Below are 57,671 nucleotides of genomic sequence, written 5' to 3'. Positions count from 1 at the left end.
GCCTCGATGGCCGGCCCGGAGACGCCGACAAAGAGGAGTTTCGGCAGGCGCTCGGGACCGCCGTATTTCGATTCCGACAACAGCTTTTTGGCAGCGGCTGGATCGAATGGATAAGGTTCGAAACCGGAATTGTCCGCCCCCGGCACTGAATTGATCACCTGGTCCGTCTTCTTGTGAGGACCGTCGGGATAGGAAGCCTTAAAGAGGCCATCGCGGTCGACAGCCATAATCAGCGCCTGGCGCACCTTCGGGTCGTCCATCGGCGCGCGGGACGTATTGAACCAGAAATGCTGGCTTGTCGGGATCAATGGACCGGCGGAAAATTCAGCCCCCAGATCCTGTACGATCGTTGAGGTAATGAGCTCGGTATGGGCGTTGAACTCCCCCGACTTGATCAGGGAGGTTGCGGTGATGTTGTCTTCGATGGAGGAGATCTCGATGCGCGCAAGCTTCGGCTTCGGTCCGAAGAAATGCTCATTGGGCTCAAAAGCAAGTTTGCCGGCGTCGAGATCGATTTCGACGAGTTTGAACGGTCCGGAATAGACGGCATCCTGGTCGGGCATGTACCAATCCTGGATCTCCTCGCCGTCACTGCCGCGCGATTGCGACGCCTTGGTAATGGGCGCGATATGGTTTGCAACGCGCATGAAGAATATGGGGTCGGCTTCCGAAAGCGTCACGACGACTGTCCCGGCGTCGGGAGTGGCCACGCCGGAAAGCTCGGTGGCTTTGCCATTGCTGACTTCACCATAACCTGCGACCTTGCTCAACACCTGATCGGCCCGCTGGTTTTTGGTGTTCGGCATGGCCGAGACGTTCCAGGACCCTTTGACATCCTCAGATGTGATCTTGCTGCCGTCGGAGAAGGAGGCCTTCGGATCGATCTTGAAAGTCCAGACCTTACCGCCCTGAGACGGGGTCCAGCTTGTGAAGACATAGGGATGAATCCCGCCCTTCTCATCGAAATACATCGGCGATGCCCACCAGATGGAATTCCAGCGATAGGGAACGCCGCCGCCGCGCAGCGGAGACCAATCCTGGTTGAAAGCCGGATTTGCGACCTTGAGGATCTGCCCTTCCTGTGCGATCACAATACGGGCGCTGCCGCCGAACACCGATGCCGCGATGGTCGCCCCCAAACCAAGCTTCAATGCATCCCGCCGGGACACTTGCGCCGAATGTGCCGGACCCGCTGCTGCTTTCGTCATCCCTACCTCCCAATAGAATGCCCGGCCGTTCCTCCAGGCCGTTGATGACGTACACTCCCGCGATATTGTAAATATGTCAATAATTTTCTGATGGGTTTGCCGTCGAATTTGGAAATGCCAGAAAAACTTCTTTTAATTCAAGGTTGTGTTGGAAAACAAGCGAGCTCAAGGTGGTTTGTTTGTTGACAACTGCCAGGGTTTCGAGGGAGAAAACGGGAAAGACGCGGCGTTGTCCCTGCTGGATACGCGGTTGCCGCGATGGGAGGAGAACATGTTAAACAAGCAGGTCGTAAGAGGCGTGTTCTGTGCGGCCGCGACGCCCCTGAATGGCGATGGTTCACCGGACCTCGCGTTGTTCTCGAGCCATTGCAGGCAGCTGCTCTCCGAGGGCTGCCACGGCATAGCTCTGCTTGGTACGACGGGGGAGGCGAACTCCTTCTCCATTGCCGAACGTCGAGCGATCCTTGAAGCCGCCATTGCCGCTGGCATCGAACCGGGCAGATTGATGCCCGGCACCGGACTGGTTTGTCTGGCGGACACGGTCGAATTGACCCTGCATGCCTTATCCTGCGGCGTCAGTACGGTCGTCATGCTGCCTCCGTTTTATTATAAGGGCGTAAGCGACGATGGCTTGTTTGCGGCCTATGCGCAGATCATCGAAAAGATCGGCGACCCCAGGCTTCGCGTCATTCTTTACAATATCCCCCAGGTCTCGGGGGTGCCGCTCTCCCTGGCACTCTTGAAGCGCCTCGTTGAGGCTTTTCCGCAGGTGGTCGTAGGGATCAAGGATTCCTCTGGCGATCTGACCAACATGCAGGCAATTTCCGCAGCCCTCCCGGATTTTTCCGTCTTGGCTGGTGCCGATCCGCTCATGTTGCCATTGCTGAAATCCGGGGGGGCGGGTTGTATTACCGCCACTTCCAATCTGGTGGCCGGCTCGCTACGGGTCGTTTACGACCAGTTCGCGGATATAGCCAAGACCGAGGAGGTTGAGGCTGCCCAGGCTCGCATCAATGCCTATCGGTCGCTTTCCAATTCCTATGTCCAGATTCCAACCATCAAGGCGATGGTCGGTTTGAAGCGAAACGAAAGCGCCTGGCGTCGCACCCGCGCCCCGTTGATGCCGTTGACCGATGCCGAGCTTTCCGAGCTTTCCGCCCATTATTCAAGACTTCCGTGAACCTTGGACGCGCCATGACCACGACAGCTCTCGACCCCGCAGAAGTCCCAGCCCTGATGACCGGAAGATTGGTCGTAAGCGATAGCCTCGCCGATCGTGCTGACGCATATCTGCCTTCCCCATGCGTTCAGAACCATGCCGCCAATTTGGCCTTTCTTGACGATGGGACGCTTACCTGTGTCTGGTTTGGCGGCACGATGGAAGGGATGGGCGATATCTCCGTTTACATGTCGAGGCTTTTGCCCGGAGCAGCCGCATGGTCGAAACCCGAAAAACTGAGCGACGATCCCTTGCGGTCGGAGCAGAATCCCTTGCTGTTTCAATCCCCCGACGGGACGATATGGCTGCTTTATACGTCGCAGACATCCGGGAATCAGGATGGAGCAGTTGTCAAGAAACGCGTCTCCACGGATGGCGGACGCACGTTCTCCGCGCCCGAGGTTCTCTGTGAGATCCCGGGCACATTCATACGCCAGCCACTCGTCGTCAACGGTGACGGCGCGTGGCTGTTGCCGGTCTTCCGTTGCCTGAGCGAGGCGGGGCGCCGGTGGACCGGCGATATCGACAGGGCCGCGGTGCTGGTTTCCAAGGATCGCGGTAGCAGCTGGGATATGGCGGAAGTGCCCGGAAGCCTCGGCGCAGTCCATATGAACATCGTCCCGTTGAGCGGCGGCGACATGGTGGCCTTTTATCGCAACCGCTTCGCCACGCAGCTATTGCGGAGCCATTCAGACGACGGTGGGCTCACCTGGAGCGCTCCGGAACCGACAGAGCTTCCCAACAACAATTCGTCCATCCAGGCCGCAAGACTGAAAGATGGAAGAATTGCAATGGTTTACAATCACAGCAATGCGCAAACATCGGATGCGCGCCGCCATTCGCTTTATGACGAGATCGAAGGTTCTGAAGATGCGGGGGCGATCCCGGCAACCGCTGTTGCAGATCGCAAGGGCGCAGTCTGGGGCGTGCCACGTGCGCCCCTGAGCCTGGCGATATCGAGCGACGGCGGCAGGACGTTTGCGGTGCGCTTCGACCTCGACACGGGGGACGGCCACTGTCTGAGCAACAATTCGACGGACATGCTGAACCGCGAGTTCTCCTATCCTTCCATCGTTGAGGGCCCCGATGGTGCTCTTCATATCGCCTACACCTATTTCCGCCGCGCAATCAAATACGTCCGCCTGGAGCCATCGTTCTTCAAGGAATGACAAGTTCGGAGGCGGACCACCGGCAGTCGACGTGTGCTGAGGGTCGCGTGTTGGTGCCGTTTTGAGCAGACCTTTCGTCGAAAATCTCATTGCAGCTTGTCAAGTTTACGCGACACGGATAACAACTTTACATATATTGGCGGAAGTCATTCACTGCACCGCTGGAGGAGGGTAAGCCGATGAGCATGTTGAGCACGCCGATCTCGATGATCCGACCGCCCGTGATCGAATTCGGAATCGGGACGGCGGAGCGTCTTGGCGCTTGGGCCGGTGCGCGGGGGTGCAGGCGTATCCTCGTCGTTTCGGACGCTTTCAACGCGCCGCGTATCGCCTTGCTTGGTCTCCCGGGTAAGCTGAGTGTATTCGGCGAGGTTCGTGCCGAGCCAGATACCGGCGATCTTGAGCGCGTGCTGGCTGCGGCAGATGCGGCGGACGCTGATCTTATCATCGGTTTCGGCGGTGGGAGCGCCATGGATCTGGCCAAACTCGCCGCCGCGCTTGCCGGTTCGGGGCAAAAGCTGTCAGATGTAGTTGGTGCCGGCAAGATCGCGGCGCCAGGAAGGGCGGCTTTGGCGCAGGTGCCGACGACCGCCGGCACCGGAAGCGAGGCGGGCATTCGTGCCCTCGTTACCGACCCAACTACGAAGAGCAAGCTGGCGGTCGAGAGCATCCATATGCTGGCGGATATCGCCGTCATCGACCCGGCGCTGACATTCACGGTGCCGCCGGCGATAACCGCCGCGACAGGTGTCGATGCCATGGCGCATTGCGTCGAGGCTTTTACGAACCGAAAGTCGCATCCTGCGGTCGATCTTTATGCGATCGAGGGCGTGCGTCTGGTCGGCCGTTATCTTGCCCGCGCGGTCGCCGACGGCCAGGATGCCGAAGCGCGCGCCGGGCTGGCGCTTGCCTCGCTTTACGGAGGATACTGCCTCGGGCCGGTCAATACTGCCGCGGGCCATGCACTTGCCTATCCGCTCGGAACGCGCTGGCATATGGCCCATGGCGCAGCCAACGCGTTGATTTTCCCGCATGTTCTCGCCTTCAATACGCCGGCCGTCCCGGAAAAGACTGCAGCCGTGCTCGAGGCTCTCGGACTTTCCCAATCCGGCACGGTGGGCTCCGTCTACGAGGCGGCACATGCTTTCTGCGCTTCGCTCGACATCGAGATGAAGCTGTCGAAGGTCGGCGTGTCGCAGGCGGATCTGGGCGCCATGGCTGACGATGCCTTTGCCATTCGTCGCCTGCTCGACAACAATCCCCGTGAAATGTCGCGCGCCGATATATTGGCGATCTACGAGGCGGCTTATTGAACGGCACGAAAGGGAAAGGCATCCGGAAATGAGCAAGGACACGCGTATCGCGATCACGCTGGGCGACCCGGCAGGCGTCGGGCCGGAGGTGATCGTCAAGGCTCTCAATGCCTTGCCGGAGGCGGAGCGGAAAAGTTTCACCATCGTCGGCTCCGAAGAAGCCTTGCGGCGGGCAAACAGTGCTTGCGGCACTTCGCAGTTGTTTTCGCCAACGCCGAAGGACGGCGCGATTCTTGTGGACGAAGTGCCGATAGAGGGCAGGCTGCCGCAGATCGGCAAGGTGGATGCTGCTGCCGGCGACGCTTCAGTCCGCTACATCCGCCGGGCAGTCGAATTGGCGCTGTCAGGCGCCGTTGACTGCATCGTGACGGCTCCGATCAACAAGGAGGCGATGAACCTAGCCGGCCATCACTACGATGGCCATACCGGGCTGCTGGCGCACCTTACCGGATCGAAGAGTTCGTTCATGCTGCTCGCCTCCGAACGCCTCAACACCATTCATGTCTCCACCCACGTTTCCTTGCGTGGCGCGATCGAACGCGCCAAGACCGAACGCGTTCTAGCGACGATCATGGCCGGCCATCAGCATTTCCTGCGCATCGGCAAGGCGCCCCGTATCGCAGTTGCAGGCCTCAACCCGCATTGCGGCGAAAATGGACTTTTCGGTACCGAAGACACCGAGTTCCTGGCCCCAGCCGTCGAGCAGGCCCGTGCAAAGGGCATTGACGTGGTGGGACCCATCTCGGCCGATACGGTCTTTGCGCGTGCCTATAACGGTGCCTTTGATCTTGTTGTCGCTCAGTATCACGACCAGGGCCACATACCGATCAAGCTGGTCGCTTTCGACAGCGCGGTGAACGTTTCGCTCGGCCTTCCGATCGATCGCGTCTCCGTCGACCACGGCACCGCCTTCGATATCGCCGGAACCGGAAAGGCGAACTATGTCAACATGCTGTCGGCGATTTCCTATGCTCGGCTGATCGCCGGAGCCCATGCCTGACGGCACTCTGCGGCCTCGCTGGCTGGCAATCTGAAATGTGAGCCTTGCGATCGAAGGGATTTCGGCCCAATATGAAAATATTGGGGGTTCGTATGCATCTAACCGAACGTCAGTCGAAAATCGTAGCGCTGGCCAAGTCCGCCGGGCGGGTGCTTGTCGAGGAACTGGCGGGCGAATTCCAGGTGACGCCGCAAACGATCCGCAAGGATCTCAACGATCTTTGCGCGGCGCAGCTTCTGACGCGTATCCACGGCGGGGCCACCTTCCCGCGCGGAACGGAGAACGTGCGCTATGATGCGCGCCGCCAGATCGCCGCGGCCGAAAAGCAGGCGATCGGTATCGCCGCGGCCGGGCTCATTCCCGACAATGCCTCCCTCTTCATCAATATAGGTACGACGACGGAGGCGGTCGGGGAAGCTCTGGATCACCATCAGGAATTAATGGTGATCACCAATAACATTAATGTTGCCAATCGGTTACGCCTCCTTGACGACATTGAAGTTGTGATCACCGGCGGCGTCGTGCGCCAATCCGATGGCGGTATCGTCGGAGAGGCGGCAGTCGATTTCATTCGTCAGTTCAAGGTGGATTTTGCGGTGATCGGAGCTTCGGCGATCGATTCGGATGGCGCCCTTCTGGACTACGATTTCCGGGAGGTGAAGGTAGCGCAGGCCATCATCGCCAACGCGCGTCATGTCATCCTGGTCGCGGACTCGACGAAATTCGAGCGCACAGCTCCTGTGCGCATCGCACAAATTTCCCAGGTTCATACCTTTATCACCGATCAATGCGATTCTCCTTCGATCCGCGATATCTGCCAGCAGAGTGGTGTTACCATCATCGAGACGGCGAAAGAAAACCAATAATCTTTTGGTGCATTTGACATTCGTTTGACATTCGGAAAATTTCGTTCTTAATGGAATGGCTTTCGAAAAAGTCGAGGCGCTCTTTGATGGCGACTCGAAGTGGGGGAGAATGAGCGAGATTATCCACGATATCTTCGTGATCGGCGGCGGCATTAACGGGTGCGGCATAGCCCGCGACGCCGTTGGGCGCGGCTATTCGGTCGCGCTTGCGGAAATGGATGACTTTGCCTCCGGGACGTCTTCGGGAGCCACCAAACTCATCCACGGCGGTTTGAGATATCTCGAGCATTACGAATTTCGGCTGGTGCGCGAATCGCTGATGGAGCGCGAGGTGCTTTGGGCGATGGCGCCGCATATCATCTGGCCGATGCGTTTCGTCCTTCCCTATCACAAGGGCGGGATAAGGCCGGCCTGGCTCATTCGCATGGGCCTCTTTCTTTACGATCACCTGGGCGGGCGCAAGCGGTTGCCTCCGACGGCTGTCCTCGACATGCGGACCGATCCGGCAGGCAAGCCCCTCAAGGCGCTCTTCACCAAGGCTTTCGAATATTCCGACGGCTGGGTGGACGATGCCCGCATGGTCGTTCTCAACGCGCGTGATGCGGCTGACCGTGGCGCGCTTATCCTGCCGCGCACGAAGGCCGTGGCTGCCAGGCGCGAGAACTCGATCTGGACCGTCGACACCGTCGATGTCGTCTCGGGCCGGACGCAATCGCATCAGACGCGCATGCTCATCAATGCCGCAGGCCCTTGGGTCGATCACGTGATACGCTCCGCCTTCGGTCAGAATGCGGCCCACAACGTCCGCCTCGTCCAGGGCAGCCATATTGTGGTGCGGAAGAAATTCGAAGATCCGAGAGCCTATTTCTTTCAGAATCCCGACAACCGCATCATCTTCGCCATACCCTATGAGGATGATTTCACGCTGATCGGCACGACCGACCGTGATTACCATGGCGACCCCAAGGACGTGCACATTTCCGAGGAGGAGACGGAATATCTGTGCAAGGCGGCCAGTGAATATTTTCGCGAGCCCGTCACGTCGGGTGATATCGTGTGGACCTATTCGGCCGTGCGCCCGCTTTTCGACGACGGTGCCTCGAAGGCCCAGGAAGCCACCCGTGATTATGTGCTGAAGCTCGACCTGGAGAACGGCGCGCCCTTGCTCAATGTGTTCGGCGGCAAGCTGACCACCTATAGGCGCCTGTCGGAACATGCATTGGAGAAGATCGGTGAGGCTATTGGAACCAAGGGACAGTCCTGGACCGCCGATAGCCGTCTTCCAGGTGGTGATTTTGCCGTCGACGGCTATGAGGCCGAGGTCAAACGGCTGATGCAGCGCCACGCGTTCCTGAGCGAAGGGCATGCCCGCCGCCTGGTGCGCCGTTACGGAACGAAGGCGCAGGTCATCCTTGATGGCGTGAATGGTGCCGAGGGGCTTGGCCGTCATTTCGGCAGCAATCTTTATGAAGTGGAAGTGCGCTATCTCGTCGATCAAGAATGGGCGATGACGGCGCAGGATGTACTCTGGCGCAGGACCAAGGAAGGACTGCGTCTTACCGAACAAGAAGCGAAATCTTTGGAGGAGTACATGGCTGCCATACCGGCAAGAATGGTCGGTTAGGTAGGCATGTGGTCCCCGTTGCGAGGAGGCACGGGAGCCTGAATGCTGGAATTGCGAAACGTGGCCAAGATGGTGGCGGGAGATTATCACATCTACCCGACCGATCTTGCCTTTGAACGAGGCACGCTCAATGTCCTGCTCGGGCCGACGCTGGCGGGCAAGACATCGCTGATGCGATTGATGGCCGGCCTCGACCGGCCGACGAGCGGCTCGGTCTTCTTCGACGGCGCCGATGTCACGGGCGTGCGCGTGCAAGAGCGCAACGTGGCAATGGTCTATCAGCAGTTCATCAACTATCCGGCTCTGACCGTCTACGAAAACATAGCCTCGCCACTGCGCATCGCGGGCAAGGATTCCGCATCGATCGACAAGGCCGTGCGCCAGGCGGCGGAACTCCTGAAGCTCACGCCATATCTTGATCGCACGCCTCTCAATCTTTCCGGTGGGCAGCAGCAGCGAACTGCACTGGCCCGTGCGCTCGTCAAAAATGCCAGCCTCGTCCTGATGGACGAGCCGCTTGCCAACCTCGATTACAAGCTTCGCGAGGAATTGCGCGAGGAGTTGCCGAAGATCTTTGCCCAGTCGGGAGCCGTTTTCGTTTACGCTACGACTGAGCCCTCGGAGGCGCTCCTGCTCGGCGGCAATACGGCGACACTTTCCGAGGGACGGGTGACGCAATTCGGAAAGACGATAGACGTCTATCGCAGGCCCGCGGATCTCGTGACCGCCAAGACATTTGCCGATCCGCCGCTCAATTTCATCGACGTGATCAAGTCCGGCGCCGTCTTTCGCCACCAGGATGTCGACCGCTTGCCCGTCCCTTCACATCTGTCCGAAATCCCGGACGGAGCGATGACGGTGGCCTTTCATCCTCATCATCTGGGACTTACCCGGCAAACGGAGGATGCCGCACCATTGAAGGCGGTCACGCAGATCTCCGAAATCACCGGTTCGGAGAGTTTCGTGCATCTGGATTATAATGGCGCGCGCTGGATCATGCTGGCGGCGGGCATTCACGAGATCGATCCGGATACGCAAGTCGACCTTTTCCTCGACACGCGTCACCTGATGGCCTTTGGCAGCGACGGCCGGGCCATTGCCGTCAATGCCGTGGCCTAGGCGGGAGGAAAACTATGGCTCGCATCACACTCGATCATATTCGCCACGCTTACGGTCCCGCTCCGAAGTCTCCAAAGGACTATGCGCTGCGCGAAGTTCACCACGAATGGAATGACGGCGGCGCCTATGCGCTGCTTGGGCCATCCGGCTGTGGCAAGACAACCCTGTTGAACATCATTTCCGGACTGCTTCAACCGTCCGAGGGGCGCATTCTGTTCGACGGCAAGGATGTGACATATCTGTCAACCCAGGCCCGCAATATAGCGCAGGTTTTCCAGTTCCCGGTCATCTATGACACGATGACGGTCTACGACAACCTGGCCTTCCCTTTGCGCAACCGTGCAGTGCCCGAGGCGGAAGTCGATCGGCGCGTTCGCGAGATGCTGGAGATCATCGATCTTTCGGGATGGGCAAAGCGCAAGGCCCAGGGATTGACCGCCGACCAGAAGCAGAAGATTTCGCTCGGCCGGGGTCTCGTCCGAAATGACGTCAATGCTATCCTGTTCGATGAACCGCTCACTGTCATCGACCCGCATATGAAATGGGTGCTGCGCTCGCAGTTGAAACGGCTGCACAAGCAATTCGGTTTCACCATGGTCTACGTGACACACGACCAGACGGAGGCGCTGACCTTCGCCGACAAGGTGGTGGTCATGTATGACGGCCAGATTGTCCAGATCGGAACGCCTGCCGAGCTTTTCGAGCGTCCGACCCACACGTTCGTCGGCTATTTCATTGGCTCTCCGGGCATGAACGTCATGCCGGCACGCATCGAAGGCTCGACCGTCGTCGTCGGGGGCGAGACGATCGCTCTTGATTATTCCCCGCAGATCAATGCCGGCGACCGCGCCGAGCTTGGCATTCGCCCGGAATTCATTCGCATTGGCCGGGAGGGCATGCCGGTTGCGGTGAACCGTATCGAAGACATCGGGCGTCGAAGGATCGTCCGGGCGGATTTCCAGGGCCAGCGGATCGCCATCGTCGCATCCGAGGATGCCGAGATTCCGGCAGAGCCGCGCATCACCTTCGATCCCGCAGCCATCAATATCTACGCCAATTCCTGGCGCGTCGGCAGGGAGGCCTGAACTCATGCAAAAGACATGGAACAATAAAGCGTGGTTTCTGGTCCTGCCGGTTCTCGTGCTTGTCGCCTTTTCAGCGGTCATCCCGCTGATGACGGTGGTGAACTACTCGGTACAGGACACGTTCGGCAATAACGAGTTCTTCTGGGCCGGCACCGACTGGTTCCTGGAGATTTTGCATTCCGATCGCTTTTGGGAGGCACTGCAGCGCAACCTGTTCTTCTCCTTCGTCATTCTCGCCCTGCAGATACCGCTGGGGATTTTCATCGCGCTCAACATGCCCAAAAGCGGCATTGGCGTGCCGGTCTGCCTTGTGCTGATGGCGCTGCCGCTGCTCATTCCCTGGAACGTCGTCGGTACCATCTGGCAGGTCTTTGGCCGTGTCGACATCGGCTTGCTGGGCTATACGTTGCGGGCCCTGGGTGTTGATTACAACTACGTCCGCGATCCTCTCGACGCGTGGATCACGATCATCGTCATGGATGTCTGGCACTGGACCAGCCTCGTCGTGCTGCTCTGCTATGCCGGTCTCGTTTCCATTCCCGATGCTTATTACCAGGCGGCCAAGATCGACGGTGCGTCGCGCTGGTCGGTATTTCGTTACATCCAGCTTCCGAAGATGAAACGCGTACTGCTCATCGCTGTACTGCTGCGCTTCATGGACAGTTTCATGATCTACACCGAACCGTTTGTCGTGACCGGTGGTGGTCCTGGCAATTCGACCACCTTCCTTTCGATTGACCTGGTCAAGATGGCTGTCGGGCAATTCGACCTCGGACCGGCGGCCGCCATGTCGATCATCTACTTCCTCATTATCCTGCTGCTCTCATGGATCTTCTATACCGTGATGACCAGCAGCGACGCGAACGGTTGAGGGGAGAGCGCCAATGGCCGAGACAACTAAATTTAAGCCTGCCGGAAACCTCTCCTGGCTCGTATCGACCCTTTACATCCTCTTCCTGCTTTTGCCGATCTACTGGCTCATCAATATGAGCTTCAAGGAAAACGCGGAAATCACCGGTGCGTTTTCGCTTTGGCCGCAAAATCCGACGCTTAGAAACTACAGCGTGATCTTTACCGATCCGTCCTGGTACAACGGATATATCAATTCCATCATCTATGTCGTGCTGAACACGATAATCTCGGTATTGGCCGCGCTGCCGGCTGCCTATGCGTTTTCCCGCTACCGTTTTCTGGGCGACAAGCACCTTTTCTTCTGGCTGCTGACGAACCGCATGGCTCCGCCGGCAGTCTTCGCCTTGCCGTTCTTCCAGCTCTATTCGGCTTTCGGTTTGATCGATACACACATTGCGGTCGCTCTCGCCCATTGCCTGTTCAACGTGCCGCTGGCGGTGTGGATCCTGGAAGGGTTCATGTCGGGCGTGCCGAAGGAGATCGACGAGACGGCCTATATCGACGGCTATTCCTTCCCGCGGTTCTTCGTGAAGATATTCATGCCGTTGATCGCGTCGGGGATCGGCGTTGCCGCCTTCTTCTGCTTCATGTTCTCCTGGGTCGAGCTCCTGCTCGCTCGCACGCTGACGACAACTGCCGCAAAGCCGATCTCCGCCATCATGACCCGCACGGTTTCGGCCGCCGGCATGGACTGGGGGGTGCTGGCCGCGGCAGGCGTTCTGACCATCGTTCCGGGAGCGCTGGTGATCTATTTTGTCCGCAACTACATCGCCAAGGGCTTTGCGCTCGGCCGCGTTTGAGGAGGAGAATTACCTATGACCTTTTCCTGGATGGCCTGGACGCTGCCGACGGCGCTGTTTTTCCTGTCGATCCTCGCGCTTTTGATCGGCATGAGCGTTTGGGAATATTTCGCTCCAGGCGGTTCGCCGCGCGTAGGGATTCTCCGCTTCGAGACGACTCGTGGAGACCGGCTGTTCATTTCGCTGCTCGGGGCGGCATTCATTCATCTCGCATGGTTGGGGCTGATTGGTCCCAACCTGTGGTGGGCTCTTGCCATAGCCGTGGTTTACGCAATCGGCGTTTTCCGCTTTGTCTGAGGCAAGCTGATACGGTGTCCGGATGTACCGGCCATCTTCTAACTGAACGTGCACTCGCAAACTCTGGGAGGATATCATGCGACGGCATCTTATGACGACAACAGCGGCAATGCTGCTGGCAATGACGGGTTCGGCTTTCGCGGGCATGAACGAAGCCAAACAGTTTCTGGGCAAGGAAATCGGCGACATGTCGACGCTTTCCAGCGCCGAGCAAGAAAAGGAAATGCAGTGGTTTATCGATGCGGCGAAGCCTTTCGCCGGCATGGACATCAAGGTGGTTTCGGAAACGATCACCACACATGAATACGAATCCAAGGTGCTGGCGCCTGCCTTCACGGCAATCACCGGCATCAAGATCACCCACGACCTGATCGGCGAAGGCGACGTGGTTGAAAAGCTGCAGACGCAGATGCAGTCGGGCGAAAACATCTACGACGCCTACATCAACGACTCCGACCTGATTGGCACCCATTGGCGCTATCAGCAGGCGCGCAGCCTGACCGACTTCATGGCGAAGGAAGGCAAGGACGTCACCAACCCCAACCTCGACATCGACGATTTCATCGGCAAGTCCTTCACCACTGCACCGGACGGCAAGCTCTATCAGCTTCCGGACCAGCAGTTCGCCAACCTCTACTTCTTCCGCTACGACTGGTTCAACGACGAGAAGAACAAGGCGGACTTCAAGGCCAAGTACGGCTATGATCTCGGTGTGCCGGTCAACTGGTCGGCCTACGAAGATATTGCCGAGTTCTTCACCGGCCGCGAGATCGACGGCAAGAAAGTCTATGGCCATATGGACTACGGCAAGAAGGACCCATCGCTCGGCTGGCGATTCACCGACGCCTGGCTCTCTATGGCCGGCAACGGCGACAAGGGCATCCCGAACGGCAAGCCGGTCGACGAGTGGGGTATCAAGGTCGATGAGAAGTCGCGTCCGGTCGGCTCTTGCGTCGCACGCGGCGGCGACACCAATGGTCCTGCGGCCGTCTACTCGATCCAGAAGTACCTCGATTGGATGAAGGCCTATGCGCCGGCGGCTGCCCAGGGCATGACCTTCTCTGAATCCGGTCCGGTGCCGTCGCAGGGCGAAATCGCCCAGCAGATGTTCACCTATACGGCCTTTACCGCGGACTTCGTGAAGGAAGGCCTGCCGGTCGTGAACAAGGACGGCACGCCGAAGTGGCGGTTCGCTCCGTCACCGCATGGCGTTTACTGGAAGGACGGCATGAAACTCGGCTATCAGGATGCCGGTTCCTGGACGCTGATGAAATCCACGCCCGACGACCGCGCCAAGGCCGCCTGGCTCTATGCGCAGTTCGTTACATCGAAGACTGTCGACGTGAAGAAGAGCCATGTTGGCCTTACCTTCATCCGCCAGTCGACACTCGACCACAAGTCCTTCACCGACCGTGCGCCAAAGCTCGGCGGCCTGATCGAGTTCTACCGCTCGCCGGCGCGCCTGCAATGGTCGCCGACCGGTACAAACGTTCCTGACTATCCGAAGCTTGCCCAGCTGTGGTGGCAGGCGATCGGCGACGCGTCCTCCGGCGCCAAGACCGCTCAGGAAGCAATGGACTCGCTTTGTGCCGAACAGGAGAAGGTTCTGCAGCGTCTCGAACGCGCCGGCGTTCAAGGCGATGCGGGTCCGAAGCTCGCCGAGGAGCATGACCTCGAATATTGGAACAAGGATGCCGTGGCGAAGGGTAACCTCGCACCGCAGCTGAAGGTTGCAAACGAGAAAGAGAAGCCTCTGACGGTCAACTATGACGAACTCGTCAAGAGCTGGGCGAAAGCAACCAAGTAGAGGCAGCTTTCAGATCAGATCCGTCGCGAAATCGTCCTTCCCGGTCGCCCGGGAAGGACAATTTGTTTTGTCTGAAAGAGGAGACGCAATCTCGCGGAACGGTCCCCGGTGTCGTGAAAACGACGAATTGCTTGATCAATTCTGATAGCTATGCTTCGATTGTCTCAACTGGCATTGGCGCTTGCACTCGGCAGGCCCTTGTTTTCTAGCCCGGGAATTGGATGTCTGGATCATTTAATGCTGTTCCGCTGCAGCGTCGCACTGCGGCGGATGCGTTCCCGCTGAAGCAGAGCATTGTCAGCATTGCTGTGATCAGCGGTATCGTCAATATCCTGGCCCTGACCTCGCCGTTGTTCATGCTTCAGGTCTATGACAGGGTGCTTGCAAGCGGCAGCGTCCCGACGCTGATCGGTCTTGCCGTGCTTGCGACCGGCCTTTACGCCTTTCAATCCATGCTCGACGTCATCCGGGCACGGGTGCTCCTGCGGATCGGAGAGGGCTTCGATCTGCGGCTCTCAGGCCGGGTCCACGACGCCGTGACCCGCTTGCCGTTGCTGACCCGCATGCCGGGCGACGGTCTGCAGCCCTTGCGCGACCTCGACAATGTCCGCGGCTTTCTCTCAGGCAATGGCCCAACGGCCTTTTTCGACCTGCCCTGGATGCCGCTCTACCTGGCGATCTGCTTTCTTTTTCACTTCTGGATTGGCGTCACGGCCCTTGCAGGCGCAATCATCCTCGTATGCCTGACCTTGCTCACCAATGGTCTGTCAAAAAAGGCGATACGTGATGCCATATCCTCGAATATGGCCCGTAACGGCCTCTTGGAGGCTGCCCGTCGCAACGCCGAAGTGGTGCAGGCGATGGGGATTGGTCGGCGGATTGCCGCGCGCTGGCAACTGGCCAATGCGGACTATCTGGCCGCCAACCGCAAGGCAGGCGATGTCGCCGGTGGATTTGGCAGCATTTCCAGGTCGTTGAGGATGGTGCTGCAATCGGCCATTCTTGCCGTGGGTGCCTATCTTGTCATTACGCAGCAGGCGACCGGCGGTGTGATGATCGCCAGTTCGATCATGATGGGTCGTGCGCTTGCGCCCGTCGATCTCGCCATTGCAAGCTGGAAGCCCTTCTTAATGGCGCGGCAGAGCTGGACGAGGCTGAAGGATCTTCTGGCGAAGGTTCCGGAAACTGCTTCGATGACGGCGCTGCCGGTTCCGGAAAAGGAGTTGCGCGTGGAGGGCGTGACCGTCATGCCTCCGGGCGAGAGAAAGCCGACCGTGGCGGGACTGGGCTTTGCAGTTGCTGCTGGGAGCGCATTGGGAATCATCGGCCCCTCGGGCTCGGGCAAATCAACGCTGGCGCGCGTGCTCGTGGGGGCATGGGTCCCTGCCGGCGGCAAGGTCCGGCTGGACGGCGCAAGCCTCGATCAGTGGGATGTCGAAGCTCTCGGACGTCACATCGGCTACCTACCTCAGGGCGTGGAGCTGTTCGACGGCACGATCGCGGAGAATATCTCCCGGTTCGAGGATGACGCCGATGCGCAGGCCGTGGTCGCCGCCGCTAAGGCCGCGGGAGCCCATGAGCTTATCTTGCGTTTCGATCAAGGTTATGAGACGCGGATTGGCGAGGCGGGGTCGGCGCTTTCGGCCGGACAGCGCCAGCGTATCGGACTTGCCAGGGCGCTTTACCGCGATCCCTTCCTCGTCGTTCTTGACGAGCCCAACGCGAACCTGGACGCCGAGGGCGAAGCCGCAGTGATCAGGGCTATCGCCTCGGTTCGCCAGAGAAGGGGCATTGCGATCGTGGTCGCGCATCGTCCAAGCGCCATTGGTGCGGTTGATCTGGTGCTGATGATGGAGGCTGGCCGCCAGAAAGCTTTCGGACCGAGGGACGAAGTGCTGTCGCAGGTTCTCAAGGCCACGCCGGTGTCGCCGCCCGCAAACGCGGGCTTTCCCGCAACTGGTGCCGCCGTGACGCCGCTGCGTGTGGTTGCAAGTCCTTTCCGCCCCGCCGCGGGCGATGAAAGCAAGACTGGATCTGAAAATGGTTCGGAGGAATCCGATGTCAAACGTTGATCGCCTGACCGGCGAGGTCACGGGTTCCATTCGACGGCATCTGGCGGTTGGCCTGTTTACCAGCGTGTTGATGGTGGGTGGCGCAGGCGCCTGGGCTGCCGTGACGAATTTGTCCGGTGCGGTGGTCGCTTCAGGACATTTCGTGGTCAACTCCTATGTGAAGAAAGTCCAGCATCCCAAAGGCGGGGTCGTGGGTGAAATTCTCATTCGCGAGGGGGACGAAGTCGCCGCAGGTCAGATTGTCATGCGGCTCGATGCGACGCAGACGCGTGCGAACCTCGCAATCGTCACAAAACGGCTGGACGAACTGTCCGCCAGAATGGCGCGGCTGGAAGCCGAGCGCGACGATCTTGATACGATCGTATTTCCCGATCCGCTGACGACGCGAAGCAACGATCCGAATGTCGCCTCGGCGATGCGGAGCGAGACGCGCTTGTTCGAATTCAGGAAGCAATCGAGGGAAGGAAAGAAAGCGCAGCTTCGCGAACGCATCGCCCAGTTCGAACATGAGATCGAAGGGTTGAAGGCGCAGGAAGCAGCCTACCAGCAAGGGATCGAGGTATTGAACAAGGAAATCGCCTCCCTGGGCGGTCTGCGCGAGCAGGGTATCGTATCGGATCAGCGCTTGAACAGCTTGAGAACACAGGTCGCGACTTTCGGGGGCGAACGGGGAGAGAAGGTTGCCTATCAGGCACAGGCAGCGGGCCGCATCACCGAAACAAGGCTTCAGATTCTCCAGGTCGATCAGGATCTGAAGGCGGAAGTCGGACGCGAACTGAGGGAGGTGCAGGCCCAGGTCGGCGAGTATATCGAGCGAAAGATTGCCGCCGAGGACGAATTGAAGCGCGTGGACATCATTGCACCGCAATCCGGCATCGTCCATCAGCTTGCCGCGCATACGGTTGGCGGGGTCATTTCACCGGCCGATCCGGTCATGCTGATCGTCCCGGAAGGCGACGATCTGGCATTGGAGGTGCAGATTGCGCCGAAGGACATCGATCAGATCCAGCTTGGCCAGAAGGCGGTCCTGCGGATGTCCGCCTTCAACCAGCGGACGACCCCCGAACTGATAGCCCATGTCAGCCGGATTGCCGCCGACCTGACCACGGATGAGCGGAATGGGTTGTCCTTCTATCTGGTGCGTCTCTCTGTTACGGCGGAGGAAATGAAGAAACTCAGGGACCTTTCGCTCGTTCCCGGGATGCCGGCCGAGGCGTTGATCCAGACTGAAGACCGCACCGCTCTTTCCTATCTGCTCAAGCCGCTCTCAGACCAGATCAATCGGGCCTTTCGTGAAGAGTGACGGGGACGACAAAGAGCTCGGCGTTCAACTTGCATAAGGTCTCTGCGAAGTATCAGACGAGTGTCGGGAATTGTTAAGCGGTGCGGATGTGAAAGCGAAGATCGGATTGAAAGATGTCGCGCTCGACGCAGGCGTATCCCTCAGCACTGCCTCGCATGTCTTGAACGGCACTGCCCCCATTTCCGTCGAGGTGCGGGATCGCGTGCTGAATTCCGCCCAGCGGCTGGGTTATCTCGAGAAACGGAAAAGCCGCGCGACGATCGCAACATTGAGGACAATCCTTTTGGCTGTGACCAGCGACGCAGCGCCGCGCAGCGATCTCAATCTGGTCAGCTGGACGATGCTCAATGGTTTGCGCCAGGAATGCGAGCGGCGCAGCATTCGCTTCGTGCCGTTGGTCAGTGCCAGCAACCGGATCGACCCGGCGGAGGTGCGTCGATCGGCTGAGGCGGAGAAGGTGGATGGCATCGTCGTTCTCAACGACGATCGGCCCGAACTTATCCGCAGTCTGGCGGCGCTTCAGACGCCGCTCGTCATCCTGAACGGCGAGGATCCCTCCATGCTGGTGGATACGGTGACGGGGGAGAATCGGTTCGGAGCTCGTCAGGGGGCGGAACATCTCCTTTCACTCAGGCACCGGCGGATCATGCACTTGACCTGGAAAGGGCGGACGACCATTCGGCGGCGATATGACGGGTATACCGATGCACTGCTTGCCGCAGGTATTCCCATTTCGCCGGACATGGTCATCGAGGCGGAGGGATTCGAGCCGGTTCAGGGCGAAAAAGCCATTGCGAGAATTTTGGCCGAAGACCGCGATCTGCGCGGTGCCACGGCGATCTTCTGCGCAGCCGATAACCTTGCTCTTGGCTGTCTGAAAGCGCTTTCCGACGCAGGCATTCGAGTGCCTGAGGATGTTTCGGTCCTGGGCTTCGACAATATTATCCTTGGCGAATTCAGCTCGCCGCCGCTTTCGACCGTTCAGTTGCCGAGTGATCGCCTTGGTGCCGCTGCACTCGGGTTGCTGGAGCAGCGGCTGCTGGCCAATGATCCTCTACGCCCCGCTCACCGCCTGGAACTCGGCTGCCGCCTGGTGTTGCGGGGCAGCGTTCAGCCCCTCCGCCGCTGAAGTCACTTCATTCCCGTGCCGGCGATGCCGGTGGTGATGTATTTCTGCAGAAAGAGGAAGACGGCAGTTACCGGCAGCAGGCTGAGAAACGTCATGGCGAGAATATAGTGCCATTGCACTGAGAACTCTCCCTGGAAGGCGTTGAGCCCCACCTGCAGGGTAAAGTTTTCCCGACTGCTCAAGACGATCAGAGGCCAGAGGAAGTCGTTCCATCGCCAGAGGACCGAGAATATCGCGAGAACCGCAAGCGCTGGAGCCGTGAGCGGCAGGATTATGCGCCAGAAGATACGGAACTCGGTTGCGGCGTCGACGCGTGCGGCTTCGATCAGCTCGTCCGGAATGGTCAGCATGTATTGACGCAACAGGAAGACGCCGGTCGGCGAGGCAATTGTGGGAATGATAATCCCCCACAGACTGTCGACGAGGCCGACCCCCACCACGACCAGATAGGCCGGTACCATGACGACCGTCAGCGGGATCATCAGTGTCGAGATGATCAGCACGAAGATCGCGTTCTTGCCGCGGAAACGGTATTTGGAGAGCGCAAAGGCCGCCATAGCGTTGACGATCAACGTCAGAAGGGTCGCGACAAAGGTAACAAAGACCGAGTTTTTCAAGAAGGTCAGGAAGTCGAACCTGGTCAGGGGATCGGTGTAGTTTTCAGTCGCTGCGGTCAGTTTCTGGATGGGCGACATCGTCCTGACGTCGACGCTCACCGGTGCTTCGGGCGACTGCGGATCGACCATTTGCGCTTTGAGGCCGATGCGACGGACCATCGCCATCTCGCGCGTCTTGCCGTCTATGGTGACCGTCCAGAGGCTCAGCGGCTTGTCGTATCCCGGGACGTTCATTTCTACGGCGGTGCGCGGCAGCAGGGTAGGCGGAAAACGGGTGATTTCAGCAGCCGGTTTAAGGGAAGACAAACCCGCCCATGCGACGGGAACGAGAACGGCGAGGGTGCCGGCGATCAGCCAGAGCCAGGACAGGATGTCGGTAATCCCGATACGTCCGGGCCGACGGGTGCGGGTGAGAAAGCCGACCGGATTGAAGCCATGCGACATGATCAGGACTCCATCTTGCGGCCGAGCCGCAGCTGAACGAGTGTTAGAGCCAGAAGCACCAGTCCCATCAGCACCGAGGCTGCCGAAGCAAGGCCGAACAGACGAAGATCGCTGCCAAAGGCCATCTGGTAAATGTATTGCACGACGAAGCTGTTGGCCGTGCCGGGTCCGCCGCCATTCGTCAAGACCCAGGCTTCGTCGAAGATCTGCACGGAACGGATCATCAGCAGGATAAGCACGACCAGGAGGTTTGGCCCGAGAAGCGGAAGGGTGATGCGCAGGAGTGTGCGTCGCGGCGAAGCGGCGTCGATTGCGGCCGCCTCATAGAGATCTTTCGGTATCGCCTGCAACCCGGCAAGGAGGATGAGCGTATAGAAGCCCATATGGAACCAGACGGAGACTACCACGACGAAGAAGCGCGACCAGCCGACGTCGAGAAGGAAGATTTCCGGTGGTACGCCGAGCATCTGCAGAAAGGCGTTGAGCAAGCCGTTGCGGTCCAAAAACCACTTCCAGATCAAGCCGATTACCACGGGTGACAACAAAACCGGATAAAAGAAGATCGCCCGGAAGAAGCCTCGCGCAGCAATGGCGCGATTGAGAATCAACGCGGTGATCAACGCCGCCATCAAGGTCGCCGCGACGTTGAAGGCGACGAACCAGAGGGTATTCCATATCGCTGTCCAGAAGAGGGACTCGCGGCAACTGCCGGGGCGCAGATAATCTTCACACGCAAGAAGCTGGCGGAAGTTGTCGAAGCCGACAAAGGGGCGATCGGAGACGAAGAGTTCCGTACCGCCCGTAAAGGCATATCCGGCGGCAATGGCGATCGGCAGGAAAGTGAAAATGCCGAAAAGGATCAGATTGGGAGCGAGGAAAAGATAGGGCATCCGCTTTCGCCCCATAATACCTTCCAAGGCGTTGACCGGAGCCTCGATGATCCCCATCAACAACTCGCCGAACCGTCCGATCATGTCTCTTCCCTTAAGCAACTGCATGGGATTCATCCCGCTGTTTGGCTCTACGCGGGATTGCCAGACCTGTTCCGGGATCAAAGACGTGCAGCCGCTCGGGTAGCGGCGCGATCCTTAGTCTGGAACCTGGGGCCGGCGAGAAATGCCCCGCTTGATGGATGATGATCTGATCACTTTGGCCCTCAAGCGTCCCATAGACATAGGTTTCGGTTCCAAGGCTTTCGTAATACTGGACCACGAATGGCAAGCCGTCTTTCTCGTTGACCGAAAAATGCGCCGGCCGCACACCCGCCAGAACCGGCTTCCCGATCATCGAGGCGTTGGGCTCGATCCCCGCCGTCCAGGTGGTGCCGTGGCCCATGTCCAACGTCATGCACCCATCATGCATGCCGATGACGGTTCCCTTCAGCATGTTCATGCGAGGCGAACCCAGGAAACCGGCGACGAACAGGTTCTTCGGCCCCTCGAAAAGTTCGAGTGGTGTCCCGACTTGCTCGATCCGCCCGCTGTTCAGCACGACGATCTGGTCGGCCATGGTCATGGCTTCGACCTGGTCATGGGTGACGTAGATCATCGTGGTCTTGATGTCCCGATGCAGCTTGGTGATCTCCGCACGGGTCTGGACGCGCAAGGCGGCATCCAGGTTGGAGAGGGGCTCGTCGAACAGGAAGATGTCGGGGTTGCGCACGATCGCCCGCCCGATCGCAACCCTCTGGCGTTGACCGCCGGAAAGCTGCCTTGGTTTTCTGTCCAGATAAGGTTCGATGGCCAGCATGCGGGCGGCTTCGTTGATGCGGACCTCGATCTCGTCGCGCTTGAATTTCAGATTTTCCAGGCCGAAGGCGAGGTTCTTGCGCACGCTCATATGCGGATAAAGTGCATAGGACTGGAACACCATGGCGATCTTGCGCTCCGCAGGCGACAGGTGGACGACATCGCGCCCACTGATCTCGATCTCTCCTGCCGTGATGTCTTCCAGACCGGCTATGATCCTCAGGAGCGTTGACTTTCCGCAGCCCGACGGACCGACGAATACGACAAATTTGCCTTCGTCGATTGACAGGTTGATATCGTGCAGGACCGTGAGCGCGCCGAACGATTTACTGATATTGGTAAGCTTTAGATTTCCCATTTCCTGCTCCCGTCAGGTTCAGCGCGCCTTGTAAACGACTGGCTCTTCACTCCAGCCGATTGGCAGCGGCTCAGGTCGGTCGACCTGCATGTCGTCGATTGTTATTCCTTCAACGCCGGCGGCAAAGAGCACCGGCATTCCTCCCGGATAATCGACCATTCCGATCACGCGCCCGTCTGCCCCTTTGGTCCAGGCGTTCGCCCGGCCCGCCGCATCGGTGCTGGGCGCCAGATCGGCATTGGTCGGCCTCAGATCGTAGCAGAGGGCCGTACCGAGAGGCCCCATTTCTTGTTGGAGCCTGAGGCGTGACAGCTTCACATCCGTAATTCGGGCCGCCGAAGTCGAGACAAGCGTCATGGCGCCCTGCATGCTGCCTGAAAGATCCTCGACGATGAGATTCGAGACCTGTCCCGCTTGTCGCTCGGGCACTCGATCGACGACTGTTACAGTCAGGGCTTCGCCCGAACCCCAGAAGCCGTCGAGCGTCTCATGGCAATCGACCGCAATGCGGTGGAAGCGGACATTGGCGATCCGGCCGCCATCGCGGGAGAACAGCCCCAAGGCGCGGTTGGAACTTTGGACACGGCAGTCCTCGAAAAGAATATCGGAGAAGTCGCCGTAGGACTCCGTGCCGATCTTCAAAGCACAGCTGAAACTTTCGACGAGGCAGCGGCGCACGTGGATGTCAATGCACTCTCCGATCGCTCGACCGTCCGGGCGGGCGCTGGTTTTGAGGCATATGCCATCGTCTGCGGTGGAAATCACGCAGTCTTCAATGAGTGCATGGCGACAGGCGTCGAGAACGATGCCGTCGGTATTGGGAAGCCGTCTATTGTTGGATACCGTCAGACGCCTGACATGGACATCCACGCAATTTACCAGGTGCACCGTCCACATCGGGGAATCGCGAATTTCCAGTTCTTCGAGCCGGACACCTCGGCAGTTTTCGAAGACCACGACACGCGGCCGCAACGGCGCTGGAATGAACGTGCCCATGTCGGGATCGTCGCCGGCGATGAAGCATTCGCCGGCTGCTTCAATCCGGCCGGGGCCGGTCAAGCTGATATCGCTAGCGTCCTTTGCGACAATGATACCGCGATCCGATTTTTCGGCAATCACCGAAACGGTCGTCCCGCCATAGGCGTCATAGGAGGGGATCGGGCGCAGGATCGCATCATTCGCCAAATGAAGCTCCACCCCGGACTTCAGCCGCAGGCCGCGGGTCATGTGGACCCCTGCACCCAATTCGACGCAGCCACCGCCGCTATCGCAAGCCTGATCGATCGCAGCCTGGATGCAGTCGGTCTGATCCTGATCGGAGGCATCAATCAGAAGGGCGGGACGCCTTGTCATTCTTGCTCCTCGCCTTCGAGGAGCACTTCGGTCAACAACAGCATCGTGAGTGCCTGGCCGTAAGGGGTCGGCAGGTTGGGAATACGGCGATAGAATTCCAGGTTGTGCCCCATGGGTGTGCCGTCGGAAACGCCCTGCACAACGCCCTCGTTGTCGATATGAGCAAGGACGGCCGCCAACGCGTTTTCGGCATGTCGGCGGTCGGCCGCCGGCAGAATCCCCGCTTCGATACCGCGCAGGATTCCATAGGCAATACCGGCGGTTGCTGAAGTCTCCACCGGCGAGGTGGGATCATCCAGGAGCGTATGGAACATGCCGTCGGCCCGCTGCAGTTTCTTCAGCGATCGTACCTGGCTGGCGAGAACATTTGCCAGGAAACGTTTGTCCTTGCCGTTCAGATCTGGAACCAGCTTGAAGAGCTCCGGAATGGCGACGGTAATCCAGGCGTTGCCGCGTGCCCAGAAGGCCCTGGCAAAATTGTGCCGGCCTTCAAAGGTCCAGCCGTGATACCAAAGCCCGGTCACCGGATCCGAAAGATAGCGAGCGTGAACCATGAACTGATAGACGGCCTCGTCTACCCAGTCAGGCCGACCCATGACGACGCCGGCTCTCGCCAGGAAGAGACAGGCCATGAATAACGTATCGTCCCACAGCTCGCCGTCGTTCGACCGCTCCTTTACGACATGCTGAAACCCCCCATCCTCGGTCTTCGGCAATGCGTGGACGAGCCAGTCCGCCCAATCCTCAACGAGGCCGCGAAATTCCGGCCTGTCGACATGCTCGATCAGGATGGCGAGGGGAAGCATCGGGGCCGTACTGTTGATCTGTCGTGGCGGCAGGCCGCGCGCGATCTGCCGCGCATACCAGTCTACGAGATCGTCTATGGCGAGCCGGTCATTGGCGGCAGAGGCGCGCCGTAGGAAACCATAGAGACCGACGCCGACTTCCCAATCCCATTCATCGAACTGGATACCGCCGGCATCCGCACCGACCAGACCTTCCTTGATGCCCTTGAGGCGGCTGAAAGCTTTCGCAACCAGATCGATCTTGTTCCTGAGAACGGGCTTGGTGAGGGGCATCGCATCCATAGGCTCAAAAGATCCTTTATGCATAGAACGGGTGGTCGATCTGGTTTTCGGCCGCGCTGTCATAGGTGATGATCGGCTGGGGCTGGTCGTGGACGAAGGGTCGCGGCTGATTGCCGACGGTAAAATCACCGGAATAGGAAAGCACCAGCTCGGCGCGGCCGGGGGGCGTCAGGGAGAGCGTTCTGCTTGACCCATCGAATCTGACCTCCGTCCCCTTGATCTGTTCGCAAAACCGCTGAAATGCCGCAGCATCGCCGGAGCCGATTATGGCTGCCCAACCTGCGACGGAGCCTGGCGAACGCAGTTCCCTGCTCGCCGTAGGACCATGTTCGATCAGTTGAAGTCCGTTTGTCCCATGAAGGGCCGCGAAACCTGTGCCGGCGCGCACCAATAACCATCCGTTGTCGACAATGACTTCATCAAGCCCATCGCGTCCAAGATAGGCGTGGGTCCACGGCAGGCGGGAGCCCCTCGTATCGGCAATTAGCAAGGCCACATCGCGATACTGCATGACGCGGGGGAGGATCCCGTTTCCGGCCCAATATGAAGGACGTTGGGTTCCCCATGGATCATCCTCTCCCGGATGATTGATCCAAAGCCGCGCCATCGGGTGGCCCGAAAGGCGAATGTCGAGCACGTGCTGCTGATGCCCCTTTCGACCGGTTTTGTGATCGACGACCGTGGAAAGCTGGGAGGAAGGGGTCTTGAACAAGACGAGCTTTGCAGGTTCGAGACCCTGGCTATACCGCGCCTCGATGCTGCGTGTGCCCTGGAGTTGTGCGTATTGGGCAAGATCGCGAGGGGGCCTATAGGAGCCAGCACAAAACATCGGCAGCGACGCAACGCCCCCATTCAGCCAACCTTCGCCAAAAGCGACCCTTGCAAAGGGAGCAAGTTCAGTAAGAGGCCCGGCGCGCAGCTCCTTGTCATAGGCGCGCCCCTGCGAGCCGGCCGGCACTCCTGCCAGCGTATGAAGCGCAATCATGCGGAAGATGAGGTCCAGCTGACCGCGTGCTCTCGCGGCAATCTCAGGCTCGGCCCATCGCTCGAGGGCAAGCAGGCCGATGAAGTCGACCGGATAATATGCGGCCGAATTCCATTCTGCCAAACCGTCGGCTTCGACGCTGTCAAACCAGCGATGGAGGCGGGTGGTCGCCAGTTCGGCTTGTTGCCGGCCGGTCCGGCCGGATGCGGAAAACACGGTGTCCGGCAACAGCTGGCCAGCGATCAATTGGCTGGTGTGGAAACAAAGGACGTGGTTCTCACTCCAAAACCACATGACGTCGTTACCCGGCTCGTCCACCCAATAACGGTAAGCAGCAATGGATGTCCGAATCTTCGCCGCGGTCGATGACGGCAGCATCTGTTCGTGGGCAGCGAGAAGCCAGAGGAGGGGAACCATGGAGAAATCGGAGCAATCCTCCCGCCGGTCGATGCTGGCGAGGGTGGCGTCGATGATCCGCTCCATGGCCTTCTCGTCGACCTCGCCAGATGCGGCCATTGCCAAAACGCGACCTATGCGGTCTGCCCCGTGACGGGCGCTGAAGGCGAGCGCCTCCTGTTTTCGTTGCGCAAGCGAGGGAGCGGCTTTCGGCGGCATAAGGTTGCCGATGAATGCCGCATCGATCTGGCGATCGACGATGGCTGTGCCGGAGCCGATCTTCACTCTGACGCCGTGATAGCCGTCCGGCAGGTCCGTGACGGTCTCGGCGAGGAGGGTGGACTGATGGGCAGGCAGGGTGAGATCGACGCTGGCGAGAATGGATCGGTCATGGCCGTGGCTATAGACCTCCAGATGGACCGGCACATCGAAATCGGGCGGGTTGTCGAAGATGATCTCAAGCGGTTGATTGACGAAGACATCTGCAGACGGCCGGATGCTGCGGGCAAGCGGCTCGAGCTGCCTTGCTGCGCCCCGGTCGACCACCGAGGGAAGGGCGATATCGAGGGGGCTGTCGCCACTCAATTCGAGCTCGAAGAACCAGATCGTGTCGCGTTCCGCAAGATCTTCGGTCAGAACCAGGATGTCGTTGCTGCCGGCTTTCAACACCAGCACGATATCGGTTTCGCTTTCCGTATTGCGCAGGAAGGGCTCGAAGCGCACCTGCTCTCTGCCGTTCACCCAGATCCTTACGCCACCGCATGTGCGCAGCCGCATGCTGACCTCTTGCGGCTGATCGGCAAGGAAGGTGCCGCGCAACCAGCGGCTTACATGGGTCGGCACATGCCAGAAGCCAGTAAATTCGACCCGTCGATTGGCGCCCGGAAGGCTGAGGGCCGCCGGCTGCCAATGCAAGCGTGGTTCGATGTGGCGTCCGACCATTTCCGCCCAGAAAGCTTTACGACAGGGCAGATCCCCGACATCCACGAAGCCATTGATGAATTTGTATCCGACACGATCTTCGCCCGGAGCAGCCTGACCCGGGAAGTAAGCCTCCGACACTTCCGACAGAATCCAGGCAGTGACCGTTTCGCCCGGTGAAACGCGATAAACGGGACGAGCCGGATGCCCGCTGTCAGATAAACCGTCCTCCACGGTCTTCTCCTATAATGAAAATATTTGCATTTATTTCTCGAAGGGCCACGGTTCTGATGCGACCTTCCTGAATTTGAGCAAAACAGCTTGACGTTTGCGTTGTCAAGCGTCAAAAATTAGAAATTCGAGTACGGGATCTGACTGAGAATATCCCGGTCGGACGAAAATATTTTCATTGGGAGGATGAAATGCTGAAATTCCTATCGCAAGTCAGTGCCCTGGTAATTGCGACCTTCGCCTTGACGGAAGCGGCCTTTGCCGAGAGCAAAACGATCACCTTCTTGTTCACCGATGACGACCAAAGCTATGTCGAGCGGATGGCGGCGCTGAGCAAGGAATTCGAAAGCGCGCATCCGGACGTGAAAGTAAACTTCGTATCGTCAGGATATGATGCCGTGTCAAAGCAGCTTCCGGTTCAATTGGCAGCCGGAAAGGGGCCCGACATTGCCAAGATAACCGATTGGCAATTGGCGCCCTATTATCTCGACATGCGCCCATACATGAAGGATCCGGATTCCTACGCCAAGCTGCATGGCGCCAGCCTCGATCAGTTGCGGCTGCCGAACATCAACGATCCGAAATCCATCAACGGATACGTGGCGTCTCAGACGCTGAACCTGCCTTTCGTCAACAAGACGCTGTTCGAACAGGCGGGAGAACCACTGCCAGGCCCCAAGGCTACGCTGAAGGAGATCGTCGAAGCGTCCGCACGCGTGGCGAAAGCGACTGGGGCGCAGATTCCCTTCACCATGGACCGGTCCGGTCACCGTTTTTCCGGCGGGGCCTATTCCTACGGTTCCACCTATATCAAGGACGGCAAGTTCAGCTTTCCGGATGCGGCAGCAAAGAAATACATTGCCGACCTCTTTTCCTGGACACAGGACGGCAGCTTTCCGAAGGAAATGTGGGGCGCTGCCGGGGGATCCCAGTACAAGAACATGGGCGATGAATTCGTCAACGGCAATGTCGTGACCTATCTGGCGGGTAACTGGATGGTCAATCCGTTCCAGAAGAAGATCGGCGACGCCTTCCAGTGGACTGCGATCAATGCCCCTTGCGGTGACGCCGGTTGTTATGCCATGCCTGGCGCCACGGCAATCGTCGGCTTCAAGCGGACTGAGCATCCGGAAGCGGTTGCGCAGTTCATCGAGTTTCTTGGCTCTGAAAAGGTCCAGCGCGAAATCGCCGAAAGCTATGTGATCCTCACCGGCGCTGAGATCAAGGATCCGCAATACAAGATTTCCAGCGACGATGCGAAAGCTGCCATGGCCGTCTTTCTGGACAACAAGAAGAACGTTCCCCAGGCGGCGCGCGAGTTCGAACGCATCAAGGGTGGCACAGCCATCTACCAGACGATCGTACAGCGGATGAGCCAGCTCATCGTCGGGGAATTGAGTCTCGAGGACACCTATAAGAACCTTGAGGCAGACGTTGCCAAGATCAACGAGTCGCTTGCTGTCAAGTGACTCGGCGGAGGTGTCGGGTACCGATCACAGCCCGACACCTCATTCCATCTGCAGAGATCCTCCCGGAGATGAGCGGGGCGCGAATGCCCCGCTCATTTCTTTCTTATATTGCTGCAAAACGACCGGCAGTAGCGGGGTGCCACCCGCGCACTGCCGTTTTCCGAGTTCTGCCAGATTTCGATTAAGCCTATTTCAGGCTCTTCATGTCCACCATGTCCATGTCCGTGAAAGACTGGTTGTCTCCTGCCATGCTCCAGATGAAGGCGTAGGCGGAGGTGCCGGAGCCGCAATGGATGGACCAGGGCGGCGAGAGCACCGCCTGTTCGCTGCGGACAATCAGATGGCCCGTAGCTTCCGGTCGCCCCATCAGATGCACGACAAAGGCATTTTCCGGCAGATCGAAATAGAGATAGGCCTCCATGCGCCGATCATGAAGGTGCGCAGGCATCGTGTTCCACACACTCCCGGTCTCCAGTCTCGTAAGACCCATCAGAAGCTGGCACGTCGGCAATACCTTTGGATGGATATACTGGTAGAGCTTGCGCTTGTTGGACGTGGCGCTGTCGCCGAGATTGTTTTCGATCGCGTCGTTCTTGGTGACGATGCGGGAAGGGAACCGGGAATGGGCGGGGGCACTGTTGATATAGAATTTGGCGGGTGCCGTTGGGTCGACGCTTTCAAAAGTGATTTCGCGTGTTCCCTGGCCGAGGTAAAGCCCGTCCATCGGCTGCAGTTCGTAGGTCGTGCCGTCGGCGACGACGCGGCCCGCGCCACCGATATTGATCAGCCCGAGTTCGCGACGCTCCAGGAGGTGTTCCGAACCGACAATTTTTGCCAGGTCGTCACCCACGACCAGAGGGACGTTTGTCGGCATTGCACCCGCCACCAGCATACGGTCATAATGGGTATAAACGGCCTCGAGCGTTCCCGCCGAAAAAAGGCTTTCGATCAGAAAGTTTTCCCTGAGTTCCGCACCGGTCATGCGTTCAGATTGTGAGTAGTGAACGGCATGGCGCGTTTGAATGGTGGTGGTCATGTTCTTCCTTTCGTGTCGCAAGCAGAATGTTGTGCGCCGAAATTTCTTGTGTCGGACATCTCTTTGGGATCAGGGCGAACGCCTATTGCTCGAGTTTGAACGCGGGTATGGGTGAACCTTCTGATCGGAAAAGCTGTTCCAGTTCCCCGAGATCGGGGCATGCCGGCGGAGTCTGCAATGCCATTGCGGTATCGGCATCGAGAGGCAATGCCATCGCCGCGGTGGCCAGCACTGTCGTACCGGCTGTAATCTCGCCCTGCAACTGCGGCAGCAGCGTTTTGGCGTGGATGAGGTTGGTATTTGCAATCGGGGTCATTGCAAAGCCAGCGCGTTTCGGCCCGGGCGAAAGATCGATGATGGCGCTGATATCGCTCTGGCCATGCCAAATGGCGCGGCCGTCCGATTGTTCTGGCCGATCGCGATTAAAATCGGCCCGCTCGATCGCGAAGCCGCCCTCGACGGCGCGCAGTCGCCGCGGCGTCGCGATCCGGTGGATGCGAATATGCCAGGGATTGGCAGGGAGAAGCCAGGTTTCCACCGCGACGTCGGGCCAAGGCCGCCAGCGCGAGTAAAGTCGGTCGCCGGCGATCAGCGCCTCTTCCAATGTTTCTCGCATCCGGAAATGGACGCCGTCGTCGGAGAGGCCGAGCATTCCATCGAAGCTTGCGGCCGAAAAGTTCCGGTCGTCGGCTTCGATGTTGAAGGCATAACGCGTGGAATAGATGAATTTCGAATATTTCTCATTTGCGCCGCGCATCTTGTCATGCTGTTGGCCGGACGACAAAATCACCACATTGCCGGGTGTGTGCATGGCCACCATGCCCGGTTCCTTTAAGGGAACGGGCTCTGCAAACTCCGGCATGGGCGCTTCTTCAGCAACCCAGAACGGATGATCTTCGGGTAGCGCCAACGGCAGGAAGAACTTGAGCGCCCAGTAGGGAGAGCCGGCCGAATTGTAGCTTTCGCTCATAAGCAGGTTGGGATAGCCGTAGCCGATGGAAAGAACGCCATCGCGCTCGGCGATCGGCATTCTCGACCACCAGCGGATATGGCGCATGTAGTAGCCCTTGATCTCCGGCCATGGCAGCGCCTCGACATCGGCGAATGCCATAGCGCCCCAAAAGCCGCCCGCTGCGAACCGGTAGGTCTGGCTGCGACCGAAGGCGAGCGCGGCGCCATCCGGCCCAAACCAGTGGCGGATATCTCCGGCAAAAGTCCGGACGCGCGTCCTGAAGCGATCTTTGCGCGCGTCGTCGCCTTTCGCCAGCACCGTATAGATCAGGCCGTAGAAATGCATGGCGAAGGGAATGTAGTGATCAACCCGCCGCACCGGCCCATCCCGATACCAACCTTGCCCGATATCAAACGCCTCGAGCTCATCAAGATAGGTCTCGGTTTTCGTTCGATCGAAATCGATGCCGACCCGCTCGAGCCCAAGGTCGATCAGCACCCGGAAGAACTTCCAGTTGTTGTCGACGAATTCGAGGTCTCGGGCACGCAGGAGATAGGCTGCCACAGTTTGCTGTGCGGTCTCGTCCAACGGGCTCCAGATATATTCGGGTACCAGTGCCAGGGCAAAGCCGATGGCAGCCAGTTCCACCAGTCTCTGATTGCGCTCGGCAAGGTCCCCCCAATATTCGGGGTGGCCGGGATCCGTCCCGTTTGCGAGACCGCGCCGATAGAGATCCCAGTGCGGGAAATCACCGCCTCCGGCGACAAAGGGCACGATACCCCAAAGCGGGCGGGCAAAACCCTCGAGATCAGCTGCCGCCCGATCGAATATCGCGCCCGCCGCATTGAGGCGCACGCGTGCGCCTCCTTCGGAAAAGTAGGATAGGAGTGGCTTGAAAAGGTCAATGACGGCCCGTGAAACGTCGTCGCGGCTCTTTAAAGGGTTGCCAAAAAGCGGATTGGATTGGGCGGGATTGTAAATCAAAATCAAAATCCGAGAAGTTTCAGGAAAATGGCCGCAGGCGAGGAACTGCCCGCGGCCATGGACAGGGGCAAAAATTACTTGATCGCCTTCACGCCGTCGGTCATCTCCTTCAGGCCATCATCGATCGAGATATTATCCGTCATGATGGAGTCATGGGCGCGATTAAGTACCACCTCGATCTTGGCTGCATTGGGGTTCACCGCCATTTCGAGGTACGACTTCCCGGCCTTCAGCGCCGCTTTGCTTGCTTCGTCCTGTGGGAAACCGGGAAGCGCGGCGATCTTAGCCCCCACGTCGTCGGTACGCTGCGCCGGAATGGTGCCTGTATCGGCGACGATCTTTGCGCCTTCCGGACCGCTCGCGAACTTGATAAAGTCGAGCGCGGCCTGCTTGTGGTCGGAGTTGGCGTTGACGGCGAGACCGGCAATCTGCGCCGCAGTTGTGCCGGCGGCGACGCCGTCTGGATGCGGGAACTTGACGATACCCCAGTTCTTGCTTTTCGATTCACCGGATTTGACCTTGGCGATCTGGGTTCCAATGAACCAGGTCCCCATCGGCAGCATGCCGATCGTGCCGTTGAAGAACAAAGCCGAGTAGTGCGTGTTCGATGTCTTCAACGAAGCATAAGAGGGGATGGCGCCTTCTTTTTGAAGCGCAAGTGCCCGCTCATACCATGGCTTGAGGAAGGCATATTCTCCGTCCACCAGCGTCTGCTTGCCGTCGAGAATGCCGGGAAGCTGAACCGTCGAGCGCCAGGTATGCAGAAGCGCGCCATAGGTCTTGTTAGCGCCCATGCCGCCTGTGAGCTTCGTGGCGATCTGGTCGAACTGGGCCCAGGTCATGTCGTTGGTCGGATAGGCAACGCCGGCCTTATCGAAAATATCCTTGTTATAATAGACGACCCAGAAATCGGAGCGGAAGGGCAGGGCATAGATCTTGCCGTCGATCGTCAGTTCCTCGATCAACCCGCCGAAGGGTGCCGTGTCGATCTTCTGTTCTTTCATGAAGCCGCTGAGATCGCTGATCGAACCGGCCCGCACGAGGTTGGCGTAACCCGGCACGTCCTTGACCGTGACGATGTCGATATCCTTCGAACCGCCGGTCAGCTGCGTGGAAATCATTTGCTGATAGTCTTGCGAGCCGAGGTCGACCGGCTCGAACTTCACGTTTGGATGTTTTGCCTGATAGGCCTCGATCAGAGGCTTGTAATAGGCGACCTTGTCCCAATCCCATAGCGCCCATTTGAGCGTTACGGCCTCGCCTGACTGGGCGAATGCCGCCCCGGCGGTGGTGACGGCCAAGGCCATACCTGCCAGAGCGCCTATTATCGATCTCCCGAAGTTATCCAAATACATTCCGTTTCTCCTTCCCTGAAGTGTTTCTGGATTTCATGTGTTGCCTGGCGTCATGCGCACGCGGTTCGTTTTGCTGCTGATTTGCGATGGGCAGGGTTAGGACCGTGATCAGTGTCCGATGGACGCCGAATGCGACGGCGAACATTGCGAGCGAAAAATTGAGGGTTGCCGGCATGAAGACCGACACCGGATAAAAAACGACATGCGCCAGCCAGAGCACGGCCACAAAGGCAAGTGAGACAAGCGCCGGAAGCGGACGGATGATGGTTGCGGTGGATGCAAGGCGCAGCAGCGTCAAGGGCGGCAGGTCGCGCATGACCATCAGCATAACCAGGTGGCAGGCCAGCACTGCAATCAAAGCCGTGACGACGAGGCTGACGGCGAGCGGTGCGGCCATCGCCAGTGTTTCTCTCGCAGCTGCAGCATAGGTGACGGTCGCATAAAGTCCGACGCCGAGGGCAACGGTAAAAGCGATCCCCCATAATGTGGCGCGCCAGAAGTGGCGGAGGAAGGCTTCGGTGAAATCCCGCAGAAGATAGGTGTTGCGATCCTCGACGAAGGCGACGCAGATCCGCGCCATGGCGACGAGTGCGGCGGGAAGGGTCACTACGAACATCGCTGCGAGGACGAACAGGATGTTGAGCTTGACCATCTCCCACCATTCGCGTGCGAAGATTTCTGCGAACAAGGCAAGCCCGGTCTTCTTCGGCGCATCCTTGGAAATGCCCCGGCCTTCCTTGGTCCACATATCCCGCAACCACTGCATGGCCTTCTCCCGCAGGCGCCTCAGTACAAGATCGAGCGTTCCGTTTGCTTGTCGAAGAGCTGTACATTGGTCATGTCGGCCACCAGCGCGACCTCGTCACCGATATTCGCCTTGAACCGCGGCGAAACCCGCGCGATCAGGTTTCGTCCGCCTGTCGTCATGTTTAGATGCACCTCGGATCCCATCGGCTCGGCGAGATCAAGGACGGCCTTGAAGGTCGCCAGATTTTCCGCCGGGATATCGGCAGGCGCCAATTCATGGAAATTTTCCGGGCGAATGCCGAGCATCAGTTCCTGCCCTTCGTAAGGCGCAATGCGGACCTTGTCGAAGTGGGCGGGCAACGGCAGCTCTCGGCCGTCGAAGATCGCGACGAAGCTTTCCCCACGGCACTGGATGACACATGGCAACATGTTCATCTGCGGCGCCCCGATGAAGCCTGCGACAAACATATTGACTGGACGGTCATAGAGGTTTTGTGGGGTATCGACCTGCTGGATATGCCCGTCCTTCATGACCACAATTCGATCCGCCATGGTCATGGCCTCGATCTGGTCGTGGGTGACATAGATGAAGGTGGCATCGAGCCGCTTGTGCAGTTTGGTGATCTCTGCGCGCATGGTGCCGCGCAGCTTTGCATCGAGGTTGGAGAGCGGTTCGTCTAAGAGAAAGACTTCCGGATTGCGTACCATGGCGCGGCCGAGCGCCACGCGCTGGCGCTGTCCACCCGAAAGAGCCTTCGGCTTGCGGTTGAGAAGGTGCGTGATATCGAGGATTTTCGCGGCCTCCTGCACCTTGGTATCGATGATTTCGCGGGAAGCCTTTCGCAACTGCAGACCGAAAGCCATGTTTTTGTAGACCGTCATATGCGGGTAAAGCGCATAGTTCTGGAAAACCATCGCGATGTCGCGGTCCTTGGAAGGAACGTCGTTCATCAGGTCGTTGCCAATTTTCAGTTCACCTCCCGAGATTTCTTCGAGACCGGCAATCATCCGCAGCGTGGTCGACTTCCCGCAGCCTGACGGGCCGACGAGGATGATGAATTCCTTGTCTGCTATCTCAAGGTCGATGTCGTGGACGACGGTCAGCGCACCGTAGGTCTTGTTCAGTTTCTTGAGCGAAATGCTGGCCATCAGATCCTCACCAGTAGGAGGACCAGGTGCGCGAAAGGCGCATCAGGGCCTCCATGTAATAGTAGTCGCCCCAGGAAACGCATTCGTCGACACCTTCGCCGCGACAGGTGTTGAAGGGCGATTTCTTGGAATAGGTGCCGTGCAGGACCAGGCCGTTGGAAATGGCGGGATCCTTGACCGCATAGCCATCCGCCAGGCTCTTGATCATCCGACGGGCGAGCTCACGGTAACGCGCGGCATCCTCCCGCGGGACGAGGTCGGCCATTTCGAGCAGGCCGCAGGCGGTGATCGAAGCGGACGAGCTGTCGCGAGGTTCGCCGTCTTTGTCCGAGAAGGTCAGATCCCAATAGGGGACCATGTCCTTCGGCAAGCGGTTCAGATAGAAGGCAAGAAGCCGCTCGAAGGCTTCGCGATATTCGGGAAGCGGCTCGTAGCGATAGGAAAAGGCCATGCCGGCTATGCCCCAGGCCTGACCCCGCGCCCAGGCGCTCTCGTCGCTGTAGCCCTGTTTGGTGACGCCGCGCACTGGCGCGCCGGTGACCGGATCCATGTAAAATGTGTGATAGGTGGAGTCATCGGGGCGAACGGAATTGGCGAGCGTCGTGCGCGCATGCACCAGCGCCACCTCCCGATATTTCGGATCACCGGATTCTGCACTTGCCCAGTAAAGCAGCGGCAGGTTGAGCAGGCAGTCGATGATGTACCGATATTCTTCCGCGACGCCCTTGCGGCCCCAGGCTTGAATGAACTGGCCGATCGGCTGGAAGCGCTCGATCAACTGGTCGGCGGCAAGCAGGGCGGCCTTCCGACCGTCCTTGTCCCCCGCCAGCTTCCAGGCTGCGACGCAGGATGGGGAATAGAGAAATCCCATGTCGTGATGGTCGGTCTCGATGCGGTTCACGATCCGATGCAGGAAGCTCTGGACCTGAATTTGTGCTGCGTATTGGAAGATCTTGTCGCCCGTGTGCTCGTAGGCGAGCCAGATTTCTCCCGGCCAGAAACCGGCTGTCCACTGATCGTTGGAAACGGCCGGATAGATATTGTCGACGCTGGAGTGGTTTTGCGAGGCATAGGTGAATTTTGGCAGATTTCGCCTGACCTGCTCTACGGCGATATCGAGGGCGTTTCTTACCTCGATATCGGTAATCGGCTGCGGGGCGAAGGAAGGGATGGCGTTCATGGACTTAACCCTTGAGGCCCGACGAGGCGACGCCCTCGACGAAGAAGCGCTGCAGAGACAGGAAAACGATGAGGACGGGAATGAGCGCGACGACGGAGGCCGCCATGATCAGCCCGTATTCGGCCGAATACTGGGCGATGAACATTCGCAGGCCGATCTGGATGGTCTTCAACTCCGTCTTGGTCAGATAGATCATCGGTCCCAGGAAGTCGTTCCAGGTGGTGACGAAGGTGAAAATTGTGAGCGTCGACAGCGCCGGCTTCGAAAGGGGCAGCATGATGCGTGCCCAGATCTGATACTCGTTCATGCCGTCGATCCGGGCAGCTTCGCACAACTCGGTGGGGATCGACATATAAAATTGCCGCATCAGAAAGACGCCGAACGCGGTGAAGGCTTGAAGGCAGATCAGCGCCAGATGCGTGTTGTTGAGGCCAAATTCCCGCATCAGCAGGAACTGCGGCACCATGTAGACCTGCCAAGGCATGGCGATGGTGGCGATATAGCCGAGAAACAGCGTGTTCTTGTAAGGAAACTCGAGCTTGGCAAAGGCGTAGGCAGCAAAGCTGGATGTAAGAAGCTGAAGGAGCGTGACGATGATCGTCAGCTTCGACGTGTTGTAAATGAAGAGCGCCAGCGGGATCTTCGTCCAGATGTCCACATAGTTCTGCCATTGCGGCTCGGATGGAATCCATTCGACGGGGAAGACGAAAACGTCGCGGCTCAGCTTCAACGAGGCTGACAGCATCCACGCGAAAGGCATGAGCATGACCGCGGTGATGACGATGGCGGTGGCATAAATGACAACGGTCTTCACGGCTATCTTGCGTCCGGCAATTCGCATGACGGTCAGTCCTCCCTCTGGCGGCGGAACTGGACGACAGTAACGGCGAGCACCAGGAAGAACAGCACCAGGGCGATCATGCTGGAATAGCCGAGATCCCAGGAAATGAAGGCTTCGTTGTAGATGTGATAGACAAGGACGAGGGTCGATGTGCCGGGACCGCCCTGGGTGATCATGTAGACCTGATCGAAGACCTTGAAGGACTGGATCGTCAGCATGACGGTCACGAAGAACGTGGTCGGCGCAAGCTGCGGCACCGTGACATAGATGAATTTCTGCCAGGCGTTGGCGCCGTCCAGATCCGCCGCCTCGTAGAGCTCCGAATTGATGCCCTGCAGGCCGGCAAGATAGATGACCATGTAATAGCCCATGCTCTTCCAGATGCCGAAGAGGATCACCGTCACCATCGCCCAATGACGATCGGCCGCCCAACCGGGCATGTCCTTCGGATCGAGGCCCAGGGTATAGAGGATCATGTTGACCGGCCCCATTTCGGGGTTGAAGATCATGTTCCAGACAACTGCGACGGCGACCAGCGAAGCGACATAGGGAAAGAACATCGCCGTGCGGAAGAAGTCCCGTCCGACGATCTTCTGATTGAGTAGGATCGCAAGGCCGAGCGCGCAGGCGAGCGTGGCCGGTACCGATACCACCGTATAGATGATCGTGTTCCAGAATGCTGCGATGAACGCCTTGTCCTCAAAAAGCCGCCAGAAATTGTCGAGGCCGGCGAAGGTGATCGCGTTGGAACCGTCCCAGTGCATGAAGGCCAGTGCGAAGGCGAAAAGGATCGGGCCGAGCGTAAAGACGGCAAAACCGATAAAATTCGGCGCGATAAAGGAATAGGCGACGAGCGCATTCTGAAGTTTGCGGCGCCGCCTGGACAAGACCTTGATCCTGGTTCGAGGAACTGCCGGTGCCCGGCCCGTCGCGGACGCCGTATTTGAAATGGACACCGATCATCTCCTCCAGGCCGATCGACCGCGGCGCAGAGCCGCAAGAGTTCAATCCGCATTCGTGAAAGCGGGCGCCTTGGTGCGCTCGCTCTGCCTCCTGATCCACCACATAGCATATCTTCCAGAGTGGTCAAACAACTTATGAATAAATCATACGAATTTTGTGGAACAGCATAAATACGTATGATAGGTGGAGGCTTCAGGCCAGCTTCAAGGAGTTGCGGAGGAGACACGTGTTCAGCGAGGTGGTAGCAAAGCTGCCGGACATTCTGTTCGATTTTTCGCCGGGCGCGCTCCAAAGGGACCGCCAAGCCTGGGCCGCTGTGCCGGCTCCCATTCGTGACGCGGTTCTCCTCGACGCAAAGAAAACGCTTCAGCAAACATGGCCGCTTATCCGGGCTTCCGACTATCGCGAATATGTCGAGACCGGCAACCGCTCACGCTTTGAGGACCTCTACTTCACCCGGCGCAGGATGCTGAACAACCTGGTGCTTGGGGAGCTGCTTGAAGGCAAGGGGCGTTTTCTTGCCGGAATTGTCGACGGCATCTTCCTGATCGCGGAAGAAGGCGGTTGGCAGTTGCCCGCGCACAATTCCTATGAGAGGGGCGGGTCTCGATCCTTGCTCCCTGACGTGTCGAAACCGGTCATCGATCTTTTTGCCGCGGAAACCTCGGCGCAGCTGGCAACCGTGGTTGCCTTGATGAGAGACGAATTGGACGCGGTCAGTCCGCAGATCGTTTCGCGTATTGAGCGCGAAGTCGAAATCCGCATCTTTGAACCCTATCGCGGCAGACATTTCTGGTGGATGGGGCGCGACGATGAAAGGATGAACAACTGGACGGCCTGGATAACTCAAAACATCCTTCTGTCCGTCTTTTGCCTTCGCACAGACCAGATGTTGCGCCGGAGGGTGGTGGAGAAGGCGCTTGGCAGCCTGGATGCCTTTTTGAAGGATTATGCCGAGGATGGGGCCTGTGAGGAGGGCGTCGTTTACTATCGGCATGCTGCACTGTGTCTGCACGGTGCGATGACCATTCTTGATTCCGCGGCGCCGGGCGTGGTCAGGCCGCTCTGGGGCAAGCAGAAAATCCGCAACATGGCGGAATACATTTTAAACATGCATGCCGCAGGCAGCTATTATTTCAACTTTGCAGATTCCTCCGCGGTCGTGGAGCCCTGCAGCGTGCGGGAATATCTGTTCGGGAAAGCGGTCGGGTCCAAAGCATTGATGTCCTTCGCCGCTGCCGACAGGACGATGGCCGAAAATCAACATCTGCCGCAGGAATGGAACCTCTGGTACCGGGTGCAGGAGCTGCTCCTTGGCCCGGCGGTTCCCCGCAAGGATCAGCGCCAGCCGGGGCGAGATATCCTCTATCCGGGCATCGGGCTCTTCATCGCGAGGGACGAGCGTTACGCGCTTGCGGTGAAGGGTGGCCACAATGGCGAAAGTCATAATCACAACGATGTCGGAAGCGTGACCCTTTACAAGGACGGCCGGCCATTCCTGATCGATGTCGGGGTCGAAACTTATACCGCCAAGACGTTCTCTCCGCAGCGCTACGATATCTGGACGATGCAGTCGGCATTTCACAACTTGCCGACATTTGGGGAGGTCATGCAATCCGATGGACAAGAGTTTGCTGCGCGAGACCTTGTGACTGAATTCAGCTCTGTCGAAGCTCGCATATCGCTCGACATCGCCGGAGCCTATCCGGGCGAGGCGCGCGTGCGAAGTTACCAACGCACAGTTTCGCTTCTGCGAGGTCGGCATGTCGAAATCCTCGATGTTTTTGATGGCGATGTCCCGGCAGTTCTGTCGCTGATGACATCTATCGAACCGCAGATATCGCCCGGACTAATCGATCTGCCATCCTTGGGCCGGATTGAGGTCGAAGGCGCGGGGGCGATCGATGTCGAGCCCATCGAAATAAGTGACGCGCGGCTGAGGATCTCATGGCCCCCCATGATTTACCGCCTGCTTGTCCCCCTTGCAGACAAACGCCTGACCCTACGGATCGTCTGAGGAGGACGAGAATGGAACTGACGTTGAAAATCGTTAGCGTCGAGGGGACCGTCCTGGCATCTTCGACAGGGGAGCAGGAGGTTTTCCTGGTCTACCGTCAAAATTACCAGGAAGGCGATCAGATCATTGTCGAAGCGTCCGAACCAGGGCATGTCATCTTGGCACTCGATGACGCGATCGGTAGTGCCACGGTTTATCTCTTGGGCTCTTTATTTGCTCTCAAGATCCCCTTCGGCGCCAGGCGGGCATCCCACTCGCCAAAGGCTTTCCAAGGCGACATCCATCGCCTTTATGTGCGCAAGGCCCGACAGGACGAGATCGCGCATCGGCGGAACCTCGCCTTAAACCCCTTCGACGACCACGCCAACACAACCCTGTTTCCGCATGTGGAAGCCAATGTCGAGACCCGGGGGGAGGCGGCATTCGCCGCGCGCAATGCAATCGACGGCGAGAAAGCCAGTGATGGTCACGGCTTCTGGCCCTATACGAGCTGGGGAATCGATCGCAATCCGCAAGCTGCGCTGACCGTGGAGTTCGGGCGACCGATCCAGATCGACGAGGTCGTGCTCTACTTGAGGGCGGACTTTCCGCACGATTCCTGGTGGGAGAGGGTGAGCATCACCCTTTCCGGAGGAGAAACGTTTTGTTTTCCCTTGAAAAAAACGGGCATGGCTCAATCGCTCCGGATAGAGCCGCGGACCGTTGACTGGGTAAGGCTGCACAGCCTGATAAAGGCGGATGATCCGTCACCATTTCCGGCGCTCACGCAGATCGAAGTCTGGGGGCGGGAAGCCCGTTACGTTCAATCCCAGTCAGGAGCGAAATTCGGCTGATCCGTCCTCGATGTCGTCTAGCCGACGGTCGTCCGCAAAGCCTTCAGCAGGTCGCGGTATCTAAGCTGACTTCCCCGCAAATGGTCGCGCATGGCGTTGCGAGCAGCCTCTTCATTCCTGTCGGAGATGGCCATAATGATCGCCTCATGCTCCTTGTGGATCAGCCGTCTGTAGGCCGTTTGTTCAGCCGAGCGCGATTCTGCAACCACTTTCGACTGAGGTATGACCGCAGAGCCGTGCGATTCCAGAAACTGGCGGAACAGGGGGTTGTTTGTGGCATCGGCGATGGCGAAGTGAAGGGCAAGATCCGCTTCGCGGATCGACCTGTCATTCTCGATGCAATCGAGAATGTTGCGGTGGCAGGCGAACATTGCCTCCTCCTGGGCCGGTGAGCGGCGCATGGCTGCCAACCCTGCGGCTTCGATTTCGAGCGGAGTTCGGATCTCCAGCACCTCCAGATCGGAGGAGACGCGCGCCTTGTCGATCTTTCGATTGGCTCCTCCGGGGCCACCATCGGGAGGCAGGACGAATATCCCTGCTCCCTGGCGTACTTCGACAAGTCCATCGGAACGCAGGACGGCTACGGCTTCGCGAATAACGGTTCGGCTGACGCCGTGGGCCTCGGTCAGTTCGATTTCGCTCGGCAGCTTAGCGCCCGGCTCATATTGCCCGCTCAGAATCGCCTGGCGAAGGATTTCGCCGACCTGCGAGACCAGCGATCCAGGCCCCCTGCTGCGATCCTTTGCTTGTATAGCCACGCTTTGATCCTTCATTTTGAGCGCCTGGAGCCCATTCGGTGAAGCTGAACCCTGGGTCCAGGATTCATCACACATGTATGACAAATATGGATCGCTTTCAACGGAAGAGTGCGGTTGGCAGCCGTCAAGAACGGTTCAGTGTCTTGCCGGCGCGCCGATTGAAGATGAACGCCAGTGCGGCACTAGCGCATAGCGCTGCACCCACAGCGATCACCAGGTGGTAGTCTGAAATGGTATTGGCCTCACCGCCGGAGGAAAGAAGGCCAAGCAGGCCGCCCGCCAGCGCGAAGGAGAGTGCGGACGCGACCGGGCGCGAGACGGCGGCGATCGCAGTTGCGTGACCGGCTTGTTCGGGGGCCGTATCCGCGACTGTAAGCACGGCGTGACCTGTGAAATAGACCGAGCGGACGAGACCGTTGATGAAAAGCAGCGCCATGATCAAAAGGGCGGGCGTAGACGGAAGAAGCGTTGCTTTGACGGCGATGCCGACGCCGGAAAGCAGCGCGGATAAGATCATTATTCGCATAAAACCCATTTGTTTGAACAGGGGCGCCACGATGAATTTCGCAGCGAGCGCGCCAATCGCACCGGAAAAGACGAGAAGACCGGCTTCAAACGCGTTCATGCCGAACCCCAGCTGGAGCATGAGCGCCGTCAGATAGGGAAGGGCCGCACAGCCCATCAGCATCAAGCTTGTGCCGATGGTCGTCGCCCGGAAGGTAGGCTCGCGGAATACGGACATATCGAGGACCGCATCGGTCCTTTTCCTGGCGTGTCGCAGATATCCGAATCCCGTTAGTCCCCCAAGGGCAATCGTGGCGAGCGTAACCCCGACGGGAAGGATCGGCATGCTGATCAGAGAAGCGCCGAACACGAGGCCTGAAAGGCTGATGGCGAGAAGAACGAAGCCTTTGAAATCCAAGCTGCGGGTGGGCAGGCGGACAGGTTCGGGCATGAAGCGCGAGATCAGCACGATTCCCGCCACGGCGAGGGGAAGATTAACGAGGAAAATCCACTGCCAAGCAGCGAAGGTCGTCAGGAAGCCTCCGAGCGGTGGGCCCAGCATGGGGGCGATCGTGGGCGGGATCGTCAACCACGATGTCGCCCGAACCAGGTCTTCGCCGGGCGTCACTCTGAAAAGGGCGAGCCTGGCAACCGGCGCCATGAAAGCCGCACCGATCCCCTCGACGAACCGGGCGAGGACAAAGCTTGGAAGGGACTGGGATGCCGCACAGCCGATCGAACCGAGGATAAACAGCGCCATTGACGTGCGCAGGACCGTCCGGCACCCGATCCTATCGGCCAGCCATGCGCTCAAAGGCACGAAAATCGCCATCGCGACATAATAGGCGGCAAAGGAGAGTTTCAGAGCGGCTGCAGTGGTGCCGATATCTGCCGCGATCGCCGGAAGCGAGGTCGATACGACGGTAGCGTCCATGCTTTCCATGAACAGAGCTACCGACAGGATGAGCGGCGTGCGAGACAATCGGGAGACCAGCTATCATGCGATGGTCCCTTTTGGCTTGCCGGCTATGTGTCGTCAAGTCGGATGACGATTTATGGATTGATATGATGAATTCAATCCGGCATTTCTCTGCCGTTCTCTGCAGGCTGGGCTTACGGTATCCTTGACATTACCAAGGAAAAATCCTCCGTACCGGCGGAGGAGCCCGTAGCGGGCGCTTTAAATGGTTTGTGCCGGCTGCAGCTTATCGGCGGGACATAGGTGCATGTCGCGGGCCCGCCAATTCGTCTTTGATAGCGGTCAGCTGATCAATGGGAGCAGGCCGGCCGACATGAAACCCCTGGACGTGGTCGATGCGGAATTTCTGCATCAAAGCCAGCTGCTCTTCCGTCTCCACGCCTTCGACAAGGATTTTCGGGCCCCGGTTGCGGATGAGGCCGATTATATCCTGCAGCATTGTTCTGCCTCGCGGGGAGGCGCTGTCGTGCAGGAAAGAGCGGTCGATCTTGACCGTGTCGAAATCTATGAGCCGCAACCACGACAGGCCGGCAAATCCCGTTCCGAAATCGTCCAGCCAGATATTGATGCCCAGGGTTTTCAAGTCGCTGATGCACCGCAAAATATCCGAATGTATTTCCATTTCGAGACCTTCGGTAATCTCGAAAGCGAGCCTGCTACCGTTAACTCCCGTCTCGTAGAGGATTGCCGCGACGCTTGCCGCAAAGCCCGGGGTCTTGAGCTGGATCGGCGAAACGTTGACGCTGGCGATGTGGACGTGGTTCGGAGCCAGGAGATCCCGGCAGACGGTTCGAATGAGCCATCGACCAAGTTCGATAATGATGCCGGTCCGCTCTGCAATCGGAATGAACAGGCTTGGCGGGACCATGTCGCCGTCGAGCGTCTTCAGCCGCATGAGGGCCTCTACCGCGTCGCGTTCGCCGGACTTGAGGTCCACAATGGGCTGATAGACGAGCGACACCAGGCTCTGGTCGATAGCGATCTTGAGCAAGGCCGCGATGTTCTCGGTCTCGTCGCTGTTGTTTGGGTCGTCGGGATCAAACAGGCGGACGCAATTGCGGCCGCTGGCCTTGGCGCTGTAGAGCGCCCTGTCGGCTTCATGAATGATCTTTTCCAGCTTTGCTCCGGTCTGGTCCCTGGTGAAAGCCGTACCCACACTCACGGTGACGATCGATGTGCCGTCGCGACGCTCCCTGTGGGGGAGGCCAAGCTCTTCGACCGTCAGGCGGATTTTCTCCGCCAGTTCGGCCAGCTGCTCTTTCCGGTCAATCGGTGCAAGAACAATGAATTCCTCGCCGCCATAACGGCCGATTGAGCCGCCGAAGGGCGCTATTGCCTCCTTGATCGCGGTGGCGACCTGGATCAGGCAACGATCACCTTCCTGATGGCCATAGCCGTCGTTGTATTTTTTGAAGAAGTCGACATCGGCGAGGATAGCGGTAAAGCCGCGGCCCTTTGCCTGCCATTCATTCCAATACTGCCTCAGCCTGTGATCGACGGCCCGGCGGTTTTCCAGTCCAGTCAGGTAGTCGGTATTGGACATGCGCAGCAGCGCCTCGCCCCGGTCGGTCGCTTCTTTCTGCTGGATCTTGGCTTCAAGCGCGTTCAGGAAAACGTGGTACCGCTCGAGGTTCAGCTTCCAGTTCACGTAAGACGTGAAGACGAAGCAGGAGACGTAGAAGGTGCCGAAGGCAAGCGCATAGATGTCAGTCGGCCAGAAGGTCGAAAGGGTCAGGAAGAAAGTTACCAAGACAGCGCTGGACGCTGCGACTGACAACCCGAAACGGAAGCTGAAGAACAGATTCGCGCCCATCATGAAAATGGCGCCGAAGATCATGTAATAAGACAAACTATCCGTATAGATCGTCTGCACGGCCGGGATCGCCCATATCGCATATCCCATGACGAGCGCCAGAGCGCTTGTTCGGTCGAGCCATTTGATGCCGAGATCAAGGCGGAACTGGGCTTCAAGCAGCACAAGCGCAATACCCCCGACCACCAGCCGGGCCGTGATTGTCTGGACGGCGACGTCGGGGATGAGCAATATGTCGGTGGCCGAGAAGAGCACATAGATGATAACGGCGATCCACAGGCCGTGTCGCGTGGCGATCCGTCGCTCCGCTTCGGCGTCGCTCTCATAAAGTCTGCGAAGCTCGTGCACCGACGGCCTCTGCAACTTCTTTTGCAGATCGATTTCCACCGCATCGGCAAACGTGTGCTTCATGCACTGTTCCATCCGCTCGCATTTCCATTTCACGAGGGGACTGGCCGCCTCGCCTGCCCCAGGCTCTCTTGGCTCGTGCGGTCGCTGATCCCTTCTGGGATCAAAGAAACGACGAGACGTGGTTTCAGCCACCAAAATGAGGGGGTGCTGTTAAATCTTGTTAAATTTAACCCGAAATCCCCGCCGTTAATCTTATTTCGTGAATGTGATAGTTAACCAGAAGTTTCCAGCTATGATAAAAATCATCGGGACGACCAGAACGCGACAATGCGCAACGGCCCGACCAGTCGAATCCTTTTGTAACTGGAGTATTTTCGCGTGACGCAAATGAAGATTGAATTTGACGGTCATAGTCTTATCACCCCCGCAGCCATCGCTAATGAACTTGTGGCACCCAAGAGCGAACAGTTCGAGGAGCAACTGGCTGTTGCAAAAGCTGAAATGGCGCTGATGCTGGAACTGACCCGCCAACAGTTCGAACGGGGCGACGATCCCGTTAAGATTGCGGACAAAGTAACTAACTCGCTTCATGAAAGCCGGCACAAACTGGATCCGCGCGTCTGGCAGGAACTGGTTCCCTTCGTCCAGAACCATCCCGTTGCCTCATTTTTTCTGCAGGATCCTCTGACGCGCTGGTCCTACGACAAGCCACGAGGCTATTCCGGAGACGCAAGGCTCCTGGATTTCATCTATAGGCATGAAAGTGTCGCCGAGGATGTGGCAAAGGCATCGAAGCTCGGCCAGGCCTTGTTCGAATATACGAGCACGGCACCGTCGTCGCTTGCCAACTGGGACCGCCGTGACATTCTTGCACGCCATGTCGATGAGGTGGCCGATGCCCGCGGACCTGAAACGGAAGTGTTGAGCGTCGCCGCCGGTCACCTGCGCGAATGCGAACATTCCGTAGCCCTGCGTGAGACGCGGCTGAAGCGCTGGGTCGCACTCGATCAGGATCCTTTGAGCGTCGGGACGATCGCCAGGGACTATCAGGGAACGGCCGTCGAGGCGATCGATGGCTCGGTACGCCAGATATTGACCGGCCGCCTGCGACCGGGGCAGTTCGACCTGGTCTATGCTTCGGGCCTCTACGACTATCTCGTCGACAAGGTCGCCATCAAGCTGACTCAGCGTTGCCTGGAAATGCTGAAACCAAACGGCGTTTTCCTGTTTGCCAATTACTCCTATCCAATCCAGGTCGACGGCTATCTCGAAACCTTCATGAACTGGGCTCTGCTTCTGCGTTCGGAAGCGGACATGTGGAACATCATCCACGCCAGCACCGAGGGCCAGGATTTCGAGGCGAGCGTATTCTTCGGCAAGAACCGCAACATCGTTTACGGCGTGTTGAAGAAGCGTTCCTGAGCCCTGCGGTCCGCGTTGGCCTAACCTGCCCATCGTCTGCGGCAGGGTCGGAGAGGTCATTTATCAGAGATATCACCCCGGCAGTTGCGCGTGCTTCGCCGGGGTGATGATATTTTGCAACTGATGCACCGTCCGCAGAGCTTGGAGTGTCAGGTAAGGTCAAAAGCGCTTTATGTAAGGCCTGCCTTCCTTTACCACCAATCCCTACGAACCTGTTGGCGATCAGACTATCGGCACAGGAAACGCTTTCTACGTCTGAGGTGCATCTGAATGAACGTTTCATCCGCGATGGCGCTCAAAACCGCCAATCTGGCCGGTCCGCTCGTGATGCTGCTCGGCATGCTGATGTTTGCATTGAACGATGCGATGGGAAAATGGCTGGTCTTAAGCTACGGTCTTGGCCAGGTCATCCTGATCCGCAGTCTGGCGGCGCTTCTCATTCTCGTGCCCATGGTCTGGAAGGCGGGTCTAGGCAATCTTCTGACGGTAGAGCGGCCGGGCATGCAGTTTGCCCGGGTGTTCTTTTCCACCGCAGAGGTTTTTTGCTTCTACTACGCAGTGATGTATCTGCCGCTGGCCGACGTGATGACTTACTGGCTGGCCGCCCCGATCTATGTCGCGGCCGCGTCGCCATTCCTGCTTGGCGAGACGGTCGGCTGGCGGCGCTGGACGGCGATCACGGTCGGTTTCGTCGGCGTCATCATCACTCTGGAACCTTCGAGCGCCATGTTCACCATGCCGGCGGTCATCTCGATCATCGGCAGCGGTGCCTTCGCCTTCATGTTGATTTCCGGTCGTTTCCTGCGCGGCACACCGGACAGCGCGCTGGTCTTCTTCCAGGTGGCCGGCGCCGGTCTTGCCGGTCTGGTCGCCGCCCCGTTCGACTGGTCGCCGATTGCCTCAAGCCGGGACCTTGTGCTGCTTGGACTGCTCGGTATCGTCGCCATGGCCGCCCATATGTTGGTCAACCGGGCGCTCAAGATGTCCGATGCAGCGACCGTTGCGCCACTGCAATATACCTTGCTGCTCTGGGCAGTGATCTTTGGTTGGATGTTCTTCGGCGATCTTCCGCGTTTCGGGATGTTGATCGGCGCCGCGTTGATCGTTGCGTCGGGTCTTTTCATCTTCATTCGCGAACAGGCGCTCAAGAAGCGCGAGAAGGTGCTCCCATCCATTCCGGAATGAAAAAGCCTGCGGGGCGAACCGCAGGCTTTCGATTTTTACGAAGTGCTCGGCTTACTTTCCGCGGATTGTCTTCAGTTCCGCGAGAATGCCATCGACAACGTCGGCGCCGATTGTTGCCTTGTGCTTTTCATAAACGATCATGGACTTTTCGCGGATGCGCTGCTGCTCTTCCGGAGAAAGCGTGTTGACCGCAACGCCCGCCGCCTTGATCTTTTCCAGCGATTTCTTGTTGAGATCCTGGATGACCTTTCGCTCTTCGTCGCGACCCACGACAGCGCAATCGCGCAGGGCTTTCTGTTCGTCCGGCGTATAGGTGTTGAAGATCGCCTTGGAGAAGAGGAACAGGAACGGCGTGTAGGCGTGGTTCGTCTCGGTCACGTATTTCTGGACTTCGAAGAACTTCGAGGTGTCGATCGTCACATAGGGATTCTCCTGTGCGTCGATTGCCTTCGTTTCGAGTGCCGAGAACACCTCGCCGAATGCCATTGGCGTAGCGTTGGCGCCAAGGTTCTGGAAGGTGTCGAGGAAGACGTTGTTCTGCATGACGCGAACCTTCATGCCGGACAGGTCTTCCCACTTGTTGACCGGACGAACGGAGTTCGAGAGGTTGCGGAAGCCATTTTCCCAGTAGGCCAGGTTGACGAGGCCAGCGGCATCGAGCTTCTGGTTCATCATCTCGCCGAACTTGCCGTCGAGCACCTTGTAGGCTTCTTCAGGATTGGCAAACAGGAACGGCAGATCGAACACGCCAAGGGCCGGGATGATGCCGACGAGCGGCGAGGACGATGTGACGACAGCTTCCTGAACGCCCGAGCGCAGGGCCTGGGTTGCCTGAAGGTCGCCGCCGAGCGCTCCGCCCCAGAATGCGGTGAGCTTGAGCTTGCCGCCCGACTTTTCGTCGAGGCAGGCCTGCATGGCCTTGATGCCGTTGCCGACCGGGTGATCAGCATTGATGCCGTTCGAGACGCGAATATTGCGCGAATTGAATTCGGCAAAAGCAGGTGCCGCGGCGGAAAGACCGAAGGCAATCGCGGTTGTAGCAAGGAGCAGTTTTCTCATTTTGTCCTCCCATTGGACGGTTGAAGGTGGGTTGGGTTTTACATCGGTCAGCGCAGCCAGCGCGCTGGCGCGATGACGATTTCGGGGAAAAGCACCAGAACAAGGAGCACGATGGTCTGAGCGAGCAGGAATGGCCAAACCCCGGCCGTCACTTTTCCAAGCGGAATGCGGGCAACACCGCTGACGACGTTCAAGACGACGCCGACCGGCGGTGTGATGAGCCCGATACAATTATTCATGATGAACAGGACGCCGAAATAGACCGGATCAATCCCTGCCTGCTTGACGATCGGCATCAGCACCGGCGTCAGGATCAGGATGGTCGGCGTCAGATCGAGGGCGGTGCCGACGATCAGGACCAGGATCATGATGGCAAGCATCAAAATCTTCGGCCGATCGATGAGCGGCTCGATATACGCCGTGATTTCGGCAGGGATGTTTGCAGCGGTGATGAGCCATGCCGATACGAGTGCCGCGCAGACCAGGAACATGATGACGGACGTCGTTTTGGCAGCCTGCAGGATGACGCGCGGCAGTTCACGGGGCTTCAGCTCGCGGTATATCACCATGCCGACAAACAGCGCATAAGCAGCGGCGATGACCGCTGCCTCGGTCGGCGTTACCACGCCGGCCTTGATGCCGCCGAGGATGATGACGGGCATGCCGAGCGCCCAGGCGGCGCGACCGGTCGCCCGCACACGTTCGCTCATCGGCGCTTTGGGAAGCGCCTGCACATTGTCTTTGCGAACCACGATCAGCCAGGTGACGATCAGTGAAAGCCCCATCAGGATTCCCGGTACGATCCCGGCCATGAAGAGCTGGGTGATCGAAACGTTTGCCGCGACGCCGAAGACGATGAAGGCCATGGATGGCGGGATCACCGGCGCGATAATACCACCTGCGGCGATCAGGCCGCCGGAGCGGGGAACGTTGTAGCCGGCTTTGGCCATCATCGGAATGAGAATGGCGGCAAGCGCTGCGGTATCGGCAGCGGCGGAACCGGAAATACTTGCCATGATGAGTGCCGCGACGATCGCCACGATGCCGAGCCCGCCGCGGATATGCCCGACGCAGGCGATCGCAAAATCGATGATACGGCGCGACAAACCGCCGGAATTCATCAGTTCACCGGCGAGAATGAAAAACGGAATGGCCAGCAGCGTGAACGTATCGGCGCCGGCGATCATGTTCTGGGCAATGATCTGGGTATTGAACATACCCATATACCACATGAGGACAACGCCGCAGAACATCAGCGAGAAAGCGACAGGCACACCGATCGCCATGGCGCCGAGAAGCGAGCCTACGAAGACGAAAAGGGTCATTAGGTACGCTCCGCCATCTGCTCGAGTGTCAGATTTTCGCCGGCGAAGGCCGAGATTTCATCGTCGGTTACGCGGCCCGTCAACAGACGCACGAGGCGTTCGAGGGCAATGATCGTGCAGCCTGCGCCGGTAAAGAAGCCGATGCCATAGACCCATGCCATGGAAAGGCCGGTGACGGGGGCCATCATGCTGGCATTGATCGGAAGCTGGTTCCATGTGCCCCAGAAGAAGATGGCCGAGCACAGGATGATGATGAGATTGCTGAGGATCATGCAGATGATCCGGCCCGCGCGGCCGAAAAGGGCCACCAGGGTTTCGACACCGAGGTGACCATATTCCCTGAAGGTGACGACTGCTCCGATGAATGTCAGCCAGACGAAGAAATATCGCGACATTTCATCCGAAATATTCAGCCCGGAGTTAAACGCATAGCGAAGCACCACGTTGACGAACACCATCAGCGCCATCCCCGACAGCAGGATGATCAGCAGAAATTCCAGGAATTTGTAAAAAAGATCGATTGCCTTTTGCATCGCTTCTTCCCCTTTCGCTCAGACGAGGCCTCTGCTTGCGAGGTTCTTCATCAGCGCCGCCAGCCCGAACGTCCATTCAGGGCAATTGTTGCTATGCTCAACCCAGTTAACCAGGTGCCCGAGTTTCGGCGTCGATATCTCCACCCGATCACCGATCTCATGGGTAAATCCGAGGCCTGCGCCGCGCCGGTCTTTGACCGGCGCAAACATCGTCCCGAGGAAGAAGAGAACGCCATCCGGATATTGATGATTGCGGTTGAGCAATTGCGACACGAGGTTTTCCGGTGTCCGGCTGATCGCTTTCATCGCGCTGACGCCGGTCATCACAAATCCGTCGGGTCCTTCGACAGAGAGCGATATCTCCGCCGACTTGACGTCGTCGATAGTAAAGCTGTCATCAAACAGGCGGATGAAGGGGCCGATTGCGCATGAGGCATTGTTGTCCTTCGCCTTGCTGAGGAGCAGCGCGGAGCGTCCCTCGAAGTCGCGAAGGTTGACGTCGTTGCCAAGCGTTGCGCCGATGATCTTGCCCTTGGAGGTGACCGCGAGCACCACTTCCGGCTCCGGATTATTCCAGTCGGACTTGGGATGAATGCCGATCAGCGCACCGCATCCGACAGAGGACATGGGCTGCGCCTTCGTGAAGATCTCGGCATCGGGGCCAATTCCCACTTCAAGGTACTGCGACCACAGGCCCATGTCCTGCAGGAGAGATTTCACCTCGGCAGCCTTTTCGGAACCTGCGGCAAGGCCGCGCAGATTATCGCCCAATACCGGAGCAAGCCTGCCGCGAATGTCTTGAGCGCGCTGAGGGTCGCCTTTGGCCTGTTCCTCTATGACGCGTTCCAGCATGCTGTCTGCGAACGTAACGCCTGCCGCTTTGATCGCCTGCAGGTCCGCTGGAGCGAGCAGTTCGCCTGCCGTCCCATCCAGGAAGGAGGTGAGCGGGCCAAGGTTGGCAAAACGGCTGGTATCGCGCAGCGTAACTGCAAGGTCAGCGATCTCGAGAAGGCCCGACAGGGTCGGCGCCAAGACGGAAAGATCCAACAGACGTCCGGATGCCAAGAGGACCGGGCAAGGCCCGCCCAATTTCTGTGACCAGACGCGCCCGATCAGCAGTGCCGAAGAGGCGTCCTGCGGCAAGATTGTTTCCGGAGCAAGCGTCCGCTTAGCCTCCATCGGGGATCCTCCTCAAACTCATGAACCCAAGCCTCCACCTGGTGGACCTATTGTCAGGATGTCTGACAACAAATGTTTGTCGCTTTTAGTGTGACTCTGCCACCCTGTCCAGCGGGGTGCTATCGATGTGTAAAAAATCTAGATCGATCTAACCTCTTGGTACGGGCTATCTAGAGCATTTCGAGTTTGAGACCAAGTCGTGAAGCTGCGCCATAGAGGTGCCGGCGCATTGCCTCTTTTGCCTTCGCTGGGTCACGTGTCGCGATCGCATCGCGAATTGCGACGTGCTCGGCAATCGTCACCTCGACGATTTCTTCCAAAACGGCTGCAGCGCGTGCCGCGTTGATCGCCAGATGGGTCCGCTCAGCAATGAAGGTGATGAATTGAAGGAAATATTCATTGCGGGTAGCGGACGCGACAAAGCGGTGAAATGCGAGATCGGCAACGATGCCCTGGTCCGTCCATTTCTCCGCGCCATTCATCTGAGCCAGCGCTTCGTCGAGCTTGGCAAGGTCCGGCAGAGTATGATGAACAGCCGCAAGGGCAGCGGCCTCGACTTCCAAGGCCAATCGCAGTTGAAACAGACTGCGAAAGCTATCGCGATCTGCCAGATCGTCCTGCTCGATCCGCAGTGACTGTCGACGATCGATCTCCGTTGCAAATGCCCCGACGCCTTGCCTCGTTTCGACCAGGCCCTCGTTTCGGAGCTGTGCGATGGCTTCGCGTATCACCGACCGGCTAACGCCGAACGTCTTTGCCAGCAAATGCTCGGTCGGCAGCTTATGTCCCGGCGCTATGCGGCCCTCGCTGATCTCCCGCCCGATCTGTGCCGCGATGCGGGCCGGCAAATGTTCATTGCGTCTGATCTGACTGAAGTCTGCCACTGCCACTATAATCGCCCTCTTTCCGAACTGTCGTCTACGACTCGGCTTGGAAATTCAACTGTGATCCCGGATTCATCAAGAGATCGGGATCGATGGCGCGCTTGATAGCTGTCAGAAGCCTTCTGTGGGTTTCCGGGAGCCGCGCGTCGAAATCGCCTCGTTTGAGGCGGCCGATCCCGTGTTCTGCACTGATACTGCCGTGGTAGCGATCGACCACGGCGTTGAGGACGTTCTTCGATCGGTAGATACGCGTCGCTCGCTCGTCCGGTGAAAGGCCTCCAGGCGGCAGGACGTTCAGATGGACATTGCCGTCGCCGACATGTCCGTAGGAAACGCAGAGGCAATCGGACAATTCCTGTTCGATCGCCTTTTCGGCGTCGTGGACAAAGGAGGCGAGCTGCGAGAGCGGAACGGAGATATCGCTGCGCATATGAGCGCCCCGTTTGGCCTGCCCCTCGTTCATGCCCTCACGGATCAGCCAGAGGTTTCGGGCCTGGCTCTGCGACGCTGCGATCGTACCGTCCAGCACCATCCCGTCCGACATGACGCCCTCCAAGAAACGCTGCATCAAGTCGTCCACGTCAACGAGGCCGGAGCCGGAGATTTCCATCAATACATAGGCCGGATACTCATCACTGATGGGAATCGGCAAATCGGGCATGGCTTCCCGAGCCAGGGTGAAGGCCAGCGGCGGCATGAACTCGAACGCCGACATCAGGTCGCAGCATTCGCGCCTTGCGCGCCGATACAAGCCGATTGCGTCTTCTAGCGAGGCAAGGCCGAGCAGGGCGGTGGCCACCTGATCCGGATAGGGCGTCAGCTTGACCGATACGGCCGTGATGATCCCGAGCGTCCCCTCCGCGCCGATAAAAAGCTGCTTGAGATCTATTCCGCGGTTGTCTTTGCGCAGAGTGGACAGTCCGTCAAAAACGGTGCCGTCGGGCAGAACGACTTCAAGCCCGAGAACGAGCTCGCGGGTCATCCCATATCGTAAAACATTGATGCCGCCGGCGTTGGTGGAGACATTGCCTCCGATCCGGCAACTTCCCTGAGCGCCGAGCGCCAGCGGGAAGAACATGCCCTTTTCGGAAATGGCCTCCTTCACGTCCCAGAGAATGCAACCCGCCTCGACGGTTGCGGAAAAATCCTCTGCATCGATCTTGCGGATACGGTTCATGCGTTCAAGGGTGAGGACGACCTGATGATCGGGAGCATCGGGGAGGGCACCCAGGACGAGCCCGGTATTTCCGCCCTGCGGAACGATCGCCAGCCCAAGCTGGCGGCAGGCTCTGACGGCAGCCGCTACGTCTTCGGTAGAGCGGGGCCGCAAGACAGCGACCGCCCCGCTCGTCACGTCCCCGTGCCAGTCGCGACAGTAGCGGATCATTGCATCCATGTCAGTCAGAACAAGATCGTCCCCCAACATGGATTGCAGTGCCAGGCGGTGCTCTGCCACCAGCTCGATTTCCGCAACTGTCATTCTGTCCTCCTTGGGTCGCCCGTCCCATTTTCCGCCCAACCGGCAATTATCCGGGGAGCGTCGCAACTCTCTTGTTTTCAAATGAAGCATATAAGGTTATCAGACAACCGTACAAGATATTTTTAGAGCTGTCGGCCGCTCTCTGCGGCTGCGGCGGAAATGGGAGGTTTCGTTGCATATCCTGATTATCGGTGCGGCCGGCATGGTAGGACGCAAACTGACGGCGCGCCTGGTCGCTGAAGGCGGCATCAAGGGCCAGCCCCTGGAAAAGCTGACATTGGTCGATGTGATCAAGCCGGAAACACCGCAGGAATTTGTGGGTGTCGTTGTGGCGCGCGAGGCTGACTTGTCGACGCAAGGTGAGGCGGAGAAACTGATCCAATCACGGCCGGATGTGATCTTCCATCTTGCGGCGATCGTCTCGGCAGAAGCCGAACTCGATTTCGACAAGGGCTACCGCGTCAATCTTGATGGCACGCGTTATCTCTTTGATGCAATCCGCATCGCACACGATCAAGATGGCTACCGGCCGCGCGTGGTCTTCACCTCATCGATCGCCGTCGTCGGAGCGCCACTGCCTTATCCCATTCCCGATGATTTTCATCTGACGCCATTGACCAGCTACGGTACCCAGAAGGCCATTTCAGAACTGCTCCTGTCCGATTATACGCGACGCGGGTTCTTCGATGGCATCGGCATCCGCCTCCCGACCGTGTGCATTCGACCGGGAAAACCCAACAAGGCCGCCTCCGGTTTCTTCTCCAATATCTTGCGCGAGCCGTTGATCGGCCAGGAGGCCGTTCTGCCTGTTTCGGAAGATGTCCGCCATTGGCACACCTCCCCGCGATCGGCAGTGGGATATTTGATCCATGCAGCCAACCTCGATCTCGAGACGGTCGGTCCGCGTCGCAATCTTTCGATGCCGGGTGTCAGCGCCACTGTCGGCGAACAGATCGAAGCATTGCGCCGGGTTGCGGGAGATAGAGCAGTGCGGCTCATCCGCCGCTTGCCCGACGAGATGATCATGAAAATGGTCTCGGGCTGGGCTCCGGGCTTCGAGGCGAAGCGCGCCAGGGAACTCGGCTTTACGGCGGAAAAGAATTTTGACGAGATCATCAGGGTCCATATTGAAGACGAGCTTGGAGGCTCCCTATGACGGAAGCTGTCGAGAGGTCGGCAGGCGAGACAAAGATCGCCTTCCTGGGGACCGGCTTGATGGGCGCGCCAATGGCGCGCCGGCTCGCTAGAACGGGATATCGTCTCACCGTATGGAACCGCGATCCGGTCAAGGCCAAGGCGCTGGAGCCGGAAGGCGCGCAGATCGCAGCCTCACCGGCAGAAGCCGTAGAGGGAGCGGACATCGTGTTCACCATGCTCACCGACGGGGCCGTCGTCGGTGAGGTCCTGTTCGGTTCAGGATGCGCGCAGGCGATGCGCAAGGGTGCGGTCGTCGTCGACACGAGTTCGATTGCCCCGCCTGCCGCAAAGGACCATGCCGCACGGCTTGCAGCCTTCGGTATTCATCATATCGATGCACCTGTCTCGGGCGGGGTCGTCGGAGCCGAGGCCGGGACATTGGCGATTATGGCGGGCGGTGAGGCAGAGGTTATATCGGCTTTGGCGGATGTCTTCGCAGTGCTCGGACGCGTCACTCATGTCGGACCGACTGGGGCGGGTCAGATCTGCAAGCTCGCCAACCAGCAGATCGTCGCCGTGACCATCGGCGCGGTGGCTGAAGCCATGATCCTGGTGGAGGCGGGCGGCGCTTCCCGCGAGGCTTTCCGCGACGCCATCCGCGGCGGCTTTGCCGAGAGCAGGATCCTAGAACTCCATGGCGGACGGATGGTGCGCCGCGATTTCGAGCCGGGAGGATCTTCCCGCAATCAACTGAAGGACCTCAACGCCGTGATCGCCATGGCGCAGTCCCTGTCGTTGACGCTGCCGCTGACGGAAAAGGTTCGTGAGGAATTTACGCAGTTCGTTGCCGAAGGCGGCGCCGAACGGGACCACAGCGCACTTCTCCTTCATCTCGAAAAGCTCAATGCAGGAGATAAGGCTCGGTAAGCCGGTAACGGTACTTCGCCTCCGTCCACCTTGACGATCCGTCTCGCCGGACGCTGCTGAATCGCTGTTCAACCAAGTTCAAGGGTGGTGATCCCAAAGACACCGGCCATCCGGACCGCGGGGACTGGGCCGCGATACATACGGGCCGTGGTAAAACCACGTGTGAAACCATGGCTCGCGAGTTCGGCGTCGAAACCAGCCTGTGACGCTGGGAGATCGATATGCACGGTCTGCCCGTCTGTTTCGACGGCACAGGCCTCGAGGAGCGATTTTGCGTCGACCTCTGTTTCGGCAAACAGCGGCCCGATTTTATAGCCATCATGGCATTGGCGGCAAACTGCATAACCGCGGAGGCCGCCCTCACTGAGAACGGCTTTGGCAAGGCGCGGCGGTTGAAGCCATTCGGCCAGGAATGCAGGACGTTCAGAAGGAAAGAAGCGACGGTCGTAGTCGCGGACCGCCGGCTGAAGGTCAGCGCTGATCGAAACCACGTCTTTGGACAGTCTTCCGTCAATCCTGCCGCTCCAGCGGAATGTTTCGTAGACCGCTTCGAAACCCATTCCGCGGTAATTCGCCTGTTGCTCAGCCACTCCGTCGAGGCCAATGGTGCGGCCGTTCAGATGCGCCATGCCGGCGTCCCAGACCCGACGTCCGTAACCTTTGCCCCGGAAATTCTTTTGAGCGATATAGAGGCCTATAAATCCGAAGTCCGTACCGTATCGGACTGCGGAAATACCGGCGACCATGTTGCCATCGACAAAACAGCCGATAAAGCCCTGCGGATCGGCGGCATAGAAAGCCGGAGCGTCGGCAAGCCCCGGATTCCAGCCCTCCGCACGCGCCCAGTCGATGAGCATCTCTGTCTCTGGCAGAGTAAGCGAGCGGATGACTGGATCATTGGTCATGAGGCGGCGAGTTTGCCCGGAGCGAAGGCTTCAAGCAAGCCTTTATAGGGTTTGGCAATCGGTGAGGCGTAGGCGCCGCGCTTGGCGGTGGAAAGGCCAAGCGATACCAGGGCCTCCGCCTGTTTGACGGCGGCTGCGACGCCGTCCACCACCGGGACGGCAAATTCCGCTGCCAATCTGGCCGCGAGATCGGCCATGCCGGCGCAGCCGAGCACGATTGCTTCCGCCTTGTCGTCGCGCAGCGCCGACGCGATCTCGTTTCGCAGCCGGTCTCGGGCATTCGAATTTGGGTCTTCTAGCGACAGGACCGGGATGTCGGCTGCCCGCACCTTGCAGCGGCCCGCCATGCCGTAGCGATGAACCAGATGCTCGAGCGGCAGGCGGGAGCGCTCCATCGTGGTGACGATCGTGAAGCGCTGGGCGATGAAGGCGGTGGTGGCAAGAGCCGCTTCGCAGATGCCGATCACCGGTATGTTCGCAAGCGCGCGTGCGGCGTCGAGACCTGTGTCGTCGAAACACGCGATGATCGCCGCCTGGGCTCCTGACCTTTCACCCTTTGCTATTTCCATCAGCAGGCCGGGTACGGCGAAGGCTTCGTCATAATAGCCTTCGATCGATACGGGTCCCATCGACGATGTGA

General features: G+C 58.8%; 48 protein-coding genes (2 of these 48 running past the window's edge). 22 read left to right on the top strand and 26 right to left on the bottom strand.

What is annotated here, in order from left to right; all coding sequences use genetic code 11:
* Positions 1-1,208, bottom strand: the 5' portion of a protein-coding gene (locus EDE05_RS10115) for an ABC transporter substrate-binding protein (protein ID WP_134100774.1). Its footprint begins 442 nt before the window's first position; 1,208 of the gene's 1,650 nt are visible here — the first part of the coding sequence; the start codon lies at positions 1,206-1,208; its stop codon lies off the left edge, out of view.
* Positions 1,209-1,479: 271 nt separating this feature from the next.
* Between EDE05_RS10115 and EDE05_RS10110 the strand changes: the two genes are divergently transcribed.
* The 15 genes from EDE05_RS10110 (at position 1,480) to EDE05_RS10040 (ending at position 18,923) form a co-directional block, all read left to right on the top strand.
* Positions 1,480-2,388, top strand: a complete 909-nt coding sequence (locus EDE05_RS10110) for a dihydrodipicolinate synthase family protein (protein ID WP_134100771.1) — start codon at positions 1,480-1,482, stop codon at positions 2,386-2,388.
* Positions 2,389-2,402: 14 nt separating this feature from the next.
* The gene (locus EDE05_RS10105) at positions 2,403-3,596 is read left to right on the top strand and encodes an exo-alpha-sialidase (RefSeq protein WP_134100768.1); all 1,194 of its coding nucleotides are present in this window, start codon (positions 2,403-2,405) and stop codon (positions 3,594-3,596) included.
* Between the two features lie 179 nt (positions 3,597-3,775).
* Positions 3,776-4,909, top strand: a complete 1,134-nt coding sequence (locus tag EDE05_RS10100; RefSeq protein ID WP_134100765.1) for an iron-containing alcohol dehydrogenase — start codon at positions 3,776-3,778, stop codon at positions 4,907-4,909.
* Positions 4,910-4,937: 28 nt separating this feature from the next.
* Complete coding sequence (pdxA, locus tag EDE05_RS10095; protein ID WP_134100762.1) at positions 4,938-5,909, top strand: 4-hydroxythreonine-4-phosphate dehydrogenase PdxA; 972 nt, start codon at positions 4,938-4,940, stop codon at positions 5,907-5,909.
* A gap of 92 nt (positions 5,910-6,001) precedes the next feature.
* Positions 6,002-6,775 (top strand): DeoR/GlpR family DNA-binding transcription regulator, encoded by a 774-nt coding sequence (locus EDE05_RS10090; protein ID WP_105371230.1) that lies wholly within the window; start codon positions 6,002-6,004, stop codon positions 6,773-6,775.
* Positions 6,776-6,884: 109 nt separating this feature from the next.
* Entirely contained in the window at positions 6,885-8,399 is a 1,515-nt protein-coding gene (gene glpD / locus EDE05_RS10085; RefSeq protein WP_134100759.1) for a glycerol-3-phosphate dehydrogenase, read from the top strand.
* 42 nt (positions 8,400-8,441) lie between these two features.
* Entirely contained in the window at positions 8,442-9,518 is a 1,077-nt protein-coding gene (locus EDE05_RS10080) for an ABC transporter ATP-binding protein (RefSeq protein ID WP_112797667.1), read from the top strand.
* 14 nt (positions 9,519-9,532) lie between these two features.
* A complete protein-coding gene (locus EDE05_RS10075) occupies positions 9,533-10,603 on the top strand; it encodes an ABC transporter ATP-binding protein (RefSeq protein ID WP_134100756.1) in 1,071 nt (356 codons plus the stop codon).
* A 4-nt stretch (positions 10,604-10,607) separates the two neighbouring features.
* Positions 10,608-11,474, top strand: a complete 867-nt coding sequence (locus EDE05_RS10070; protein ID WP_105371227.1) for a sugar ABC transporter permease — start codon at positions 10,608-10,610, stop codon at positions 11,472-11,474.
* A gap of 13 nt (positions 11,475-11,487) precedes the next feature.
* Complete coding sequence (locus EDE05_RS10065) at positions 11,488-12,315, top strand: carbohydrate ABC transporter permease (protein WP_105371226.1); 828 nt, start codon at positions 11,488-11,490, stop codon at positions 12,313-12,315.
* A 15-nt stretch (positions 12,316-12,330) separates the two neighbouring features.
* The gene (locus EDE05_RS10060; protein WP_105371225.1) at positions 12,331-12,612 is read left to right on the top strand and encodes a DUF2160 domain-containing protein; all 282 of its coding nucleotides are present in this window, start codon (positions 12,331-12,333) and stop codon (positions 12,610-12,612) included.
* Positions 12,613-12,688: 76 nt separating this feature from the next.
* A complete protein-coding gene (locus EDE05_RS10055) occupies positions 12,689-14,419 on the top strand; it encodes an ABC transporter substrate-binding protein (RefSeq protein WP_132410228.1) in 1,731 nt (576 codons plus the stop codon).
* Between the two features lie 221 nt (positions 14,420-14,640).
* A complete protein-coding gene (locus tag EDE05_RS10050) occupies positions 14,641-16,491 on the top strand; it encodes a type I secretion system permease/ATPase (protein ID WP_112797673.1) in 1,851 nt (616 codons plus the stop codon).
* On the top strand, positions 16,478-17,794 hold the full coding sequence (locus EDE05_RS10045; protein WP_112797675.1) for an HlyD family type I secretion periplasmic adaptor subunit: 1,317 nt from the start codon (positions 16,478-16,480) through the stop codon (positions 17,792-17,794). The genes EDE05_RS10050 and EDE05_RS10045 overlap by 14 nt, the downstream gene beginning before the upstream one ends.
* A gap of 88 nt (positions 17,795-17,882) precedes the next feature.
* On the top strand, positions 17,883-18,923 hold the full coding sequence (locus tag EDE05_RS10040) for a LacI family DNA-binding transcriptional regulator (RefSeq protein ID WP_112797677.1): 1,041 nt from the start codon (positions 17,883-17,885) through the stop codon (positions 18,921-18,923).
* Between the two features lie 2 nt (positions 18,924-18,925).
* Here EDE05_RS10040 and EDE05_RS10035 read toward each other — a convergent pair whose 3' ends face one another.
* The 6 genes from EDE05_RS10035 to EDE05_RS10010 are packed head-to-tail and all read right to left on the bottom strand — an operon-like array spanning position 18,926 to position 27,067.
* Positions 18,926-19,984 carry a carbohydrate ABC transporter permease gene (locus EDE05_RS10035; RefSeq protein WP_112797680.1) on the bottom strand — a complete coding sequence of 353 codons (1,059 nt, stop codon included), beginning with the start codon at positions 19,982-19,984 and terminating at the stop codon, positions 18,926-18,928.
* A gap of 2 nt (positions 19,985-19,986) precedes the next feature.
* Positions 19,987-20,982: a sugar ABC transporter permease gene (locus tag EDE05_RS10030; RefSeq protein WP_112798015.1), complete on the bottom strand. Its 996-nt coding sequence runs from the start codon at positions 20,980-20,982 to the stop codon at positions 19,987-19,989.
* Complete coding sequence (gene ugpC / locus EDE05_RS10025) at positions 20,969-22,090, bottom strand: sn-glycerol-3-phosphate ABC transporter ATP-binding protein UgpC (protein ID WP_112797682.1); 1,122 nt, start codon at positions 22,088-22,090, stop codon at positions 20,969-20,971. Before ugpC ends, EDE05_RS10030 begins: the two co-directional genes overlap by 14 nt.
* Before the next feature lie 18 nt (positions 22,091-22,108).
* Entirely contained in the window at positions 22,109-23,443 is a 1,335-nt protein-coding gene (locus EDE05_RS10020) for a glycoside hydrolase family 28 protein (protein WP_112797684.1), read from the bottom strand.
* Positions 23,440-24,531 (bottom strand): glycoside hydrolase family 88 protein, encoded by a 1,092-nt coding sequence (locus EDE05_RS10015; protein WP_112797686.1) that lies wholly within the window; start codon positions 24,529-24,531, stop codon positions 23,440-23,442. Before EDE05_RS10015 ends, EDE05_RS10020 begins: the two co-directional genes overlap by 4 nt.
* A gap of 16 nt (positions 24,532-24,547) precedes the next feature.
* Positions 24,548-27,067 (bottom strand): hypothetical protein, encoded by a 2,520-nt coding sequence (locus tag EDE05_RS10010; RefSeq protein ID WP_112797688.1) that lies wholly within the window; start codon positions 27,065-27,067, stop codon positions 24,548-24,550.
* A gap of 188 nt (positions 27,068-27,255) precedes the next feature.
* On the opposite strand from EDE05_RS10010, the gene EDE05_RS10005 reads away from it, so the two are divergent.
* Entirely contained in the window at positions 27,256-28,533 is a 1,278-nt protein-coding gene (locus EDE05_RS10005; RefSeq protein WP_112797690.1) for an ABC transporter substrate-binding protein, read from the top strand.
* A gap of 187 nt (positions 28,534-28,720) precedes the next feature.
* On the opposite strand, the gene kduI is transcribed toward EDE05_RS10005, so the two are convergent.
* From kduI to EDE05_RS09965, 8 genes are all read right to left on the bottom strand, one after another.
* Positions 28,721-29,569, bottom strand: a complete 849-nt coding sequence (kduI, locus tag EDE05_RS10000) for a 5-dehydro-4-deoxy-D-glucuronate isomerase (RefSeq protein WP_112797692.1) — start codon at positions 29,567-29,569, stop codon at positions 28,721-28,723.
* 82 nt (positions 29,570-29,651) lie between these two features.
* Positions 29,652-31,505, bottom strand: coding sequence for a DUF2264 domain-containing protein (locus tag EDE05_RS09995; RefSeq protein WP_112798017.1), 1,854 nt, complete (start codon positions 31,503-31,505; stop codon positions 29,652-29,654).
* A 74-nt stretch (positions 31,506-31,579) separates the two neighbouring features.
* Positions 31,580-32,860 (bottom strand): sugar ABC transporter substrate-binding protein, encoded by a 1,281-nt coding sequence (locus tag EDE05_RS09990; protein WP_112797694.1) that lies wholly within the window; start codon positions 32,858-32,860, stop codon positions 31,580-31,582.
* Positions 32,847-33,626: a YesL family protein gene (locus tag EDE05_RS09985; RefSeq protein ID WP_112797696.1), complete on the bottom strand. Its 780-nt coding sequence runs from the start codon at positions 33,624-33,626 to the stop codon at positions 32,847-32,849. The genes EDE05_RS09990 and EDE05_RS09985 overlap by 14 nt, the downstream gene beginning before the upstream one ends.
* A 20-nt stretch (positions 33,627-33,646) precedes the next feature.
* Positions 33,647-34,756: an ABC transporter ATP-binding protein gene (locus EDE05_RS09980; protein ID WP_112797698.1), complete on the bottom strand. Its 1,110-nt coding sequence runs from the start codon at positions 34,754-34,756 to the stop codon at positions 33,647-33,649.
* Between the two features lie 7 nt (positions 34,757-34,763).
* Complete coding sequence (locus EDE05_RS09975; protein ID WP_112797700.1) at positions 34,764-35,936, bottom strand: glycoside hydrolase family 88 protein; 1,173 nt, start codon at positions 35,934-35,936, stop codon at positions 34,764-34,766.
* 4 nt (positions 35,937-35,940) lie between these two features.
* Positions 35,941-36,777, bottom strand: a complete 837-nt coding sequence (locus EDE05_RS09970) for a carbohydrate ABC transporter permease (protein ID WP_112797703.1) — start codon at positions 36,775-36,777, stop codon at positions 35,941-35,943.
* Positions 36,778-36,782: 5 nt separating this feature from the next.
* A complete protein-coding gene (locus EDE05_RS09965; RefSeq protein WP_112797705.1) occupies positions 36,783-37,733 on the bottom strand; it encodes a sugar ABC transporter permease in 951 nt (316 codons plus the stop codon).
* Positions 37,734-37,966: 233 nt separating this feature from the next.
* Between EDE05_RS09965 and EDE05_RS09960 the strand changes: the two genes are divergently transcribed.
* Positions 37,967-39,757 (top strand): heparinase II/III family protein, encoded by a 1,791-nt coding sequence (locus tag EDE05_RS09960; RefSeq protein ID WP_112797707.1) that lies wholly within the window; start codon positions 37,967-37,969, stop codon positions 39,755-39,757.
* Positions 39,758-39,768: 11 nt separating this feature from the next.
* Complete coding sequence (locus EDE05_RS09955) at positions 39,769-40,590, top strand: carbohydrate-binding protein (RefSeq protein ID WP_112797709.1); 822 nt, start codon at positions 39,769-39,771, stop codon at positions 40,588-40,590.
* A gap of 17 nt (positions 40,591-40,607) precedes the next feature.
* On the opposite strand, the gene EDE05_RS09950 is transcribed toward EDE05_RS09955, so the two are convergent.
* From EDE05_RS09950 to EDE05_RS09940, 3 genes are all read right to left on the bottom strand, one after another.
* Positions 40,608-41,363: a FadR/GntR family transcriptional regulator gene (locus tag EDE05_RS09950; protein ID WP_205839311.1), complete on the bottom strand. Its 756-nt coding sequence runs from the start codon at positions 41,361-41,363 to the stop codon at positions 40,608-40,610.
* 109 nt (positions 41,364-41,472) lie between these two features.
* Positions 41,473-42,834 carry an MFS transporter gene (locus EDE05_RS09945; RefSeq protein ID WP_105371205.1) on the bottom strand — a complete coding sequence of 454 codons (1,362 nt, stop codon included), beginning with the start codon at positions 42,832-42,834 and terminating at the stop codon, positions 41,473-41,475.
* Between the two features lie 223 nt (positions 42,835-43,057).
* The gene (locus EDE05_RS09940) at positions 43,058-45,055 is read right to left on the bottom strand and encodes an EAL domain-containing protein (protein ID WP_112797712.1); all 1,998 of its coding nucleotides are present in this window, start codon (positions 45,053-45,055) and stop codon (positions 43,058-43,060) included.
* A 318-nt stretch (positions 45,056-45,373) separates the two neighbouring features.
* Here EDE05_RS09940 and EDE05_RS09935 point away from each other — a divergent pair, with 318 nt between their 5' ends.
* Both EDE05_RS09935 and EDE05_RS09930 read left to right on the top strand, forming a co-directional pair.
* A complete protein-coding gene (locus tag EDE05_RS09935) occupies positions 45,374-46,417 on the top strand; it encodes a class I SAM-dependent methyltransferase (protein ID WP_112797714.1) in 1,044 nt (347 codons plus the stop codon).
* 270 nt (positions 46,418-46,687) lie between these two features.
* Positions 46,688-47,602, top strand: coding sequence for a DMT family transporter (locus EDE05_RS09930; RefSeq protein WP_245422783.1), 915 nt, complete (start codon positions 46,688-46,690; stop codon positions 47,600-47,602).
* A gap of 51 nt (positions 47,603-47,653) precedes the next feature.
* Here the strand turns inward: EDE05_RS09930 and EDE05_RS09925 are convergent, their stop codons facing one another.
* The 6 genes from EDE05_RS09925 to EDE05_RS09900 form a co-directional block, all read right to left on the bottom strand.
* Positions 47,654-48,661: a TRAP transporter substrate-binding protein gene (locus EDE05_RS09925; protein ID WP_105371203.1), complete on the bottom strand. Its 1,008-nt coding sequence runs from the start codon at positions 48,659-48,661 to the stop codon at positions 47,654-47,656.
* 47 nt (positions 48,662-48,708) lie between these two features.
* A complete protein-coding gene (locus EDE05_RS09920) occupies positions 48,709-49,986 on the bottom strand; it encodes a TRAP transporter large permease subunit (protein WP_112797716.1) in 1,278 nt (425 codons plus the stop codon).
* Positions 49,986-50,519 (bottom strand): TRAP transporter small permease, encoded by a 534-nt coding sequence (locus EDE05_RS09915; RefSeq protein ID WP_105371201.1) that lies wholly within the window; start codon positions 50,517-50,519, stop codon positions 49,986-49,988. The genes EDE05_RS09920 and EDE05_RS09915 overlap by 1 nt, the downstream gene beginning before the upstream one ends.
* 18 nt (positions 50,520-50,537) lie before the next feature.
* Positions 50,538-51,698 carry a fumarylacetoacetate hydrolase family protein gene (locus EDE05_RS09910; RefSeq protein ID WP_112797718.1) on the bottom strand — a complete coding sequence of 387 codons (1,161 nt, stop codon included), beginning with the start codon at positions 51,696-51,698 and terminating at the stop codon, positions 50,538-50,540.
* Between the two features lie 170 nt (positions 51,699-51,868).
* Positions 51,869-52,588, bottom strand: a complete 720-nt coding sequence (locus EDE05_RS09905; RefSeq protein WP_112797720.1) for a FadR/GntR family transcriptional regulator — start codon at positions 52,586-52,588, stop codon at positions 51,869-51,871.
* Between the two features lie 28 nt (positions 52,589-52,616).
* Entirely contained in the window at positions 52,617-54,062 is a 1,446-nt protein-coding gene (locus EDE05_RS09900) for an FAD-binding oxidoreductase (protein WP_112797722.1), read from the bottom strand.
* A gap of 172 nt (positions 54,063-54,234) precedes the next feature.
* Here EDE05_RS09900 and denD point away from each other — a divergent pair, with 172 nt between their 5' ends.
* Together denD and EDE05_RS09890 are read left to right on the top strand one after the other, a co-directional pair.
* Positions 54,235-55,218 carry a D-erythronate dehydrogenase gene (gene denD, locus EDE05_RS09895; protein WP_112797724.1) on the top strand — a complete coding sequence of 328 codons (984 nt, stop codon included), beginning with the start codon at positions 54,235-54,237 and terminating at the stop codon, positions 55,216-55,218.
* Entirely contained in the window at positions 55,215-56,126 is a 912-nt protein-coding gene (locus EDE05_RS09890; protein ID WP_112797726.1) for an NAD(P)-dependent oxidoreductase, read from the top strand. The genes denD and EDE05_RS09890 overlap by 4 nt, the downstream gene beginning before the upstream one ends.
* 68 nt (positions 56,127-56,194) lie before the next feature.
* Here EDE05_RS09890 and EDE05_RS09885 read toward each other — a convergent pair whose 3' ends face one another.
* Both EDE05_RS09885 and EDE05_RS09880 read right to left on the bottom strand, forming a co-directional pair.
* The gene (locus EDE05_RS09885) at positions 56,195-57,031 is read right to left on the bottom strand and encodes a GNAT family N-acetyltransferase (protein ID WP_112797728.1); all 837 of its coding nucleotides are present in this window, start codon (positions 57,029-57,031) and stop codon (positions 56,195-56,197) included.
* A protein-coding gene (locus EDE05_RS09880; protein WP_112797730.1) for an aspartate/glutamate racemase family protein crosses the window boundary here: on the bottom strand, positions 57,028-57,671 show its 3' portion. The gene runs 103 nt beyond the window's last position; the window shows 644 of its 747 coding nt (coding positions 104-747); its start codon lies off the right edge, out of view — the gene reads right to left on this strand; the stop codon is at positions 57,028-57,030. The genes EDE05_RS09885 and EDE05_RS09880 overlap by 4 nt, the downstream gene beginning before the upstream one ends.

Origin of the sequence: Neorhizobium sp. R1-B, assembly GCF_004368875.1 — a bacterium.
In the GTDB taxonomy this organism is placed as follows: Bacteria; Pseudomonadota; Alphaproteobacteria; order Rhizobiales; family Rhizobiaceae; genus Neorhizobium; species Neorhizobium huautlense.
The sequence above is the reverse complement of the archived record's forward strand: the minus strand, read 5'-3'. Positions and strand labels throughout refer to the sequence as shown.

Excerpts from the sequence above, each read along its gene's own strand:
- EDE05_RS10110 (WP_134100771.1), top strand. The coding sequence starts at position 1,480 with ATGTTAAACAAGCAGGTCGTAAGAGGCGTGTTCTGTGCGGCCGCGACG.
- EDE05_RS10105 (WP_134100768.1), top strand. The coding sequence starts at position 2,403 with ATGACCACGACAGCTCTCGACCCCGCAGAAGTCCCAGCCCTGATGACC.
- EDE05_RS10100 (WP_134100765.1), top strand. The coding sequence starts at position 3,776 with ATGAGCATGTTGAGCACGCCGATCTCGATGATCCGACCGCCCGTGATC.
- pdxA (WP_134100762.1), top strand. The coding sequence starts at position 4,938 with ATGAGCAAGGACACGCGTATCGCGATCACGCTGGGCGACCCGGCAGGC.
- EDE05_RS10090 (WP_105371230.1), top strand. The coding sequence starts at position 6,002 with ATGCATCTAACCGAACGTCAGTCGAAAATCGTAGCGCTGGCCAAGTCC.
- glpD (WP_134100759.1), top strand. The coding sequence starts at position 6,885 with ATGAGCGAGATTATCCACGATATCTTCGTGATCGGCGGCGGCATTAAC.
- EDE05_RS10080 (WP_112797667.1), top strand. The coding sequence starts at position 8,442 with ATGCTGGAATTGCGAAACGTGGCCAAGATGGTGGCGGGAGATTATCAC.
- EDE05_RS10075 (WP_134100756.1), top strand. The coding sequence starts at position 9,533 with ATGGCTCGCATCACACTCGATCATATTCGCCACGCTTACGGTCCCGCT.
- EDE05_RS10070 (WP_105371227.1), top strand. The coding sequence starts at position 10,608 with ATGCAAAAGACATGGAACAATAAAGCGTGGTTTCTGGTCCTGCCGGTT.
- EDE05_RS10065 (WP_105371226.1), top strand. The coding sequence starts at position 11,488 with ATGGCCGAGACAACTAAATTTAAGCCTGCCGGAAACCTCTCCTGGCTC.
- EDE05_RS10060 (WP_105371225.1), top strand. The coding sequence starts at position 12,331 with ATGACCTTTTCCTGGATGGCCTGGACGCTGCCGACGGCGCTGTTTTTC.
- EDE05_RS10055 (WP_132410228.1), top strand. The coding sequence starts at position 12,689 with ATGCGACGGCATCTTATGACGACAACAGCGGCAATGCTGCTGGCAATG.
- EDE05_RS10050 (WP_112797673.1), top strand. The coding sequence starts at position 14,641 with ATGTCTGGATCATTTAATGCTGTTCCGCTGCAGCGTCGCACTGCGGCG.
- EDE05_RS10045 (WP_112797675.1), top strand. The coding sequence starts at position 16,478 with ATGTCAAACGTTGATCGCCTGACCGGCGAGGTCACGGGTTCCATTCGA.
- EDE05_RS10035 (WP_112797680.1), bottom strand. The coding sequence starts at position 19,984 with ATGTCGCATGGCTTCAATCCGGTCGGCTTTCTCACCCGCACCCGTCGG.
- EDE05_RS10030 (WP_112798015.1), bottom strand. The coding sequence starts at position 20,982 with ATGCAGTTGCTTAAGGGAAGAGACATGATCGGACGGTTCGGCGAGTTG.
- ugpC (WP_112797682.1), bottom strand. The coding sequence starts at position 22,090 with ATGGGAAATCTAAAGCTTACCAATATCAGTAAATCGTTCGGCGCGCTC.
- EDE05_RS10020 (WP_112797684.1), bottom strand. The coding sequence starts at position 23,443 with ATGACAAGGCGTCCCGCCCTTCTGATTGATGCCTCCGATCAGGATCAG.
- EDE05_RS10015 (WP_112797686.1), bottom strand. The coding sequence starts at position 24,531 with ATGGATGCGATGCCCCTCACCAAGCCCGTTCTCAGGAACAAGATCGAT.
- EDE05_RS10005 (WP_112797690.1), top strand. The coding sequence starts at position 27,256 with ATGCTGAAATTCCTATCGCAAGTCAGTGCCCTGGTAATTGCGACCTTC.
- kduI (WP_112797692.1), bottom strand. The coding sequence starts at position 29,569 with ATGACCACCACCATTCAAACGCGCCATGCCGTTCACTACTCACAATCT.
- EDE05_RS09990 (WP_112797694.1), bottom strand. The coding sequence starts at position 32,860 with ATGTATTTGGATAACTTCGGGAGATCGATAATAGGCGCTCTGGCAGGT.
- EDE05_RS09985 (WP_112797696.1), bottom strand. The coding sequence starts at position 33,626 with ATGCAGTGGTTGCGGGATATGTGGACCAAGGAAGGCCGGGGCATTTCC.
- EDE05_RS09980 (WP_112797698.1), bottom strand. The coding sequence starts at position 34,756 with ATGGCCAGCATTTCGCTCAAGAAACTGAACAAGACCTACGGTGCGCTG.
- EDE05_RS09975 (WP_112797700.1), bottom strand. The coding sequence starts at position 35,936 with ATGAACGCCATCCCTTCCTTCGCCCCGCAGCCGATTACCGATATCGAG.
- EDE05_RS09970 (WP_112797703.1), bottom strand. The coding sequence starts at position 36,777 with ATGCGAATTGCCGGACGCAAGATAGCCGTGAAGACCGTTGTCATTTAT.
- EDE05_RS09955 (WP_112797709.1), top strand. The coding sequence starts at position 39,769 with ATGGAACTGACGTTGAAAATCGTTAGCGTCGAGGGGACCGTCCTGGCA.
- EDE05_RS09950 (WP_205839311.1), bottom strand. The coding sequence starts at position 41,363 with ATGAAGGATCAAAGCGTGGCTATACAAGCAAAGGATCGCAGCAGGGGG.
- EDE05_RS09940 (WP_112797712.1), bottom strand. The coding sequence starts at position 45,055 with ATGAAGCACACGTTTGCCGATGCGGTGGAAATCGATCTGCAAAAGAAG.
- EDE05_RS09930 (WP_245422783.1), top strand. The coding sequence starts at position 46,688 with ATGAACGTTTCATCCGCGATGGCGCTCAAAACCGCCAATCTGGCCGGT.
- EDE05_RS09925 (WP_105371203.1), bottom strand. The coding sequence starts at position 48,661 with ATGAGAAAACTGCTCCTTGCTACAACCGCGATTGCCTTCGGTCTTTCC.
- EDE05_RS09920 (WP_112797716.1), bottom strand. The coding sequence starts at position 49,986 with ATGACCCTTTTCGTCTTCGTAGGCTCGCTTCTCGGCGCCATGGCGATC.
- EDE05_RS09915 (WP_105371201.1), bottom strand. The coding sequence starts at position 50,519 with ATGCAAAAGGCAATCGATCTTTTTTACAAATTCCTGGAATTTCTGCTG.
- EDE05_RS09910 (WP_112797718.1), bottom strand. The coding sequence starts at position 51,698 with ATGGAGGCTAAGCGGACGCTTGCTCCGGAAACAATCTTGCCGCAGGAC.
- EDE05_RS09900 (WP_112797722.1), bottom strand. The coding sequence starts at position 54,062 with ATGACAGTTGCGGAAATCGAGCTGGTGGCAGAGCACCGCCTGGCACTG.
- EDE05_RS09890 (WP_112797726.1), top strand. The coding sequence starts at position 55,215 with ATGACGGAAGCTGTCGAGAGGTCGGCAGGCGAGACAAAGATCGCCTTC.
- EDE05_RS09885 (WP_112797728.1), bottom strand. The coding sequence starts at position 57,031 with ATGACCAATGATCCAGTCATCCGCTCGCTTACTCTGCCAGAGACAGAG.